Annotated in this window: 55 protein-coding genes and 4 pseudogenes (1 of these 59 cut by a window edge); 38 read left to right on the top strand and 21 right to left on the bottom strand. The window is 38.9% G+C overall.

The genetic code is table 11. The features are described 5' to 3' along the window. Positions 1-2 precede the first annotated feature (2 nt). Both I1A42_RS11220 and I1A42_RS11225 read left to right on the top strand, forming a co-directional pair. Positions 3-1,553, top strand: coding sequence for a pectate lyase family protein (locus I1A42_RS11220; RefSeq protein ID WP_196123508.1), 1,551 nt, complete (start codon positions 3-5; stop codon positions 1,551-1,553). 277 nt (positions 1,554-1,830) lie between these two features. Beyond that, on the top strand, positions 1,831-2,571 hold the full coding sequence (locus tag I1A42_RS11225) for an EAL domain-containing protein (RefSeq protein ID WP_161158614.1): 741 nt from the start codon (positions 1,831-1,833) through the stop codon (positions 2,569-2,571). Between the two features lie 75 nt (positions 2,572-2,646). Here the strand turns inward: I1A42_RS11225 and I1A42_RS11230 are convergent, their stop codons facing one another. Continuing rightward, the gene (locus I1A42_RS11230) at positions 2,647-3,513 is read right to left on the bottom strand and encodes a YicC/YloC family endoribonuclease (RefSeq protein ID WP_161158613.1); all 867 of its coding nucleotides are present in this window, start codon (positions 3,511-3,513) and stop codon (positions 2,647-2,649) included. A 216-nt stretch (positions 3,514-3,729) separates the two neighbouring features. Here I1A42_RS11230 and rph point away from each other — a divergent pair, with 216 nt between their 5' ends. Together rph and pyrE are read left to right on the top strand one after the other, a co-directional pair. Then, on the top strand, positions 3,730-4,446 hold the full coding sequence (gene rph / locus I1A42_RS11235) for a ribonuclease PH (RefSeq protein WP_161158612.1): 717 nt from the start codon (positions 3,730-3,732) through the stop codon (positions 4,444-4,446). Positions 4,447-4,580: 134 nt separating this feature from the next. Next, positions 4,581-5,222, top strand: coding sequence for an orotate phosphoribosyltransferase (gene pyrE, locus I1A42_RS11240; RefSeq protein ID WP_161158611.1), 642 nt, complete (start codon positions 4,581-4,583; stop codon positions 5,220-5,222). 123 nt (positions 5,223-5,345) lie between these two features. Here the strand turns inward: pyrE and lpxL are convergent, their stop codons facing one another. From lpxL to coaBC, 4 genes are all read right to left on the bottom strand, one after another. Next, entirely contained in the window at positions 5,346-6,299 is a 954-nt protein-coding gene (lpxL, locus tag I1A42_RS11245; protein ID WP_196123509.1) for an LpxL/LpxP family Kdo(2)-lipid IV(A) lauroyl/palmitoleoyl acyltransferase, read from the bottom strand. Positions 6,300-6,378: 79 nt separating this feature from the next. Continuing rightward, positions 6,379-7,626 carry a hypothetical protein gene (locus I1A42_RS11250; protein WP_196123510.1) on the bottom strand — a complete coding sequence of 416 codons (1,248 nt, stop codon included), beginning with the start codon at positions 7,624-7,626 and terminating at the stop codon, positions 6,379-6,381. Between the two features lie 21 nt (positions 7,627-7,647). Next, the gene (gene slmA, locus I1A42_RS11255; RefSeq protein ID WP_161158230.1) at positions 7,648-8,238 is read right to left on the bottom strand and encodes a nucleoid occlusion factor SlmA; all 591 of its coding nucleotides are present in this window, start codon (positions 8,236-8,238) and stop codon (positions 7,648-7,650) included. 81 nt (positions 8,239-8,319) lie between these two features. After that, positions 8,320-9,519 carry a bifunctional phosphopantothenoylcysteine decarboxylase/phosphopantothenate--cysteine ligase CoaBC gene (coaBC, locus tag I1A42_RS11260; RefSeq protein WP_196123511.1) on the bottom strand — a complete coding sequence of 400 codons (1,200 nt, stop codon included), beginning with the start codon at positions 9,517-9,519 and terminating at the stop codon, positions 8,320-8,322. 295 nt (positions 9,520-9,814) lie between these two features. Here coaBC and I1A42_RS11265 point away from each other — a divergent pair, with 295 nt between their 5' ends. The 9 genes from I1A42_RS11265 to I1A42_RS11305 all read left to right on the top strand — a co-directional run bounded on the left by I1A42_RS11265 (position 9,815) and on the right by I1A42_RS11305 (position 17,414). Continuing rightward, positions 9,815-11,497 carry a methyl-accepting chemotaxis protein gene (locus tag I1A42_RS11265; RefSeq protein ID WP_196123512.1) on the top strand — a complete coding sequence of 561 codons (1,683 nt, stop codon included), beginning with the start codon at positions 9,815-9,817 and terminating at the stop codon, positions 11,495-11,497. Between the two features lie 131 nt (positions 11,498-11,628). After that, on the top strand, positions 11,629-12,303 hold the full coding sequence (gene radC / locus I1A42_RS11270) for a RadC family protein (protein ID WP_196123513.1): 675 nt from the start codon (positions 11,629-11,631) through the stop codon (positions 12,301-12,303). A gap of 509 nt (positions 12,304-12,812) precedes the next feature. Then, entirely contained in the window at positions 12,813-13,049 is a 237-nt protein-coding gene (gene rpmB / locus I1A42_RS11275; protein WP_161158234.1) for a 50S ribosomal protein L28, read from the top strand. 13 nt (positions 13,050-13,062) lie between these two features. Then, complete coding sequence (gene rpmG, locus I1A42_RS11280) at positions 13,063-13,230, top strand: 50S ribosomal protein L33 (RefSeq protein ID WP_089124655.1); 168 nt, start codon at positions 13,063-13,065, stop codon at positions 13,228-13,230. 133 nt (positions 13,231-13,363) lie between these two features. Beyond that, complete coding sequence (locus tag I1A42_RS11285; RefSeq protein ID WP_161158235.1) at positions 13,364-13,870, top strand: hypothetical protein; 507 nt, start codon at positions 13,364-13,366, stop codon at positions 13,868-13,870. Positions 13,871-13,920: 50 nt separating this feature from the next. Continuing rightward, complete coding sequence (mutM, locus tag I1A42_RS11290) at positions 13,921-14,730, top strand: bifunctional DNA-formamidopyrimidine glycosylase/DNA-(apurinic or apyrimidinic site) lyase (RefSeq protein WP_161158236.1); 810 nt, start codon at positions 13,921-13,923, stop codon at positions 14,728-14,730. Between the two features lie 47 nt (positions 14,731-14,777). Continuing rightward, positions 14,778-15,779, top strand: coding sequence for an NAD-dependent epimerase (locus I1A42_RS11295; RefSeq protein ID WP_196123514.1), 1,002 nt, complete (start codon positions 14,778-14,780; stop codon positions 15,777-15,779). A gap of 109 nt (positions 15,780-15,888) precedes the next feature. After that, positions 15,889-16,581 (top strand): BUD32 family EKC/KEOPS complex subunit, encoded by a 693-nt coding sequence (locus I1A42_RS11300; protein ID WP_196123515.1) that lies wholly within the window; start codon positions 15,889-15,891, stop codon positions 16,579-16,581. A gap of 242 nt (positions 16,582-16,823) precedes the next feature. Continuing rightward, positions 16,824-17,414, top strand: coding sequence for a YrbL family protein (locus tag I1A42_RS11305; protein WP_196123516.1), 591 nt, complete (start codon positions 16,824-16,826; stop codon positions 17,412-17,414). Between the two features lie 26 nt (positions 17,415-17,440). Here the strand turns inward: I1A42_RS11305 and I1A42_RS11310 are convergent, their stop codons facing one another. The 5 genes from I1A42_RS11310 to I1A42_RS11330 form a co-directional block, all read right to left on the bottom strand. Beyond that, entirely contained in the window at positions 17,441-18,004 is a 564-nt protein-coding gene (locus I1A42_RS11310; protein WP_161158240.1) for a YrbL family protein, read from the bottom strand. Beyond that, positions 18,001-18,483, bottom strand: a complete 483-nt coding sequence (gene coaD, locus I1A42_RS11315; RefSeq protein ID WP_161158241.1) for a pantetheine-phosphate adenylyltransferase — start codon at positions 18,481-18,483, stop codon at positions 18,001-18,003. Before coaD ends, I1A42_RS11310 begins: the two co-directional genes overlap by 4 nt. 4 nt (positions 18,484-18,487) lie before the next feature. Continuing rightward, positions 18,488-19,516 carry a glycosyltransferase family 4 protein gene (locus I1A42_RS11320; protein ID WP_196123517.1) on the bottom strand — a complete coding sequence of 343 codons (1,029 nt, stop codon included), beginning with the start codon at positions 19,514-19,516 and terminating at the stop codon, positions 18,488-18,490. A gap of 5 nt (positions 19,517-19,521) precedes the next feature. After that, the gene (locus I1A42_RS11325; protein ID WP_161158242.1) at positions 19,522-20,304 is read right to left on the bottom strand and encodes a glycosyltransferase family 2 protein; all 783 of its coding nucleotides are present in this window, start codon (positions 20,302-20,304) and stop codon (positions 19,522-19,524) included. A gap of 163 nt (positions 20,305-20,467) precedes the next feature. After that, a complete protein-coding gene (locus I1A42_RS11330; RefSeq protein WP_196123518.1) occupies positions 20,468-21,520 on the bottom strand; it encodes a glycosyltransferase family 9 protein in 1,053 nt (350 codons plus the stop codon). A gap of 435 nt (positions 21,521-21,955) precedes the next feature. On the opposite strand from I1A42_RS11330, the gene I1A42_RS11335 reads away from it, so the two are divergent. The 4 genes from I1A42_RS11335 to I1A42_RS11350 all read left to right on the top strand — a co-directional run bounded on the left by I1A42_RS11335 (position 21,956) and on the right by I1A42_RS11350 (position 27,453). Next, positions 21,956-22,672: a 3-deoxy-D-manno-octulosonic acid kinase gene (locus tag I1A42_RS11335; RefSeq protein ID WP_196123519.1), complete on the top strand. Its 717-nt coding sequence runs from the start codon at positions 21,956-21,958 to the stop codon at positions 22,670-22,672. Between the two features lie 175 nt (positions 22,673-22,847). Next, positions 22,848-24,677: a DUF3413 domain-containing protein gene (locus tag I1A42_RS11340; RefSeq protein ID WP_196123520.1), complete on the top strand. Its 1,830-nt coding sequence runs from the start codon at positions 22,848-22,850 to the stop codon at positions 24,675-24,677. Positions 24,678-24,887: 210 nt separating this feature from the next. Beyond that, on the top strand, positions 24,888-26,168 hold the full coding sequence (waaA, locus tag I1A42_RS11345; protein WP_196123521.1) for a lipid IV(A) 3-deoxy-D-manno-octulosonic acid transferase: 1,281 nt from the start codon (positions 24,888-24,890) through the stop codon (positions 26,166-26,168). Continuing rightward, a complete protein-coding gene (locus I1A42_RS11350) occupies positions 26,155-27,453 on the top strand; it encodes a PIG-L family deacetylase (protein WP_196123522.1) in 1,299 nt (432 codons plus the stop codon). Before waaA ends, I1A42_RS11350 begins: the two co-directional genes overlap by 14 nt. A 194-nt stretch (positions 27,454-27,647) precedes the next feature. Here I1A42_RS11350 and I1A42_RS11355 read toward each other — a convergent pair whose 3' ends face one another. The 6 genes from I1A42_RS11355 to rfaD all read right to left on the bottom strand — a co-directional run bounded on the left by I1A42_RS11355 (position 27,648) and on the right by rfaD (position 34,553). Further along, complete coding sequence (locus I1A42_RS11355; RefSeq protein WP_196123523.1) at positions 27,648-28,823, bottom strand: glycosyltransferase; 1,176 nt, start codon at positions 28,821-28,823, stop codon at positions 27,648-27,650. Next, complete coding sequence (locus I1A42_RS11360; RefSeq protein ID WP_196123524.1) at positions 28,820-30,163, bottom strand: O-antigen ligase family protein; 1,344 nt, start codon at positions 30,161-30,163, stop codon at positions 28,820-28,822. The genes I1A42_RS11355 and I1A42_RS11360 overlap by 4 nt, the downstream gene beginning before the upstream one ends. After that, the gene (gene waaF / locus I1A42_RS11365) at positions 30,160-31,185 is read right to left on the bottom strand and encodes a lipopolysaccharide heptosyltransferase II (protein ID WP_196123525.1); all 1,026 of its coding nucleotides are present in this window, start codon (positions 31,183-31,185) and stop codon (positions 30,160-30,162) included. The genes I1A42_RS11360 and waaF overlap by 4 nt, the downstream gene beginning before the upstream one ends. Further along, positions 31,186-32,184: a lauroyl-Kdo(2)-lipid IV(A) myristoyltransferase gene (lpxM, locus tag I1A42_RS11370; protein WP_196123526.1), complete on the bottom strand. Its 999-nt coding sequence runs from the start codon at positions 32,182-32,184 to the stop codon at positions 31,186-31,188. It abuts the gene before it with no gap. Positions 32,185-32,399: 215 nt separating this feature from the next. After that, complete coding sequence (locus I1A42_RS11375) at positions 32,400-33,566, bottom strand: nucleotide sugar dehydrogenase (protein ID WP_196123527.1); 1,167 nt, start codon at positions 33,564-33,566, stop codon at positions 32,400-32,402. Between the two features lie 45 nt (positions 33,567-33,611). Beyond that, entirely contained in the window at positions 33,612-34,553 is a 942-nt protein-coding gene (gene rfaD / locus I1A42_RS11380; protein WP_196123528.1) for an ADP-glyceromanno-heptose 6-epimerase, read from the bottom strand. Between the two features lie 398 nt (positions 34,554-34,951). Between rfaD and I1A42_RS11385 the strand changes: the two are divergent. The 19 genes and pseudogenes from I1A42_RS11385 (at position 34,952) to I1A42_RS11475 (ending at position 52,588) form a co-directional block, all read left to right on the top strand. Then, a pseudogene (locus tag I1A42_RS11385) lies at positions 34,952-36,080 on the top strand (ISAs1 family transposase). Positions 36,081-36,230: 150 nt separating this feature from the next. Then, positions 36,231-37,316: a dTDP-glucose 4,6-dehydratase gene (gene rfbB / locus I1A42_RS11390; protein ID WP_196123529.1), complete on the top strand. Its 1,086-nt coding sequence runs from the start codon at positions 36,231-36,233 to the stop codon at positions 37,314-37,316. Between the two features lie 7 nt (positions 37,317-37,323). Further along, positions 37,324-38,193, top strand: a complete 870-nt coding sequence (gene rfbA, locus I1A42_RS11395; RefSeq protein WP_196123530.1) for a glucose-1-phosphate thymidylyltransferase RfbA — start codon at positions 37,324-37,326, stop codon at positions 38,191-38,193. Between the two features lie 8 nt (positions 38,194-38,201). After that, complete coding sequence (rfbD, locus tag I1A42_RS11400) at positions 38,202-39,083, top strand: dTDP-4-dehydrorhamnose reductase (RefSeq protein ID WP_196123531.1); 882 nt, start codon at positions 38,202-38,204, stop codon at positions 39,081-39,083. A gap of 31 nt (positions 39,084-39,114) precedes the next feature. Continuing rightward, the gene (gene rfbC, locus I1A42_RS11405; RefSeq protein ID WP_196123532.1) at positions 39,115-39,669 is read left to right on the top strand and encodes a dTDP-4-dehydrorhamnose 3,5-epimerase; all 555 of its coding nucleotides are present in this window, start codon (positions 39,115-39,117) and stop codon (positions 39,667-39,669) included. Between the two features lie 11 nt (positions 39,670-39,680). Further along, positions 39,681-40,457: an ABC transporter permease gene (locus I1A42_RS11410; protein WP_196123533.1), complete on the top strand. Its 777-nt coding sequence runs from the start codon at positions 39,681-39,683 to the stop codon at positions 40,455-40,457. Between the two features lie 2 nt (positions 40,458-40,459). Next, on the top strand, positions 40,460-41,206 hold the full coding sequence (locus I1A42_RS11415) for an ABC transporter ATP-binding protein (protein WP_196123534.1): 747 nt from the start codon (positions 40,460-40,462) through the stop codon (positions 41,204-41,206). A gap of 1 nt (position 41,207) precedes the next feature. Continuing rightward, positions 41,208-42,536, top strand: coding sequence for a glycosyltransferase family 61 protein (locus tag I1A42_RS11420; protein ID WP_196123535.1), 1,329 nt, complete (start codon positions 41,208-41,210; stop codon positions 42,534-42,536). Then, positions 42,526-42,924, top strand: a complete 399-nt coding sequence (locus tag I1A42_RS11425; protein WP_329604830.1) for a sugar 3,4-ketoisomerase — start codon at positions 42,526-42,528, stop codon at positions 42,922-42,924. Before I1A42_RS11420 ends, I1A42_RS11425 begins: the two co-directional genes overlap by 11 nt. Next, positions 42,914-44,062, top strand: a complete 1,149-nt coding sequence (locus tag I1A42_RS11430; protein WP_196123536.1) for an ATP-grasp domain-containing protein — start codon at positions 42,914-42,916, stop codon at positions 44,060-44,062. Before I1A42_RS11425 ends, I1A42_RS11430 begins: the two co-directional genes overlap by 11 nt. Before the next feature lie 4 nt (positions 44,063-44,066). Continuing rightward, entirely contained in the window at positions 44,067-44,996 is a 930-nt protein-coding gene (locus I1A42_RS11435; protein WP_196123537.1) for a Gfo/Idh/MocA family protein, read from the top strand. A gap of 4 nt (positions 44,997-45,000) precedes the next feature. Further along, the gene (locus I1A42_RS11440; protein ID WP_196123538.1) at positions 45,001-45,240 is read left to right on the top strand and encodes a hypothetical protein; all 240 of its coding nucleotides are present in this window, start codon (positions 45,001-45,003) and stop codon (positions 45,238-45,240) included. An 11-nt stretch (positions 45,241-45,251) separates the two neighbouring features. After that, positions 45,252-46,352 carry a DegT/DnrJ/EryC1/StrS family aminotransferase gene (locus tag I1A42_RS11445; protein ID WP_196123539.1) on the top strand — a complete coding sequence of 367 codons (1,101 nt, stop codon included), beginning with the start codon at positions 45,252-45,254 and terminating at the stop codon, positions 46,350-46,352. Beyond that, positions 46,339-47,166 (top strand): glycosyltransferase, encoded by an 828-nt coding sequence (locus I1A42_RS11450; RefSeq protein WP_196123540.1) that lies wholly within the window; start codon positions 46,339-46,341, stop codon positions 47,164-47,166. The genes I1A42_RS11445 and I1A42_RS11450 overlap by 14 nt, the downstream gene beginning before the upstream one ends. Before the next feature lie 42 nt (positions 47,167-47,208). Next, positions 47,209-48,243: a 3-deoxy-7-phosphoheptulonate synthase gene (locus I1A42_RS11455; protein ID WP_196123541.1), complete on the top strand. Its 1,035-nt coding sequence runs from the start codon at positions 47,209-47,211 to the stop codon at positions 48,241-48,243. 219 nt (positions 48,244-48,462) lie between these two features. Continuing rightward, positions 48,463-49,612 (top strand): annotated as a pseudogene (locus I1A42_RS11460) (ISAs1 family transposase). A 24-nt stretch (positions 49,613-49,636) separates the two neighbouring features. Next, positions 49,637-50,167 carry an ISAs1 family transposase gene (locus I1A42_RS11465; protein WP_196123542.1) on the top strand — a complete coding sequence of 177 codons (531 nt, stop codon included), beginning with the start codon at positions 49,637-49,639 and terminating at the stop codon, positions 50,165-50,167. 169 nt (positions 50,168-50,336) lie between these two features. Beyond that, on the top strand, positions 50,337-51,209 hold the full coding sequence (locus tag I1A42_RS11470; protein ID WP_196123543.1) for a glycosyltransferase family 2 protein: 873 nt from the start codon (positions 50,337-50,339) through the stop codon (positions 51,207-51,209). Positions 51,210-51,463: 254 nt separating this feature from the next. Beyond that, the gene (locus I1A42_RS11475; RefSeq protein ID WP_196123544.1) at positions 51,464-52,588 is read left to right on the top strand and encodes an ISAs1 family transposase; all 1,125 of its coding nucleotides are present in this window, start codon (positions 51,464-51,466) and stop codon (positions 52,586-52,588) included. 13 nt (positions 52,589-52,601) lie between these two features. Here the strand turns inward: I1A42_RS11475 and I1A42_RS11480 are convergent. From I1A42_RS11480 to I1A42_RS11500, 5 genes and pseudogenes are all read right to left on the bottom strand, one after another. Continuing rightward, positions 52,602-52,802: pseudogene (locus tag I1A42_RS11480) on the bottom strand (IS66 family transposase); the annotation flags it as partial. Positions 52,803-52,861: 59 nt separating this feature from the next. Beyond that, positions 52,862-53,215, bottom strand: a complete 354-nt coding sequence (gene tnpB, locus I1A42_RS11485; protein ID WP_196123545.1) for an IS66 family insertion sequence element accessory protein TnpB — start codon at positions 53,213-53,215, stop codon at positions 52,862-52,864. Next, positions 53,212-53,531: pseudogene (tnpA, locus tag I1A42_RS11490) on the bottom strand (IS66 family insertion sequence element accessory protein TnpA). Before tnpA ends, tnpB begins: the two are co-directional and overlap by 4 nt. Before the next feature lie 233 nt (positions 53,532-53,764). Continuing rightward, positions 53,765-54,511: a glycosyltransferase gene (locus I1A42_RS11495; protein WP_196123546.1), complete on the bottom strand. Its 747-nt coding sequence runs from the start codon at positions 54,509-54,511 to the stop codon at positions 53,765-53,767. Beyond that, positions 54,511-56,385 (bottom strand): polysaccharide biosynthesis protein, encoded by a 1,875-nt coding sequence (locus I1A42_RS11500; protein ID WP_196123547.1) that lies wholly within the window; start codon positions 56,383-56,385, stop codon positions 54,511-54,513. Before I1A42_RS11500 ends, I1A42_RS11495 begins: the two co-directional genes overlap by 1 nt. Positions 56,386-56,570: 185 nt before the next feature. On the opposite strand from I1A42_RS11500, the gene I1A42_RS11505 reads away from it, so the two are divergent. Beyond that, positions 56,571-57,524 (top strand): UDP-glucose 4-epimerase family protein, encoded by a 954-nt coding sequence (locus I1A42_RS11505; protein WP_408063519.1) that lies wholly within the window; start codon positions 56,571-56,573, stop codon positions 57,522-57,524. Beyond that, on the top strand, positions 57,521-57,671 hold the beginning of the coding sequence (locus I1A42_RS11510) for a sugar transferase (protein WP_196123548.1). The gene runs 398 nt beyond the window's last position; the window shows 151 of its 549 coding nt (coding positions 1-151); the start codon lies at positions 57,521-57,523; the stop codon falls past the right edge of the window. The genes I1A42_RS11505 and I1A42_RS11510 overlap by 4 nt, the downstream gene beginning before the upstream one ends.

The raw sequence follows: 57,671 nt of genomic DNA on the forward strand, positions 1-57,671 counted from the left end.
GAATGACAACATCGTCTATTTTTCGTTTTACAACCCTTTCTGTTTGTCTATTTAGTGCAATGAATGCCTGGGCGGGCGTTGATGGTTACGCCTCTCTTAATGGTGGTACGACTGGAGGAGAAGGTGGTGACGTCGTTTATGCAACGACGGGTACTGAAATTAACCAAGCTATGTGCAATCGCTCGAGTGATGACACTCCATTAACCATTTACGTGACAGGCACAATTAACCACGATAATACCGAACAAGCATCTGGTAGTTGTAATACACGTGGTGATGCTATTCAGTTTAAGGGAGTGAGTAATATTTCATTGATTGGCCAAGGTGAGGCTTTATTCGATGAAATTGGCATTCATATCCGTGATGCATCAAATATCATTATCCGTAATGTGCACGTACGTAATGTGAAAAAATCAGGATCACCGATTTCTAATGGTGGTGATGCGATTGGTTTAGAGAAAAATGTTCATAATATCTGGATTGATCATAATGAATTAGAAGCATCAGGTGGTGAGAAAGATGGTTATGATTCATTGATTGATATGAAAGCAACAACTCAATATGTCACTGTTTCGTATAACTATCTACACCACTCGGGACGTGGAGGCTTGATTGGTTCAAGTGATAATGATACTGAGAATACGTATATAACATTCCATCACAACCGTTATGAGAATATTGATTCTCGCTTACCTCTTTTACGTCACGGTACAGTACACGCGTTTAATAACTACTATGCCCATGTATCTAAATCAGGTATGAATCCTCGTATCGGTGGTCAAATCAAGGCTGAGAACAATGTCTTCAACGATGTGCAAAACCCAATTGGCACATTTTATACTGATGACATGGGCTATTGGGATCTCAGTGGCAATCAATTTAATGATGTCACTTGGTTAGATAATTCAACTAACCATCCTGCTGGTCCAGATCCTGTTTCTACTACGTCGATTACTATTCCATATCAATATACTTTAGATGAGACTGATTGTGTTCAATCGATTGTGCTTGCAACCGCTGGTACTCAAAATGATTACGCTGTTTCTGATGGTAAATGTGCGACAAGCACACGAACAGAAGAAAGTAATGAAACAGCTGATGACACATCATCGTCTAATAGTGATACCTCTGACTCATCATCAGACACATCAAGTAGCGATGATTCAGCTTCGATTGATGTAAGCGGAGAAACCAATCTATCAATCGGTGCAGGCTCAGACGGTGATGGCAAAGGGATGGGAAGTTACGGCTCGGTTAGAGATGGCGATAGTACAACACTTTGGGCACCTAAAGGCAGCACAGGTACGGTGTCGATCAAATGGAAAACAGCTCAAACTATCAACGCGGTTGTGATTCGTGAAGCAGATGACTATAGCGGCAATATCACTAGCTGGCAGTTAACGAATAATGATACTGATGAGGTGATTGCATCAGGTACATCTACTGGTGTCATTACGTTTGATGCGGTTAGCCTGAAAAAAGTGAATTTCACAATTTTATCGAGTAAAGGCACGCCAACTGTGGCTGAATTTGAAACCTACTTTATTCAATAAACGAATATTTATTTTTCTGGGGACGTGAAGTCCCCCTTTTTGATCATTTCATATATTTACAAACTACTCAGTTATTCAAATTATTTGAACTACATTCAGCAACTGAAAAAACTTTTCTGACAAACGTTTCCACAAAGTCTTTGCCCGTTTAGCATACGTAACATTAAACGTCTGTGATATGGACAAAATAGATAACATTTTTGGGCATGTTACGTAAAAGCGGTATAAATAACCGCAACTCAATTGTTTTAAACTAACGAACGTGAAGCAAAAGACTATGCAAAAACTTATCGAAACCCAGGACGATCAATGCTTAGTATTTAATTTGCAGGGAACATTACTTGCCGCTTTTGCTGCTAAATATCAACCAATTTATGCTGAAGATAGCCATTCACTGTTTGCGTTCGAGTTTCTTCCAGAAATGCACTTTAATGCGGGGGAAGGCTATGACTCGACCAACTTTTTTCGACAAGCTGACGATGCCTGCTTTCAAGCGATTATAGAGCAACAATGGCACCAAGCAGTTGAATTAGTCGATAGGCTAAATACGCGAGTCTCATTCAATATCGATATGGCTTTTATTGCTGATTCTAACTTTGTTGCCAAAATCGCATCTCATTGCCGAGATCGACTTGTTCTAGAAGTGAATGGTTATGACTTATTTGCAGAGCAAATGGAGCGTTTTATAAAAAATATCCGTTTGCTGAGAGCAAAAGGCGTTGAAGTTTGGCTCAATGATTATGATGCTCGTAAAGATCTGCACAACCGTTATCTCAAATTAAAAATTTGGGATGGGATTAAGTTAGATGCGGATTTCTCACATCACCTTGCTCGTAAAGTTGTAAAAATTAACTTTCTTAACAAGTTGAAAGGGTATGCGAAAAAGATCGTTCTTTGTGGTGTTAATCAACCTGAATTAAAGACATTTTCTGAGATTAACAGTGTTTATGCGCAAGGTAATTACTGTTCTTACCCACTGAGCACTCAGCAAGTGAATGATTTCTATCGCTGTGCTTAAATAGCAAGCCAACTTTGAGCGATAAAAAAGGGCAGCATGGACTCACAATGCTGCCCTAATTCTATGAATAAGTGGTTATTCGATGTTTTGGATCTGTTCGCGCATCTGTTCAATAAGCACTTTTAATTCAACACCTGATGCAGTGATATCGGTACTGATGGATTTTGAGGCAAGCGTGTTTGATTCACGGTTGAATTCTTGCATCATAAAATCTAGACGGCGACCACATGAGCCACCTTTTTTCAGTACGTTACGTGCTTCTTTAACGTGAGAGTCTAAGCGATCAAGCTCTTCTGCTACATCTGATTTTTGCGCTAGAAGAATCATTTCTTGTTCGATACGGGTGGGGTCGAGTTCTACTTGAGCTTCAGCAAATTTGGTTTGCAGACGTTCGCGTTGCCATTCAATAATTTCTGGCATACGAGTACGTACCTGTGCCACTTCTTCACTAATAGCCGTTAGGCGCTGTTCGATGAGGGCTTTCATGTTTTCCCCTTCACGACCACGGGCATCGATAAACTCGGTTACACCTTCGTCAAAAGCCTTTAATAGCTCTTTATTGATCGCATCGATATCTTGTTCAGGTGTTTCCATAACACCTTGCCATTGCATGACTTGGAATGGATTGATGCGGCTTAGTTCACCCGTCATATGCATGATTTGATTGGCTGCTTTAATCACTTGTTCTGCAAGTGGTTCATTAATGGTCAGCTCACTTTGTGCTGCTGGGTTTGCTTCAAAGCGTAGGCTACACTCAACTTTACCGCGTGCTAGGCGTTTACGAAAACGCTCGCGAAGCACAGGTTCCAGACCACGAAATTGCTCTGGTAGACGGAAGTAAGTTTCTAAGTAACGTTGGTTAACCGAACGGATTTCCCAAACGGCACTGCCCCAGTCACCTTTCACTTCTTTGCGTGAATACGCGGTCATGCTGTAAATCATCAGTGTGTCCTTAGTCCTAAACTGTTAAGGCGTATTTTTAATAACCATCATACTAACATAGATTTATTCGGATCAATGTACGAGCAATAAGAGATTAGGATGAATTACAAAGCAGATTTCATTCGGCGTGTGCGATAGCAGGGTAGGAAGCTGTGAATATTTCCGTTATAATCTGCGCCCAATCGATTACATCTCACCCAATAAAGGCAGAGAATTATGCGTCCAAATAACCGCGCAGCGGATCAAGTGCGTCCAATCAAAATTACTCGGAATTACACCGCTTATGCAGAAGGTTCTGTATTAGTTGAATTTGGTAATACGAAAGTATTGTGTAACGCAACCGTTGAAGAAAGTGTGCCTCGTTGGTTAAAAGGCCAAGGTAAAGGTTGGGTGACTGCGGAATACGGTATGCTTCCTCGTGCCACTCATACTCGTACTCGCCGCGAAGCTGCAAATGGTAAGCAGGGCGGACGTACGATGGAAATTCAACGTCTTATAGCACGCAGTTTACGTGCTGTGGTTGATTTGAAAGCGATGGGCGAGCTAATGATTACCGTCGATTGTGATGTGATTCAAGCCGACGGGGGCACTCGTACTGCTTCTATTACTGGTGCAAGTGTTGCTATGGCCGATGCTTTTGCGCATTTAATTAAAGCTGGCAAGTTGAAGAAAAACCCGATGAAAGGCCATGTTGCTGCTGTTTCTGTTGGTATTCTTGGCGAAGACGTACTTTGTGATTTGGAATATGTTGAAGATTCCAATGCTGATACCGATATGAATGTGGTCATGACCGAAGAAGGTAAGATGATTGAAATTCAGGGTACCGCAGAAGGTGAACCGTTCAGTCATGAAGAGTTGATGTCGTTACTGGAAAGTGCCAAGAAGGGCATTGCCGATATTGTTCAAGTGCAGAAAGAAGCACTTACTAACTAGTTTTTAAAAATAGCTCCTTATTTAAGGGGCTATTTTTTTGTGTTTTTCTCACCACCCGGGGGAAATGGTCTGGACACCACCCGGTGGTGAGAGTGTCAAAATAACCCGTTATAGGGAAACATAGAGAGAGAGTTATGAAAGCGTACCAGCGTGAGTTTATTGAGTTTGCCCTTGAGAGAGAAGTGCTGAAATTTGGTGAGTTTACTCTGAAATCCGGACGTAAAAGCCCATATTTCTTTAACGCTGGTTTGTTTAATACCGGATCTGACTTGGCCCGTTTAGGTCGCTTCTATGCAGCGGCGTTGGCGGATTCAGGCATCGATTTTGATGTGTTGTTTGGCCCTGCTTATAAAGGGATTCCAATCGCAACCACAACAGCAGTTGCTCTAGCAGATCATCATAATATCGATACGCCATACTGTTTTAACCGTAAAGAAGCGAAAGATCACGGCGAAGGCGGTAACTTGGTTGGTAGTGCGTTGGAAGGTCGAATCATGCTTGTTGATGATGTGATTACGGCAGGCACTGCGATTCGCGAATCGATGGAAATCATCCAAAATAACGGTGCTGATTTAGCGGGTGTTTTGGTTGCGATTGACCGCCAAGAAAAAGGCAAAGGCGAGCTTTCTGCTATTCAAGAAGTGGAGCGCGACTTCGCATGTAAAGTGATTTCGATTGTGAGCTTAAGTGATCTGATTTCTTACCTAGAACAACAAGATGGTAATGCTGAGCATCTTGAAGCAGTTAAAGCATACCAAGCTCAATATGGTATCTAAATTTTATAAAGTGCAGTAATAACCAAGCGCCGTAAAGGCGCTTTTTTTGTTTTTGAGTGATAGCTGAAGTGTCCGTGAGCGTTGAACAAACTCCCTCCCTTTGGGGAGAAACCAGATCGAGCATTATTGATAGCGACGACCGACTTTCTTCTCTGGATCTGGTTCATGTTTGAAGCGGCGATGTAACCACATCCACTGTTCTGGTGCACGTAAGATTAACTCTTCAACAAATTGATTCATATAGGCTGCCGCGGCAACGGCATCACGTTTCGGAAAGTCGTGACCAACAATTTTATCTGCAATGATGTCGTATTTGCCCTCTTGATTTCTAAAGCCAGAGCCAATAACAATACCGCACTTACTCAGTTTAGCGAGCACACTGGTACCGGTTGTGGTACAGGCATCTTCCACTGCGAAAAGAGGCACATAAGCTGCATTTTTTCTACCGTAGTCGTGATCAGGTAAATAGAATAAGCGGTAGCCTTCACGCATAACACGAACCATTTTCTTTAAATCTTTACGATCTACCATCAAATTGCCATTATGCGAGCGCCCCCAATACTGGATTAAGTTATAAGCCGGGTTATTGTGCGGGCGAAATACCCCATATCCAGGTAACCCTATGATGGCGAAAGCTCGAGCAGTCACCTCCAAATTGAGGGCATGAACACAGCATAGCAGCACACCTTTGCCTTCATTTTCATAGTCACGCAAAGGTTGGACGTTGTGTTCTACGATGCGGCGTTTAAAGCGCCAAGTCGGCCAAAACCAGGTAATACCTGTTTCAATCAGACCAGCCCCAGTGTTTTTAAAGTTTTCTATGACAAAAGCACGAATCTCTTCTTGAGTTTTTTCTGGGAAAGCGAGTTCAAGGTTACGATGAGCAGTATGAACGCGACCTTTACTAAATCGCATCGCTAATTTACCAAAACCACGGCCAATTTTAAGCAAGACTGAGTAGGGTAAAATATTGACAACAAGAGCTAAGAAGCCAAAGCCTAACCATACTCCCCAATACTTGGGAGCGAGTAGAGCATAGGAAAAAGTTGGTTTATCAAAACTGGCTTGGTGTGTCATAACGTTTTCTTTTTAGGCATGGAACAGAGTAAATACAAAACAATCATGAAAACTCCTTGGCTGGAGGCTTCACTCTCAATTAAAGCTTTAAGTCTAGTTTATCAATAAATTCAAAGGTTTTTTCTAACGAATGATAGGTATTGATATAGACATAAGTTGGCGTATTTGAAGCGATACTCAATTCAAAATACATCTCACGAAATTGCTGAATATGTTGCACTGATAGCTCTTCTTTACGACCTAAAATAGTCGCCTCTGGAGCATCTAACTGCACAATGCAGCTTGGCGTTGGTGCTTTTTTTATAAGTTCGCGAGCGGTTGGGTACATGGTCAATGGCGTTTCCATTGAGCGAGAGCCCGTGATCAACAAATCGATGTAAAAGCGATCAAAAATCGTGGTTTTACCAAAACGGCATAAGAACGCTTTGCAGTAACCAGACACTAAGCTAATCCAAAATAGCTTAATATGTTGAATATCGTCGTACTGATTTTTATCTAATGGACCATATTGAAGGTCAATTTTGTTCCAAGTGAGTTTGCGCAAAAATAAATAGAGAAAACTACGACGAAATGTCTTTTTATACATGTAGTATTTGGCGCGATAGCGTTTCGTCAACTGCTTAATCACGGTGGTTTTGCCTACTCCATCTGGGCCAACAACGGCAATAACTCGACTGGATTTGGCCAGTTTCTTCTTCAAGCGGTAGAACACTTGAGCTAAACGATGCTGTGATTGTTGCGCGAATAATCCTCTATCTTGTAACTGTTTATTCGCGAGGCGCATTTTTTCTTTAGATACATCATCAAACAGAGATTTCACCTCAGAATCCAAATTCGGCAGTTGGCGATAATAGTTGAGCCGATGTTGAACTTCTTCGCTCTCTAACTTTTTATTTTTAGAGTACATATGGGATAAATAAAACAGTGCTGCAATATTATCACTCAGTGTAAAGTGCCCTTCTTTTTCGATGAGCTGTTGCTGCTCAGCCAGTTTATACCACGGGATATGGGTTCCTTTAGGCAATGAACGGTCTTTAATGTCTAGCTCTGTCCAGATATCGAATTCAACGCAGTGTTCCAGTGAATGAGTAAATAAAGTGACCGTTGTTTTTTCATATTTCACACGTTCGATACGAAAGTTAATCGCATTAGCACTACAAATTCGATGGAATAAGCGCAATAGATCGTTGAGGGCTTCTGGATTGACTAAAAGATCAAAGTCACCTTGATAAATATCAGGTTCTCGAATTGGTTTAGGACGAATAAAAACAAAAGGCAGAGCTTGTTGCTGTGCAGCAGAGAAAAATTCAGTGATCACTTTTAGCATTGCTGGTGGTCTCGTATTGTTTTACTTAATTTGAGCACTTAAGAGTGTCCAGTATTGCTCAAAGTTTTCCGTTGGAAGGTATTTAAAATTGGAACGCACAAAACGGTTAAGACTACCTTCTACTTGGCCGAGCAATTGAGCGGCTAAAATACTTTCTTCTACGGGGAAAGATTTTCCTTCACGTAATTTACGTTCACGCAAGATTTGACGTAATGAAGTTTCAATACGTTCAAAAAGTTGGTTGATACGATCGCGTAAACGTTCATTTTCAAACATTAGAGCATGCCCGGATAAGATTCGTGTCAAACCTGGGTTACGTTCTGAGAACGCGAGAACCAATTGCAAAACCAAGCGAATCCGATTCAGTGTGTCTTTTTCTTCGTCTAAAATCAGGTTAATACGAGACATAAGTGATTCTTCGATAAACTCGATTAACCCCTCAAACATTCTCGCTTTACTTGGAAAGTGGCGATATAAAGCGGCTTCAGAAACCCCTACTTGTTTGGCCAATTTGGCGGTCGTAATACGAGAAGCTCCTTCATGAGATTCCAGCATTTCCGCTAATGCTTGCAGAATTTCTTCACGACGATTCGATTTCTTAGTACCGGCCATAACCCGATTTTCCTTATGATTACCACTACTTGAATGAAAATAGACGCTTAGTGACAGTAAGCGTCATTTGTTATTGGTTTCTTATAACTGACGATTAATTAATAGCATTAAAGATTGAGCAAGTTGGGATTTACTCGTTAAAGGCAGAGTTTGCTCACCCTCATTCCAGAATACAGTGAGTGCATTCTCATCACTATTAAACCCCTGACCGGCAACCGAGACATCGTTAGCACAAATCATATCGAGATTTTTTCTTTGTAGTTTGCTGCGAGCATATTGTTCCACATCTTGTGTTTCTGCAGCAAAGCCCACTGTAAAGGGGCGTTGTTCTGTCATCGCGGCGACTGATGCTACGATATCAGGATTTTTTACCATAGTAATGATGAGGTTATCATTATCATCGGTTTTTTTGATTTTTTGCTCCGCTACCACGTCAGGTCGGTAATCTGCAACCGCAGCACAAGCAATAAAAACGTCATGAGAAGCGGCTTGTGACATCACTGCGTTATACATATCAAGAGAGCTGATCACATCAATACGATTCACGTTTGCGGGAGTTGATAGGTTTACAGGCCCAGCCACTAAAGTGACGGTTGCACCTAATTTAGCCGCAGCAGCTGCAATCGCAAATCCCATTTTACCAGAGCTGTAATTTGTTAAATAACGGACGGGATCAAGCGCTTCTCTGGTTGGTCCTGCTGTTATTAGTATCTGTTTTCCATTAAGGGCCTTTGGGCCAAAAAATGCCTCGCAGCGATGGACCAGTTCCATTGGATCGAGCATACGACCGGGGCCAACATCACCACAGGCCTGCTCTCCAGCATCGGGCCCCCAAATGGTATAACCACGACGTTCGAGAGTGGCAATATTCTCTTGAGTGGCAATATTGCGGTACATTTGTTGATTCATCGCAGGAGATACAACAACCGGCGCATCAGTTGCGAGTACTAAAGTCGTCAGAAGATCATTACCCATACCTGCGGCGATACGACCAATTAAATCAGCAGTTGCTGGCGCTAACAATACCATGTCTGCCCATTTTGCTAATTCAATATGTCCCATAGATGCTTCAGCAGCAGGATCAAACAAGCTATCTGACACGGGTTTACCTGATACTGCTTGCATCGTAAGTGGGGTGATAAAGGCTTCTGCTGCTTTGGTCATTACAACGCGGACTTCTGCGCCACGTTCAATCAGACGACGGGTTAACTCTGCGCATTTATACGCTGCGATACCGCCACTGATGCCCAGCAGAATTTTTTTTCCTGCTAATGTCTGCATTCTGGATTCCTCAAAAATTCTGGTCGCTATGCTAGCACAACTACCCTCATATGTCAGAGTACGGCTAACGCCCGTTTAGAAAATTGAAATCTATGCAATTAATGTGGATTAACACAATAAAATACCGACCGCGTCACCCTTCCAGTTGTACGGATATGAGACAGTAAAAAATATTCAATCTATTGCTTAAGAAGTGATTGGGTTGAATCGTTTTTCAGAGAAAAAATGGCCAACACAACAAAGATTTCTGCCTGCCTGTTTGTTGTGTCAATAAATAAAAATAAAAGGTGTACTTATGTCTATATCACTACGTAGTAAGCCCAAATTGCTGCTATTAACTGTACTCCCACTTGTTATCGTGACATCTATTGTGACTGCGGTGTTTTACCGTAATGGTGTGAGCAGCCTTGACCAAGAGATGACTCGTTATCGCGCAGACCTCATATCAACACGTAAAGCGGAGTTAAAAGCCTATATAAAACTGGCGATGACTTCAGTTAAGCCTTTATATGATCAAGATAAAAATGGAGAAAACAAAGCCCAGGCAAAGCAGATTTTGGAAGCGATGCGCTTTGCAACAGATGGTTACTTTTTTGGTTATAACTCAAAAGGTGTGGCAGTGCTTCATGGAAGCAATCAAAGCCTAGTTGGAAAGAACCTGTACAACATGAAAGATGAAAATGGTTTGCCGGTTATTCAGGAAATCATTCGTTCGGCAAAAGAAGGGGATGGCTATCTAGAATTTTCTTGGAATAAACCCTCTTTGCACCATGCTGCACCCAAGCTTGGTTATCAGCAATACCTACCTAAATGGGATTGGATAATTGGTACGGGTGTATACGTTGATGATATTGATAACCAAATAGCGAACTATCAGCACCAGAAAAAAGCGCAACTCGCTTCTCAAATGTGGTCTGCTATTGCTTTATCGCTTGGTGGATTATTGATTACTGTGATTGTTGTGAGCGTGTTAGTCTCTCGAGGTGTATTACCTATCAAACATCTTGCGGAATCATTACAAGGAATGGCGTCAGGGGATGGTGATTTGACGGCTCGTCTAGCGGTTGAAAGCCAAGATGAAATTGGTGATGCAGCCCGCGCATTTAACTCCTTTGTCGCTAAAATACAAAAAATGATGCAGAACGTCAGTCGCGCAGAGGCCGGTATTGAAATCGCTGTGACGAAATTAAATCAGCAAACACAATCTGCAGATAGGCAAATGAGCGAACACAGTTTGGAAACAGATAAAGTCGTTACTGCAGTGACGGAAATGAGTGCTACTGCGCGCGAAGTTGCGCAAAATACCAATTCCACCGCGCATTCAATAGAAGCGGCAAATCAGAGAATATCAGAAGCACAAGTTGAAGTGGATGAAGCAGTACAAGGCATTAGTGCTTTAATCCACGAAGTAGAGGTAACCTCCTCTGCGATAGGTGAGCTGCAACAGCATGCGACCAGTATTACTAAGGTGTTGGGTGTGATTGGTGAGATTGCTGAACAAACTAATCTACTGGCGCTCAATGCTGCAATAGAGGCTGCTCGAGCTGGTGAACAAGGAAGAGGCTTTGCTGTGGTTGCCGATGAAGTTCGCTCTTTAGCAAGTCGTACTCAAGACAGTACGCAAGAGATCAATAATATGCTCAAAGAGCTTAATCAAGGTGTAGAAAAAGCGGTAAAAAGTATGCAGCTAAGCCAGCATCGAGGTGAAAAGACTTCCCAGGATTCTGAGAGAATCCGTCAAAGTTTATTGGGTATGGCGGAATCCATCAGTGTGATTCAAGAGATGGGGATCCAAACCGCTTCTGCTGCCGAAGAGCAAAGTTTAGTCTCTGAGGAAATTAACCAAAACCTCGTCCATATTCAGCAGATTGTGAATGAATTGGGGGATGGCGTGAAAGAGTCCGTCACTATTGGTCAGCAGTTATCGCTTTCTGGTGACGAAATGAGAGAGTTGGTCAGTAACTTTAAGGTCGCGTAATCGTTAATTTGGAAATAGATAATTGTATGGGGATGATTTATTAGTGAAGTCGCTCGAAGGTTAAAAATTGGAATCTTGAGTCTGCTATGAGTGTTTGTCTTTATTAGGGCTGGTTGCTCTGGAGTCATAAGATGAAGTTAAAACACTTGCCGGCAGACTCTCTGCCTAGAGAAAAGCTCTTGCAGAGAGGCGCTGATTCGCTCAGTGATGCTGAACTCTTAGCGATATTTCTGCGAACTGGGACAACAGGGATGAATGTCTTAGTGCTTGCTGACCAATTGTTAAAAGATTTTGGATCACTACGTGCACTGTTTTCTTCATCCCAAGAAGAGTTCTGCCAACGTAAAGGGTTGGGCGTTGCTAAGTATGTGCAACTCCAAGCCGTAATCGAGATGACCCAGCGTTATTTGTCAGAGACGCTTCAACGCGGTGAAGCTTTGACAAGCCCACAGCAGACTAAACTTTATTTATCAAGCCGTTTACGCGATCGCCAAAGAGAAGCCTTCTACCTGCTATTCCTCGATAATCAGCATCGAGTGATAAAAGATGAAATCTTATTTGAGGGTACCATTGATTCTGCGTCTGTTTATCCGAGAGAAGTATTAAAAAGAGCGTTGTTTCATAATGCGGCGGCTGTCATCTTGGCGCATAACCACCCATCTGGTGTGGCTGAACCTAGCCAGTCTGATCGGCGAATTACTCAACGTCTTGTTGAAGCACTCATGCTGGTAGATATTCGAGTATTAGACCATTTTGTGGTCGGAGACGGTGAAGTTATCTCATTTGCTGAAAGAGGTTGGATTTAAAATAAGCCGATTAGTGATGGAAAATGCATGAGTTAGGGTAAAAAAAGAGCAATGAGTGGTGACGCCTGAATGGATTTTTTTGAATAAAATAAAAAAAAATTTTCGGCGAAATGATCGCTTTGAGAAAAATTAACATGAAAAAACAAAGCGCTTTGTCATGATTACACAGCTTAGGTCAAAAAATCCCAACTTTATAAAGAGCATCATGGGATTAGGATTAGGCAACCGATGACTTTTTCCCTTGTTAGTTAGCTAAAATCTGATACTATTCGCAAACATTTTTAAACACTAATCAGCTCGCCAGAGAAAAAAAGATCAGGGAATCCTTCAAAAAGGATCTGTTCGGGTCTTGAGCAATGCATGGCAAGTTAGTATAATGCGCGACCTTTGATAGCCTTGTATGGATTTTCCATATTGGTTTTTAACCTCAACTTCTTAAATTTTAGAGATAGAGGTTCGGCCAGCAAGCAAGGTTGATATCGAGCTGAAACGATTTGGAGAAGACATTCATGTCCCGAGTATGCCAAGTAACTGGTAAGCGTCCAGTAACGGGTAACAACCGTTCACACGCACGAAATGCTACTAAGCGTCGTTTTCTGCCGAACCTACAAACTCATCGTTTCTGGGTAGAGAGCGAAAAACGTTTTGTTAAACTACGTCTATCTGCTAAAGGCATGCGTATCATCGATAAGAAAGGTATTGATACCGTTCTTACTGATATCCGTGCACGTGGCGAAAACGTTTAAGAGGAATTGAACCATGGCTAAAGGCATTCGTGAGAAAATTCGTCTAGTATCTTCTGCAGGTACTGGTCACTTTTACACTACTGACAAAAACAAACGTAACATGCCAGGCAAATTCGAGATCAAAAAATTTGATCCAGTAGTTCGCCAACACGTTATTTACAAAGAAGCGAAAATCAAGTAATTGATTGCTTTTTTGCAGAGTGTAATAAAACCCAACCAATAGGTTGGGTTTTTTATTGCCTATCATCTAGCTTTGGTTATAGTTATTTCTTAGTTTCATAGAGTTAACTGACTGACCACCTAGAGAGGATAATATGCGAGTACCACCAGCCCGTCGTCGCCGTTGGAATAATATACTCATCATATTGGTTATCGTATTTATCGGTTTACTCAACCTACCGACAATAATCAAAACCTACCTTATTGAGCCTCAAAGTCACCAACAACCCCAATATCCCCATGTCTTGAATCCGGCAAAATCACTAAAAGAGATGAACTTCACTCACTATACATTAGTGAAAAAGTCACAACACTGGCATTCAGACAAGATCCTACCTATAACTGCAGATCAATTAGTGGAGCATTGGCTGGAACTTAGCGGCACTGTGATTGATGAAAAGACCTTTCATTCGATAGAAGATACCCTAGGTAACCCCGGTACCGTTGAAGTGTGGTACGACGATCAGGAAGAGCCTCAAAGGATCACATACTACCAAGGCCAAAAGTTTTGGGTATTCAAAACATGGCAAAACCGGTGGGTGGCTATTTCGGTCGATAAAAACTACATCATTCCTACTCTGACCAAATCGGTATCGTTCTGAGTAGTGAAGCGGTAGACTAATCGAAAAAATAAGTACAAAAGGGAAGTATTATGCCTGAATTACCTGAGGTAGAGGTTAGTCGACTTGGTATTTCACCCCATCTAGTGGGCGAAAAAGTGAAACGAATCGAAGTTCGGGCGCCGAAATTGCGTTGGGAAATCCCTTATGATCTGAAAAAATTAGAAGGGCAAGTGATTCGTGATATTCGCCGCAGAGCAAAGTATTTATTGCTGGAAACGGACGTTGGCACTGCAATAGTGCATTTGGGGATGTCTGGCTCGTTGAGAGTACTTGATGCACCGATTGAAGCCGGTAAGCATGATCATGTCGATCTGTTTATGTGTAATGGTAAAGTTTTACGTTATAACGATCCTCGTCGATTTGGTGCTTGGCTCTGGTGTGAAAAAGGGGCCAGTCATCAAGTGTTAGCTAACTTAGGTCCTGAGCCGCTTAGCGAAGGTTTCACTGCTAAATATATGCATGAGCGAGCGCAAGGAAAACGCGTCGCGATTAAACAATTTATTATGGATAACAAACATGTCGTTGGCGTAGGCAATATCTATGCAAACGAATCTTTGTTTACATCGGGCATCTTACCGACTCGAATGGCGGGGTCTATCACTGCTAAAGAGTGGCAAATGTTGGTGAGCGAAATAAAGTCCGTTTTGGCCTATTCGATTCAACAAGGCGGTACGACGTTAAAAGATTTTGCTCAAGCAGACGGTAAACCAGGCTATTTTGCTCAAGAATTGCGAGTCTACGGTAAAGGTGGAGAGCCTTGTCCTGTGTGTGGAGCGTTGATACAAGAGCAAAAAATTGGGCAGAGAAATACGTTTTTTTGTAGAATTTGCCAACACTAAATATTGTTATAACAGATGAATAAATAAACTTAGATTGAGTAAAGAGAATGAAATATCTTGTTACGGGAGCCGCTGGCTTTATCGGTTCCTCAGTTGTTGAGCGTCTTTGTGCCTTGGGCCATCAAGTTATCGGTATTGATAATTTAAATGATTATTACCCCGTATCGCTTAAACTGGATCGTTTAAAACGTATTGAGCATCGATTGTTTCGTTTTATTGAATTAGATTTAGCTGATCGAGAGGGAATGGCAAATCTATTTAGTGAACAAAAATTTAATCGAGTCATCCATCTTGCAGCCCAAGCAGGCGTTCGTTACTCAATTGAAAACCCGATGGCGTATGCGGATAGTAATTTAATCGGTCATCTAGCGGTATTAGAGGGATGTCGACATAATAAGGTTGAACATCTCATCTATGCTTCATCAAGTTCTGTGTATGGGCTAAACCGCAAGATGCCATTTGATACCTCAGATTCAGTCGATCACCCGGTCTCTCTTTATGCGGCAACTAAAAAATCGAACGAGATGATGGCTCATAGTTATTCTCATCTTTATAATGTTCCAACGACTGGATTACGCTTTTTTACCGTGTATGGTCCTTGGGGCCGACCAGATATGGCATTATTTAAATTTACCAATGCCATTATGAAAGGTGACAGCATCGATGTGTATAACAATGGTGATATGCAGCGAGATTTCACCTATATAGATGATATCGTCGAAGGTATTTTGCGTATTCAAGACGTTGTGCCGACTCGAGATGCACATTGGACCGTAGAAGATGGCACCTCAGCAACCAGCTCAGCCCCTTACCGTATTTATAATATTGGTCATGGTAGCCCTGTAAAACTGATGGACTATATTGAGGCTTTAGAAGAAGCACTTGGCGTTGAAGCAAAGAAAAACTTTATGCCAATGCAACCAGGGGATGTGTATGCGACGTATGCGGATACAAAAGAACTCTTCGCAGTAACTGGTTATAAGCCTAAAGTTGGTGTTAAAGAAGGTGTTAAAGAATTTGTTGCTTGGTATAAGCAATATTATCAATAACATAGACTTCATAATTTGAATGATTTTATTTGTTCTTCGATATTGTATTAGATTGTCAAATTATATTAAAATTCCTGACATAAAAATGTAAATTTATGTCAGGTGGTTTGTGTTAGTTAATAATGAAAAAAGTATAAGAAAAATACTTAATCAGTCAGAAAATATTATTGTATACAGTGATCGAACGTATACAAACTCATGGAGAAAAACTTCAATTATCGATAATAAATATGTATTAAAAGAATTTGATTATAAAAATAAGAGAAAGAATAAAGTGTGGGATGTTGAGTACAATATTATTCAGCATTTGAAGAAAACATCAATCTTATGTCCTGATAATATCGCTATTGTCACTAATGAATCCAACAAAAGGATCAAGGCTAAGTACCTGAAAAGCATATTACAAGGTTCTGTGAGCTCAACTTACACAATAAATATTATAAAACCTATCTCACAAGCTATTCATGAGCTTCATCAACATGATGTATTAGTAATAGATGCTAAATGTGATAATTTTGTCAAAGTAAAAAACAATTATTATGCATTCGATTTCGGTATGGCGAAGATTGCTCGATATAATTCACTTTATTTTAAGATAATGAGAGGATGGGAATTTTTTAGAATACGTAAAGAGATGGGTAATCAAGAACTTTTCTCTCAGTTTCTTCATTCTTATATGAAAGTCTCTAATAGCTCTTTTTATAGTATTATTCCTTTTATTAAAATTTACGATATTAAGGAAAGGTTCAAGCAGACAAGACGTCAATATAAGCAATCCATAAGGGGATTAGTTAGACGTTAGTAGTCGGTGAGGATAAGTATTTTTGTAGTTTTGACGTGAATTGTCACTAATATCACTATTTTAACATTCTCTAATATTTCCCAATTGGCAGGTGTCATTTTTCTGTAGTATTCTTGAAATATATCATGACACCTTAGTCGTGTTAGCAGTAAGAATCTTTGTATGTAGTTCTTACCCACGATGATTGAGTTGAATATATGTCTGGCCGTTTGGATAGACGAGTGTTTGAAAGTGAGTAGACTATGCGGGAAATCTGTCACAAAAAGGTCAACCTCGATACCAGCTTACTGCTTGGGGCTGGTAACGAACGACTATGTTTTATTCATCCTGATAATGAGCTCTTGTGTATTAAGGTAACGAAACCTGGTGTTTTTCATCGCTCGCAGAATGTGATTGAGCAACAGTATTTCAATTACCTGAAAGAGCAAAATGTTCCTTTCACATACTTACCGGAATATCATGGTGTGGTTGAAACCAACTACGGCACGGGGTTAGTTTTTGACCGTGTTGTTGATTGTGATATCCGACCTGCGCAAAGGCTTGATAAGATGCTCGCTGAAAAACAAATTAGCAGTGCTCAAGCTAGCCATGTCATTGCTGAGTTACAACACTATTTGCTGAAATACGGCATTATGGTGGGAGATATCAATCCGGACCAAATTTTAGTCAAAACAGAAAACAAGAGTCTAAAACCCTACATAATCGATGGAGTGGGGCCTCGGCGCTTGGGGATGAAATCTTTTATTTATACTAGGGTTGGCTTTATGGCTCGGTATAAATTAAGAAAAAACTGGCCAAATTTGATTCATCGATTAGGGCTTAAGCACGCTTAAACTATCTGCCTTAAGCCCGGGGCTATTTAAGCATTCTGCGCAAACAGAATATGTTTAAATGCACGATCGATTCTTTCTGCCGTTTGCCGGTAGGTGTAAGAAGGGAAAAGTTTGCCTACTTTGATAAAATTGGCAAACCCAATCCCATCAATCAAAATCAACTCATATCCACCAGATCTATTCTCTCGAATACAGATATTTTGCAAGCGCATATCGGTTACGGAAACGGGGATAGATAAAAGTTTGTCCCGAAATGCCCAAGCCGCTTCTTTGAGTTTATTTAGATCAACACTGTTTTCTTTATTGAGTGTCGCGAGTAAGGTGTCAGCAATTTCACCATTTTTATCAAGAACCAATTCGCATTCTAATCCGGGGCCTTTAGATGTCTCTACCCAAGAAAGAGGAAGTGCTACGGGTAATTCTTTTCCTATCAAATACTTTTTAGCGTAACGGTATTCCCTGATGCTTTCATCTACACGACGTTTTTTGTTATAGCGAATCTTTATGCAGCGATCGGGTTTTTCTGGGTGCTGAAAACATTGCCTCTCAGATCCCTGACCGATTAACTTCGCCTTGGATAAATCAATCACGACTTCACCTTTTGAGCGATAGCCTTAGCGACCGCTGGTGGAACAAACTCTGAGATTTCCCCACCATGAATCGCGACTTCACGCACGATAGAAGAAGAAAGGAACATATACTCTTCTGTTGGGGTGAGAAAAATACTTTCTAACTTAGGGGCGAAGCGGCGATACATATTGGTAAGGCCAAATTCGTATTCAAAATCAATAGTCGTTCTTAACCCTCGAATTAAGATATCGACTTTTTCTTGTTTGACGAAGTCAATTAATAAGCCAGAAAACCCCTGAACGCTAACGTTACTTAGGTGTTGTGTGGCTTGGCCTGCTAATGCAACACGTTCGTCCAAGGTAAACATCGTATTTTTCGACGGACTGGCAGCGATACCCACTACAACGTGGTCAAACATAGCCGCAGAGCGCTGAATTATATCAAGATGCCCATTTGTTAATGGATCGAACGTCCCTGGATAAATTACTTTTTTAATCATGACGTTATTTAATATTTTTATATATGTTGTAATAAAGTTGAGCGGTATGCTCAATTTTAAATTCTTGTAATTTATGTCGAGCGCCAGCGATTAATGAGGTGCGTAATTTAGGATCCTCTTTTATCGCTACAATGGCTTTTGCTAGCTCGTTACTGTTTCCGGGTTCAATGAGTAGTCCTGAAACATGATCTTCTATGATGTCAGGAATACCGCCAGCACGTGTTGCTGCCACTGCCAGTCCGCTATTTAACCCTTCTAAAATAACTGAGCCAAGCCCTTCAGAGTATGATGGATGCACTTGCATATCTGCGGCTGCAAACCACGTCCCCATGTTACTCTGTTTTCCCATAAATGATAAGTTGCTAATGGACGCTGCTTGCTCTTCTAAAACCGAGCGTTCCTTGCCATCGCCAAGTAGAGCAAAATGAATGTCTGGATGAGAATTCTCGAGTTGTTTTGCTGCATTAATCGTAACGTCGAATCCTTTATGCTTAAGCATATTAGCCGCTTGTATGACTAAAAACTTATGCTCGAAACGTTTACGGATAGCTTTAACATCTTGTTCGATAACAGGATAGGTGACAGGGGAGCTCGGTATTTTATAAATTGAAGCGTTAGGATAAGCCGCCTTGATGCGGCTTACGATTTCGTCACTTAGTCCAACTAGGGCAGATGCGCCTGAATAGGCTTGAGTAGCAAGCCATTTTTTCTTTAAAGGGTTATCGATGCGGCGAGTGACAATATAGGGAATACCAAATAGTTTAGATTGAATCCAAGCCCAGTAGATTGCTCTTCCTTCGTGGACATGGATTAGTTGGCATCCTTCAGTGGCCGATTTTGCATGGCCTAGTAAATAATGAGTAACCAAAACCAGTTTGCAATTAAGCTTTTTAATCGCGTCAGAAAATGGGCTTTTTGGGTTGGCAACCACAGTGAGCTCATAACCTAGCTCAATTTGCTGTTTAATTAACTGCAGGGTTTGGTTTTCCCCACCATGATACCCAGAAGCAAGATTGATGTGGCAAATCTTCATGGTCATTACCAAACTTTATTAAAGTCTTCTTGCTCGAGGACTTTAGGATCACGTTGATACTCTAATAACTTGGCATATTTTAAGTAGCTATTAATAGAAGCACTGAGTGCGACTGTCATTCCGTCTACGCCACCAAGAAAGCCTTTTTGCATAATATATTTACGAACGAATGCACTTAGGCCATGCGTAAAAGGAGATAGTGAATTAGCGCGTTTCCCCTTTTGATACATAATCTTAGCTGCACGGCCACTGAAATTACGTCCAGGCTTAGCAAACAGCTGACCAATATTTTCAAAAGAGTAGTGAATAAGGTCGCAATTCAAATGTTGAGGAGCATTTGCTTGAACGGAAGCGTGCTGTTTAACTTCAGAGAACTTGGTTTTTTGACGGTTATATAAACGAATACAGTAGTCTGGGTACCAGCCACATTGTTTAATCCAGCGACTGCCTATGTAATTGCGACGACGGAATGCAAACGCATCATGATGGGTATCGGTTAAGTTCAACTGTTTAATTTGCTCTATGGCTTCATCAGTCAAACGCTCATCGGCATCAATGCTGAGAATCCAATCATTACTGGCATGAGGCAAGCCTACATTTTTTTGGAAACCATCCCCTAAATACGCTTGTTCAACGACAATCGCTCCCATTTCTTTGGCGATAGTTTGAGTATCATCGGTACTGAGTGAATCGACTATGATAACCTCGGAGCACACAGTCTGCAGTGATTGAATGCATTCTCGAATATTTTTGGATTCGTTTAATGTAATGACAATACCTGTAATCATTCTTTTTCTCTCTCAAGGCCTAAGTGTGATTTTAGGCTGATGGATGTTCAATATTTTCGTCGTCGCAGTGATAACAAATGGCAAACTACAGCGTAGCGTTGAAGACGACATAATGACTAATATTTGTCTCATAATGCGATGAAAGTGAGCAATATTAGCGATTTTAGCGCCATAAGTCTCCAATAACCTTATTAAACATGGTGATCACTTGTTGCGGCTTAATACGTTGCATTGCTGTTTCGTCTTTAACTCGGGTACGCCAATCAAGTTGCTCTAATGGCTTATGATGTTCTTCTGCTATTGCCTCTTCATAAGCAGAAACAACGTAATCGCGGTAATTATACGGACCAGTACGTTCAGGGTTGTGATGGGCATACAAACCGATCACGGCCGTTCCCATCGCGTTAGCCATATGGGCTGGCCCTGTATCGGGTGCGATAACTAAATCAGCATTATCCAATAAGGCGAGCATTTGCTTAATAGAGCTTTGGCCGACAACATTAGTGACTGGAGATGAAAGCTTGGCTATCACTTCGGCACAAAGTTGTGTTTCTACTGGGGAGGGGCTTCCGGCTAAAATGACATGAAAACCTTTACGCTGAGCATGCTCTATCACCCGAGCATAACCCTGTGCTGTCCAGTTTTTGTAGGCTTTACTGGCTCCAGGAACAATGACCACATTTTTTTTCTGCTGATCAATGACTTGGTTAGCCCAGTTGGCATCTTCTCTTTGATAAGGGATTGACCATTTAGGTGTCATGTCCTTCACCCCTAAGCACGTACCAAAAGCCAATAAGCCGTCGAGGACATGAGGAGTGACAGGGGAGGGAACCTTCACATTGGTAAACCAAGTTTGAAAATCCTGACTACGAGTGGCATCAAATCCCAATTTATATTTAGCTTTGATCCCTAATGTGGCAATACTGGCACGCAGTGCATATTGCATATGAAGTAAGGCATCAAATTCTCGACCTTTAAGTGATGCCCATAAGGTTTTGTATCCTTTCCATCCCTGTTTTTTATCAAAAACGATGACTTCAATACCAGGTAAATCACTAATTAAATGCGCTTCAAGTTTACCTGTGATCCAAGTGATTTTCGTTTTCGGCCATGTACGTTGAATGGCTTGAATAGCGGCAACGGTATTACAAACATCACCGATGGCAGAAAGCCGCAACACACACAGCGATTGCGGAGCAGAGGTAAACAAAGTCATTAGGTACTCACTTCGAACTTTTGTCGTTGGAATTATCCTCAAGGGAGCGGATTATTTTACCGCGTATTCCATATGAATTCAGAGTTAGGATAACCGGAAGGATTATACCTGTCATTGTTTCCTCAAATTGTCACCATAGTGTTGCGTTTTGTGATATTCAAGGAATAGAAGTTGAATTCTATTGTGACTGAGTCTGAGCGTCTACTCTCAAAAGGAGAAATGTATCGAATAACGTACGAACGATGCCATTAACCCAGGTGTTGCCTTGAGGTTTTTTCATTTTATATTAATGATTTTATTGTTGATTTTGTGAAACCTCACTTGGGCCACCCTTATAAGTTTACTTCAGCAATACATTTTATAAACTGTGTTAGAATACGTCGGTTATCAGACACCTATGCTTATGATAAATCAGCAAAGTAGTGAGGAAATCGCGTGAATCAAGTACTGCAACAAGGGAATCAAACCATTTGGTATGACGATCAATTATTATCGGATGGACCTGCGCGTTGTTTTGATCCTGAATACTGGCAGCAACAAGGTAAGGTTACCGGTTCTGCTCAAGGTCGCGGTACAACTTGGTTTGTTCAATTGCCTGATCTTGAAGCTGCATTGAGACATTATCGTCGCGGGGGCTTATTTGGTAAGTTTGTAAAAGACCAGTATTGGTTCTCTAGCTGGGAAAAAACTCGTAGCTATCAAGAGTTTGAACTTCTTCAATGTTTACAAAATGCAAATGTTAATGTTCCTCGTCCTATCGCTGCAAGAGCCGTAAAATGTGGTTTTTTATATCGTGCTGATTTATTGAGCGAAAAAGTGCCCAATGCTCAAGATTTAGTGGACATTTTACAGAATAGGGTTCTTAATAAAGAAATCTATCAAGAGATAGGTAAAATGATTCGGCGTATGCATAATGCAGGCGTGAATCATACTGATCTTAATATTCACAATATCTTAATCGACCAATATCAGAAGGTTTGGATTATTGATTTTGATAAATGTGGGTTTGCTCCTCAATCCGATCAATGGCAACAAAAAAACCTCGAACGTCTACAACGCTCCTTTCTCAAAGAGCAGCCGCATTTTTTTGAACCATGGTCTCTTGAGTGCTGGTCATGGCTGATGGATGGCTATGACTCATCTTTTCAATAGGACTGTCAGTTTTAATTGATAAGCCACTATAAATCATGGTTTTTCATATCCTTACTTTATTACAGTAAAGAGTGAAACTATGGTTAATGGATTATAGGTTTATCATTCAGTTGCGACCACTTACCGTTTCTTTAATACATTTCAAGTGGGAGTACTGCAAAAAAGGTTTCCTGCTATGAAAGATTTCAAAGGCAAGCTAAAAACGCTTGGGCTTTTTGCATTGATTAATGCACTGATTGCGATAGTGATTGCAACCAGATATTTTCAATATTTACCTATCATTCCCACAGATTCTCTTGGTTTCACCTTCTTGGTGACATCCGTATTAAGCCAAATGTCTTTGCTTGCAGGAATCCTTGCCCTTATCGGTATACCATTTCTGATATTACCTTCTCGATGGGTTCGCTGGGTGTTAGCACTGATTGCTACTCTTGCTTTGTCACTCTTGATTATTGATACCTTCGTATTTGCTCAATATCGTTTCCACATTAACTCTGTCGTGTTGCAGTTAATTATGTCGGGACAAGTGGTGTCTTTTGCGGTTGTCACTTGGGCAAAAGTTGTTGGCTGTGCCGTCGCTATTTTAGTCATCGAACGATGGCTGGTCAGTTTTGCTGAAAATAGAATGCAGCAACTGCGCTTTCGTTATGGAAAAGCATTTTGCTGGTTTATTTTTGTCTGCTTACTCACTTCAAATGCTATTCATACTTGGGGATCGGCAAATGGCCGTCAATCAGTACTGATGACCGATCGCTATCTGCCACTTTTTTATCCTTTAACCGCCAATTCACTCATGAAGAAAATGGGCTGGATTAATCCTGAAGTCGTCGCTGAAGCTAAATCTTTAAAAGAGAAAAAGCGCAGTGATCTTAATTATCCACTATCTCCATTAGAGACTGAACGGGTTAATAAACCACTCAATGTTCTATTTTTGGTCATTGATTCATGGCGTTATGACAGTTTTACCCAAGATGTGGCCCCTAATCTATGGAAGTATGCGCAGCAGGGAAGGATTTATGACAACCATATCTCTACAGGTAATGCGACGAGAGCGGGTATTTTCGGTCTGTTTTATGGCATTCCATCGACTTATTGGCAGGCTTTTTTAGCCAGTCAGCGTTCACCTGTTTTAATCGATAGACTGCAGCAGTTAGGGTATGACGTGGAAGCATTTACGTCTGCAAAATTGGATGGTATTCCGTTTGATAGAACGATATTCCGCCATGTTCCACATTTACGTTTAAATTCGGATGGTAATTCTCCTTCTGAGCGTGATCAGGATGTGAATCATGACTGGATGCAATGGTTTGAGCATCGCGATAAATCCAAACCTAGTTTTTCGTTTATTTTTTACGATTCGCCACATGGGTATGACTTCCCAGACAATTACCCCCATAAATTTCAGCCATACCTAAAAGATGTTGATTATTTAAAGCTGAACAATGATTTTGACGTTACGCCATTTATGAATCGCTATAAGACCGCCGTGCATTTTACGGACAGTTTAGCTGGTAAGGTGTTGGATAAATTGAAGGCGAGTGGTGAGTTAGATAACACCGTGGTCTTCATTACTGGCGATCATGGGCAAGAGCTAAATGATAATAAACTGAATTATTGGGGACATAATAGTAACTTTACTCCGTATCAGACTCATGTGCCGTTTGTCGTATTAGCGCCTGGGCTAAAACATAGTCTGGAGACTAAAGTGACGAGCCATGAGGATGTGGCTCCTACGTTATTGCATCACTATTTAGGCGTTACTAACCCTATTGCAGATTACTCGACGGGGATTGATATGCTGGATCCTATCCAAGCTCGTCCATGGGTTATTTCGGCAAAATATACTGGGTATGCCGTGATTACGGATAAAACGATTCTGGAAGTGAACTCCGCAACAGGAATGTATGAGTTATTAGATAAAACCAATCGCCCTATTGAAGATAAACAACCCAACTTCCAGTACTTAAAAGGGGCGTTGGAGCAAATCAGTCGATTTATTAAATAAAATCAGGCACGAGATCGCTGGGATAACCCCTGTACAAACCGGGGACATACTTTACAAAATGATCTGGAGACTTCGTTTACATAAGTCAAAACTCAAGTTATTCATCAAATATTCGTGATTTCTCCTCTAATTTCGACCAAAATAACCCCAATCGTTATTTCCGTGAGTTTAGGCAATGCTTAACTCCCAACCAGGTTGATACCCACTGATATGTTTCGAGCGCTGTACACTTTACTCATCACGTTAGTCTCGCCATTTTTCCTTTATTCATTACTCAAAAAGCATGCGGATAAACCTCATATTGGGAAACGCTGGAAAGAGTACTTTGGTTTTTGTGCACCAGTAACGCATAAACAAGCCGATGAAATTATTTGGCTGCATACCGTGTCTGTCGGTGAAGTGTTAGGTGCGAGTGATTTTGTCCGAACATTAAAAAAACGTTATCCAAATAAAACGGTAGTCTTGACGACAACCACCACGACCGGTGCTCAACAAGCTGAAAAGCTAGGAGATTTGGTCGAACACCGCTTTATGCCATTAGACTTTCCTTGGGCGATAAAGCGCTTTATTCGCACTATTACCCCTAGCCAATTGCTCATTATGGAAACAGAATTGTGGCCAAATACGTTGGCAGTTACCCATCAGCAAGGGATTCCTATTTCCATTATTAACGCCCGGCTTTCGGAGCGAAGTGCTCAGAGGTATCAAAAATTAGCGTCACTTGGCCGCTTTTTAGCGCGTCATATTCATCATATTTACTGTTTGCATCAAGATGATGCACAACGTTTTGCTCAACTGGGTTTTTCCCATGATCAATTATCGGTAACGGGGTCGTTAAAGTTTGATATATCGATATCTCCAGAGGACAAGGCCGCGGGGTCGTCTTTGCGAAATACAATCGGGCAACAGCGCCAAGTATGGATAGCTGCGAGTACCCACCAAGGAGAAGATGAAATCGTATTGAATGCTCATCAATATCTTCTTGAGAAATATCCTGATGCACTGTTAGTGTTGGTTCCTCGCCACCCGGAGCGTTTTCAATCGGTATTTGAGTTAGTTAAGCAAATGAAGCTTCGTGCCGTAAGAAGAACGCAAGCAACAGAAATTGGTCATGATATACAGGTCTACTTAGCAGACACCATGGGTGAAATGAAGCAATTACTTGCGGCTTGTGATATCTGTTTTATGGGGGGAAGCCTAATTGGAGATAAAGTAGGTGGGCACAATTTACTTGAACCCGCAGCGCTAGGGTTACCAACCATAACAGGACCTAGTTATTTTAATTTTACCGATATTACGAATCAGTTATTAGCAGCCCAAGCAACTGTTGTATGCGATTCATCAGACGCGATTAGCCAACAGTTGATAACACTGTTTAATGAACCAGAAAAAATCGCTGAGCAAGGTGCCCAAGCGCAGCAGGTGGTAAACCGTAACCGAGGCTCAATTAACAATACTTTAGCCGGATTATTTCCCCATGAAGAATCTTGATTACCAACATCCTTTAACACCAGACTGGCGACTGCCGACCCAGATTAATAAAAATGGGATGTTATCGTTTGATACGAGTGAACTATCGAAACTAACGAATGTTACCGTGCTACTTGAGTTTCATTACACTGCGAGTAGTAAAAAGAAAATGGGACATATCGAAATGTCTCACCCTGATATGAGCCCGGAAGGTCGCGAATATCAGCAATACTACGAAGCAGGGCAGAAGGGACGTCGTTATTTAAATTTATCGCAGTTTTCCGATCTGGCATCAGTCGAGCTAAAGGCTATAGATTGCCAAGTGGATAGTGATGCCCATTTGTTGTTTTTTACCAATCCGCCACTTGAACAAGGGCCAACACTGATTATCGCCCCTCATGCGGATGATGCAGAATTAGCCGCTTATGGCCTTTATGCTAAGTGGCATCGTAATATCTGGATAGTGACGCTCTATGCTGGTGAAACTCTCCAGAAGCTGGATAAGCAATATATCCCAGGGTTGGATGACAACATGGAAACTGGTATTCAGCGTAAAGCTGCAATCCGTAACTGGAATAGTATGACAACTCCACTTCTGGCTGGAGTACCTGAGAATCAACTCGTTTACCTGGGTTATACTGGGGTGACCGTTGAGAATTTATTAAATGAGCCAGAAAAAGCGGTTACGTATGGTGTGGGACAGAATGTTAACCCAACTGCATTTCGCCGTTTGAACCGTATTAGTTTATCTAACGACTTAGTCGGTGAGAATTCTCCACGGGCTATGGTATCTGAATTAGCGGAACTATTGACCAGAATTCAGCCAGCAACGGTATTAGTCACAGATCCTGAAGTTGACCCTCATTTTGAGCATCGTGCTGCGGCACTCGCATTAGCGATGGCAATGGAGCAAAGCCAGTATCATCCACGTCATGTCTTGATGTATGTAAACCATTTACGAGGCATTCGAGATTTTCCTTATGGTCCCGAACATACTAATACAGCGTTAGCGCCTTTCTTTAGTGAATATCAAAAGATCAAACAAGTGAAAGTGTTTAGTCATCCACTCACGTTAGAAGAGCAAAAAGCTAAAGTGGTTTCGTTTGATACCATGCACGATCTTAAAGCTAATTTAAAATTTGATAAGAAGTTGAAGCGCTGGTGGAAGGAAAAACGGTTTGGTTATGGGTATCGCTATTACGGAAACCATACGTATTTTCAAACACATATCAAAGCGGCCGAAGTCTTTACTGTCGTCGAAGGGCTGCAATTCCAGCAGCAATTACTGCAAACTACGCAGAAATAATCACTTTATTATCAGCGAACGCTGAACCAGATCGAGCTTGGAATTTATTGACCACTATAGATGTGTTTGGCCTGTTGGTTCATTGAACGTTGAAATATTCGCGATCGTTGGACCAGCTCCCTCCCCTTGGGGAGGGTTGGGGAGGGGGATATCAGCGAGTCCGTGGGTGAGGGAATTGATAAACGTTCTGAGTATTATTTTGCTGCGTACGTTTTGACAAAGGTATCAACAATATTCTTCCCATCAAATTGAGCAAGCGATAGCTCAACATCACGTTGATAGCTTTCCGTTTTTGGCGTATTCATCGCTGATAGGATTTTATCTGCTAGTGCTTCAGGCGTCATGTCAGATAAATAATGGCTTAATTCACCACACATAATATGAGGAACACCGCCTGGGCAATTGGTCGCCGCGATAGGGGCACCACAAGCAAGAGCTTCTATTAGCACCATCCCTAAACCTTCCGACTTAGAACTTAACACAAACACATCAGCATGCCTAAACCAAGGATAAGAGGGCGTTTGTAGCCCTTTAAAACTGACTCGTTCGGTTAAGCCAAGCTCTTGCACAAGCGCTTCTAGCGAAGAGCGTTCTTTCCCTTCCCCAACAATCACAAGATCCTGCTCGATTTGCTGTGTTTTAACTAAGTGGTGATAGGCGCGAATAAGTAAAGGAAAGTTTTTAACTGGATTGAGTCTGCCCAACCCAAGAATATAAGGTTTTGAATGCAATACATCGCGGCCAGCATCAGGATATTGGGCGATATAGTCAAACTCAACAGGGTTGCTAATCAGAGTGGCATCTTTAGGTCGAATATCGTAACGCTGCACCATCTCTTGGAAGTTATCCATGACGCCGTTAGAGATACACACCATATGGCGATTACCATATAACTGATTAAATGCCCAACGAGAGAGCTTTCCGTAATGTTCTTGCGGTTGAACACTTTCACAGGCAAACACAAAGCGAGGATCCGCCAAAGGCCAAATATGCTCAAAAGTACCATGACCACGAAAAACAATCAGATCAAACGGCTGACCTGATTCTTGCTCTAGGGCAGTTAATCTTTTTTTGAAGGCCTGCGCTTCAGCATAAGCAAAGAACAGTGGGAAGGTTTTACGTAATAGCACGTTAGATAAACGGCAAGCACCAAACCAAAGTGCTCCCACACCTGTTTTGAATACGTCTTTCTTCAGATCAAACAGATGTACGGGAATCTCTGGATCATTGGGTTTTAATTCAACTTTACGATTTTTTAAATAGATTAAATCGGTCTGATGCCCTTGCGATTGAAAAGCATCTGCCAAATTAACCGCAACTCGCTCCATTCCGCCGACTTTCAAGGTATTAACAACAACTGCGACTTTCATGATGACAATTCACCTGTTTCTTTAGGTGGAAATAGTCTGCGTGAAAAGGCAAATGAGTATAGACCCGCCATAAAGACGTTATGTGTTAACACACCGTAAGTACGGAAGTTGAATGATTCAAACCCATTAATTGTCAGCCAGTAAACCACAATACATAATGCTAAAAGAATAATGAAGCTTGAATCTGACAAGACATTTTTTAATTTCAATAAAGAACGAACAACAAAAAAATACATACTCAAAAGTATGAATAAGCCAATAACACCGTAGCTAACTAAGGTATCCATATAAAAGCTATGTAAATGCCTTAGACCTAATATTGTTGCGTAGTCTTCATCTATTCTGCTTTGGAAAAGATAGGAGTTAATGATGACTTCGCCTGGACCATGTATTCCAACACCAATTAATGGATGCAATACGATCCATTTACTTGCTTCAACCCAAGAATTGATTCGTATACCAGCACTAGACATCGGTATATTGGTAAAGTCCAAATGAAGCACTTTGTAAATAGTATGGGTTTCTCCATAGCTAAATCTTTGATCTAAATAAGGATAAAGAAGGAATCCAAGTAGTACTAACAGTAGAGAAGCAATGACATAAAACAAAATTGTCTTTTTGATACTTGTACTTCCATAGGCTATTTTATGTAGCAGAGGGAATGTAATAATAATCATTATAAACCCTAAAAAGACCATTCTGGATTGAGAAACCATCGTTATGATGAAGAAGAACGCAAGAATAATAAAAGAGCCTATTAAATATAGTGATTTTGATTTTATATCTTTTGATAGGTTGATTAGCTTGTAGATTAAGAAAAAGCTTAATATAAAGAAAAAGCCCGAAAACATAGACGTATATTGAGCATTCTTAATGTTAAAATCAGGTCTATATCCATCCTCTAAACCACGTAATAAGTCAGAGATGAAGTTAGATTTTACAAACATACCAAGAATGAAATCGATGGCAAATAGCGCAAATAATAGAAAAATGGCCCTAGGTTTTCCTCTCAGCCAGTAAGCCATAGGAAGAAAAATAAATAGTCTCGCCAATCTATCAAATTCGGGAAAATCCTTAGCACTGTGAGGTATAACGAATTGGCTGTTGATCCAGCTGATGAGTGTAATGCCAATAGAGAGCCCTAACACAATGATCATAGGATCCTTAAATAATGTCTTTCTATGGAAAAAGAACATGCCTAAAGAACCAATTAGTAACAATGCGCGACAAAAGTTACCTATAGCAGGAAATGGAATGGAAAACAGTGCATAGCCAAACACGGCTAAAAGCATAACTAGGTGGTAGCGGTCATGCTCGAAAATATGTTTTATATTGGTCATAATAATTGCGTTACTTTAATAGCTTCTAAGTCCTTCAGACACTTCAAATGCCCAAGTGGACATTCACGTTTAAAACAAGGACGACATTCAATATCCGTATGTACAATATGAACTTTGTCTGAAAGCGGTGGCGTGTAATCAGGAGATGTTGAACCGTAGATACCAATCACTTCACAACCCACAGCTGCTGCAACGTGCATCAGTCCAGAATCATTACTGACCACGGTTTGACAAGCCCCCAATAAATCCACAGCTTCAATCAGTGATGTTTCACCGGCTATAACATGTAATTCCTTTTTTTGCTCATCGCGGATTTGAGATTTGATAATTTCGCAAATCGGTTTATCTTTTCCTGAACCGAATAACCAGACCTGATATCCATTATCGGCAGCGTATTGAGCAACTTGAGCGTATTTCTCCGCTGGCCACTGTTTCGCCGGGCCAAACTCAGCACCGGGACAAAGTCCCAAAATAGGTTTGTCAGATGACAGGTCAAACTTTTCTAATGTGGCTTGCTGCAGTACTTTATCAACAACCAATTTAGGCACTGGTAATGTATCTAATCCGCCCAATGAGGCAGAATTCACCATTTCTTTTTTAGGGTGAGCAAGAGCGACTAAACGTTCAACCATATACTGGAAGTCATTGCGGTTAGGGCGAATATCATTGAGAAGACCATAACGCATTTCTCCTTTCCACCCTACCCGTTTAGGAATTTTGGCAAAGAAAGGAACAAGTGCAGATTTCGCAGAACGAGGTAGAACATAAGCGCGGTCGTATTGCTCCGAAATTAAAGATCGACCGAGACGGAAGCGAGTTTTTAAATCAAAACTACCATGACTAAGAGGCATCTCGATGGCGCGGCGAACCTGAGGCATGCGCTCAAGAATGGGTTTACACCAGCCGGGAGCTAATACATCAATCTGAATGTCAGGCTCCTGTTCCTTTAGTCGTTGGTATAACGACTGCGACATTACCATATCACCGACCCAAGAAGGGCCGATTACTAACACTTTACTCATTCACTTACCGCTTTGTTGTTTTTCTGCAAGTTGTCGTTTGGCTTGCTTATAAACGTTATCGTCATTTGGCTGTGTTTTTAACAGACGTAACGTCCACATATATTGCTCTGGATTAGTTGAGACTGCACGCTCGATAAATTGGTTCATTTCTCGTGCATCCTCCTCCTCTGTTTCATGAGGGAAATTCTCAAAAGCTGGATAAATATCGACAGTATATCGTCCTGTTTTGGCATCTATCATAGCGAAAACAGGCACAATTGCCGCGCGTGATACTTTGGTCAGTTTGCCCAGTCCTTTTAATGTCGCTTTAGTCGTGGCAAAAAAATCGACGAAAACACTCGCCTCGGCGCCATGATCTTGATCGGGAAGGTAATAGCCTAAATATCCATCGCGCACAGATTTGATAAACGGCTTCACACCATCGCTACGTTCATGCACTTTACCGCCATACTGAACACGTTGTCGGTGCATCAACCAATCTAACACTTCGTTCTTCTGTTTTTTGGCCATTGCCGCGACAGGTAAGTTCATTGAGGCCAATAAAATAGCAGGGATATCGATAGTCCAGGAGTGGGGAACGAGTAGAATAATATTTCTACCCTGCTCTTGAAGCTGAGTGACATGTTCGATCCCACGTATATCACATTGATGTTGTAGCCAGTGTCGATTTCGTAAGGTAAGTAGACCAAATCCGGTCAGGAAAACACCGGAGGTTACCAAGGTATGATGCAAAATAGTTTCACGCTCTTGCTCAGATTTTTCTGGAAAGCACGCTTTAAGGTTTGCTCGAGCATTGAGCATGGTCCCTTTTTGCTTTTTGATCATTCTGTTAGCGATTTTAACCGATAACCAGTAGCGAAATCGGTGTGGTAATAAAGAAAAGGGAATCCACACGAGTAAAAGTAGCCAAGTTCCCCAATATTTTGGAGTAAAAAAATGCCAAGAGAGGCGCGGATTATAGGCTTTTGGATCGTAATCGTTGCGAGATGGAGACGACATGTAATTCTCGAATCTTGGGAAATAAAACAGCTAATTTAGATGCGTAGTATAGCAGCGAACTGTTTCGAGGGAAGAGAAGCAACTTAAAGATGAGGCAATTTTTAATAAAATTGAATGGATATTCTTCTGTATATCAGTTCATTATCATTTAATAAATGATAATGATAGTCAGCTTCAATTAAAATTCGCTCCCTAGCTAAGGGAGCGAATATAGATTAGTCATTACCAAACAAATCGCGGGTGTACACTTTATCTTTTACATCGGCAAGTTCTTCAGCCATACGGTTAGATACAATCACATCAGCTTCTTGTTTAAATGCGTTCAGATCAGTGACATTACGTGAGTTAAAGAAGTGTGATTCTTTAAGTACAGGTTCGTAAATAATCACTTCAAGCCCTTTCGCTTTTAGACGTTTCATAATGCCTTGAATTGAAGATGCTCGGAAATTGTCAGAACCAGATTTCATGATCAAACGATAAATACCGACGACCTTCGGATTGCGCTTCAAGATACAGTCAGCAATAAAGTCCTTACGAGTACGGTTAGCATCAACAATCGCATTAATGATGTTATTCGGTACATCATGGTAGTTGGCTAATAGCTGCTTAGTATCTTTTGGCAGACAATAACCGCCGTAACCAAATGAAGGGTTATTGTAGTGAGTACCGATACGAGGGTCTAAGCCAACCCCTTCAATAATTTGACGAGCATTTAAGCCGTGTACTTCTGCATAAGAATCCAGTTCATTAAAGTAAGACACGCGCATTGCAAGGTAAGTATTGGAAAAGAGTTTAACTGCTTCTGCTTCTGTTGAATTAGTAAAGATAACGGCGATATCTTCTTTCTCAGCGCCTTCAACGAGTAAATCAGCAAAGCGTTTAGCACGGTCACTCTGTTCACCTAAAATGATACGAGATGGGTACAAGTTATCGTACAGTGCTTTACCTTCACGTAAAAACTCAGGAGAGAACATGATGTTTTCACAATTGAACTCTTCTTTAATTTTTGCAGTGTAACCAACAGGTACTGTTGATTTGATAATCATAGTGGCTGATGGATTAATCGCCATTACATCTTTGATCACTGCTTCAACTGATGAAGTATTAAAGTAATGAGTCTCAGGATCGTAATCAGTTGGAGTGGCTATCACGACAAAATCGGCACCTTCATAAGCCAAATGTTTATCCATAGTAGCGGTGAAATTAAGCTCTTTTGTTGCTAAAAAACGCTCGATTTCAGTATCAACAATGGGGGATTGCTTTTGATTAAGCATCGCCACTTTTTCTTCAATGATATCTAAAGCTACCACTTCATGGTGCTGTGAGAGAAGCATCGCGTTAGACAGGCCAACATAACCCGTACCAGCTACTGCAATTTTCATAGTTTTAAGCCTTATAAAAAATGAATAAATCTTAAAACGTACTAACTAGCCGTTAATAATCTGCATATATTGTGCAACGCCTTCTGCTACAGTTTTAAATTGTACATCACAACCGGCATTGCGCAGCTTAGTTAGATCCGCTTGGGTAAATTCTTGGTATGCCCCTTTTAAATGCTCTGGGAACGGAATCGTTTCAATTGTTCCGCGACCATGGTGCTTAATCACAGCGTTTGCAACTTCTTCGAAAGACTCTGCATTACCTGTACCACAGTTATAAATACCTGATACACCATGCTCCATAAACCACAAGTTCACCGCAGCTACATCCCCTACGTAAACAAAATCACGTCTAAAATGTTCACTGCCTTCAAATAATTTTGGATTTTCACCAGCATTCATCTGGTTGTTTAGATGAAATGCAACGGATGCCATTGAACCTTTATGTTGTTCACGAGGGCCATAAACATTGAAATAACGAAATCCGGTAATTTGGGATAACGTTTCGCCATGTTCCTCAGCATCTTTCCATAGTAAACGGACATAATTGTCAAATTGTTGTTTGGAATAACCGTAGACGTTGAGTGCACCTTCGTAATCGGGTTCTTCGATAAAGGTTTGTGTTTCACCATAAGTGGCAGCTGAGGATGCATAGAGAAATGGAATATCGCGATCTAAACAGTAGTGTAAGAGCTCTTTTGAGTACTCATAGTTATTGAGCATCATGTATTTTCCATCCCATTCAGTGGTCGCAGAGCACGCACCTTCATGGAATACGGCCTCGATCGGACCGAAATCGTCACCTGCCATAATTTGTGTAAGAAAATCATCACGATCCATATAGTCGGCAATTTTTAAATCGACGAGATTTTTAAATTTACGACCATTTTTGAGGTGATCAACAACTAAGATATCTTCGATGCCGCAATCATTCAGAGCCTTTATGATGTTGCTGCCAATCATACCAGCGCCGCCTGTTACAATAATCATAAGTGAACCTATCAACGTAATTGGAATTAAAATAATTATATAGAAATGAAAAAAGCATGTAATCACAAAATAATAAGAAAGAAGGGGTTTGGGTCGAACTGGTAATAAAATTATTATAAGATTACGCGCATTTTGAATGAATGTTGATTTTTGAGCAGAATATCGCTTTTGGGAGCTTGACCCAAGGGCGGTAGCGTGTTTAATGCAGAGGAAAGCATCAGGGCAGGGAAACCGCATGAACATCCTTGATTTTAAAGGGCTGAACTAAGGACAGAATTCTTTATATCGACACGATTTTTATTGACCTTTCTCGCATGTTTTTACATTAACAAAGGATCGATTTGTAGATCATTCTCATTGTTTTCTAATGGTTTCGTATTAAAAAACGGAGCCTTTTCATGACCAATTTAGCGAACCCATTTATGCATTTTTCAGCCTTAACCGATTATCGACAAACGGGTAAAGTCCCCCACAAATTGTCAGACATCATTTTACTGACGGTTTGTGGCGTTTTATCAGGGCAAGATACATGGGAAGGCATTGTTGATTTTGGTGAAATGAGACGAGATTTTCTCAATCATTATGGCGATTTTTCAGCGGGTATTCCGTCTGCCGATACCGTGGCAAGAGTGGTGGGGTTACTCAATCCGAAAGAGTTCCAATCGGCCTTTATTGATTGGATGAAAGACTGCCATGAACTCACGAAAGGCGAGGTTGTTGCGGTTGATGGAAAGACGGTGAGAGGGTCTTACAATAAAGCCAAAGGTAATCAAGCGATCCATATGGTTAACGTGTTTGCGACAGCGAATGGTGTTTGCTTGGCGCAATCCAAAGTGAACGAGAAAACCAACGAGATCACAGAGATACCCAAGCTACTGGAAATGTTAGATATTGCAGGTTGTTTAATCACGATTGATGCGATGGGTTGCCAACGAAAAATAGCCCAGAAAATCGTGGATAAAAGTGCAGATTACTTGCTGGCAGTGAAGGGAAATCAAGGCAATTTAGAGCAGGCATTTAACGACTACTACAAGCCTTCGATGTTGATGAAGTTTGATGGCGATAGCTATTCAAGTCAGGACAAAAGTCATGGTCGATTAGAGACTCGATGTGCACTGGTGAATGAAGACTTGAGTGTGCTAGGTGACCTTGAGTACGAATGGCCGGAATTGAAGAGCATGGGGCATCATGGTCAATGTAAGACAAGAAAGCGAGCACGCTTCAGAGAAAGAGGTGTCAGTTCGCTACTACATCAGCTCAAAAAAATTGAGTGCAGAAGAACTGCATAATGCGAGCAAAAGTCATTGGTTAGTGGAGTCAATGCACTGGCAATTAGACGTGGGTTTTAGAGAAGATAAATGTCGCATCAGAGTAGATGATCGAGCCGAGGAATTATCGAGGAACCGTCAAGCTTGTTTTAACTTATTGAAGCAAGAAACGAGTGCGAAAGGTGGTATCCAGCGTAAGAGAATGCGTTGCGCGATGGATGAAAACTATCTAAGTAAGGTTCTCGGAAGCCTTGAATGACGGGAATGTTCATGCGGTTTCCGTGCCCTGACTTAATACAGAATTTAGAGAATATGTTTTATTTGGAAATTAACAAAACGTTAAACTCATGCGTAAGCCTTGGCGTACCTAGTTATCTTACGCAATTACTTAAATGGAAATCACAGTTAGATGAAAATTTTGATTACTGGTGGTGCTGGCTTCATTGGTTCAGCCGTTGTGAGACATGTTATTAACCACACTCCTGATGAAGTGGTTAATGTGGATAAATTAACATATGCAGGAAATTTGGAATCACTAACTGAAATTGAATCGAGTTCAAGGTACACATTTGAGCATGCTGATATTTGTGATAAAGAAGATATGGAGAGTATTTTCGCGAAACACAAGCCTGATGCAGTAATGCACCTTGCCGCAGAATCTCATGTTGATCGTTCGATTGACGGCCCAGCCGCGTTTATTGAGACCAATATTGTTGGCACTTATACCTTACTTGAAGTTGCACGTAATTATTGGAATTCTCTTAAGAGCGATAAAAAATCGGTATTTCGCTTCCATCATATTTCAACCGATGAAGTATATGGTGACTTAGACGGGACTGACGATCTATTCACTGAAGAAACCTCATATGAGCCTTCTTCTCCGTATTCTGCATCCAAAGCGTCAAGTGACCATTTAGTTCGCGCATGGCTACGCACTTATGGTTTACCAACGATTGTAACTAACTGTTCAAACAATTATGGTCCTTTCCATTTCCCTGAAAAACTTATCCCTCTAACGATTCTAAACGCATTAGATGGTAAGGCTTTGCCTGTTTATGGTGACGGTATGCAAATCCGCGACTGGTTATTTGTAGAAGATCACGCCCGTGCGCTTTATAAAGTAGTAACTAAAGGGAAAGTCGGCGAGACCTACAACATCGGGGGCCATAACGAAAAAGCGAACATTGAAGTAGTGAAAACTATTTGTTCACTCTTGGAAGAATTGGTTCCTGCTAAGCCAAAAGGTATTACCCAATATCAGGATTTAATTACTTATGTAACAGACCGTCCTGGTCACGATGTTCGTTATGCTATTGACCCAAGTAAAATTGGTCGCGAACTAGGCTGGATTCCCGAAGAAACATTTGAATCTGGTATTCGTAAAACCGTTGAATGGTATTTAAATAATCGAGAATGGTGGAGCCGAGTATTAGATGGTTCTTATGCTATGGAACGTTTAGGTTCTACTTCTTCAAACTCACATCGATTGGTGTAATTAAAATATGAAAGGTATTATTCTTGCTGGTGGATCAGGCACTCGTCTTTATCCTATTACTCGTGGTATTTCTAAGCAACTGTTGCCAGTTTACGATAAACCTATGATTTACTATCCGCTATCGACCCTTATGCTGGCGGGGATTCGTGACATTCTTATTATCACTACTCCTGAAGATAATGAAAGCTTTCAACGTTTGTTGGGTAATGGTTCTGATTTCGGGATCAACCTCAACTATGCCGTTCAACCCAGCCCCGATGGTTTAGCTCAAGCCTTTTTGATTGGTGAAAATTTCATTGGTAATGACAGCGTGTGTTTAGTTTTGGGGGATAATCTCTTTTATGGTCAGTCATTTACTCAAACTTTGCTTCGTGCATCTTCGCGAGAAGAAGGTGCCACAGTATTTGGTTATCAAGTAAAAGACCCTGAACGTTTTGGTGTGGTGGAATTTGATAGCGAAATGCGAGCTATATCGATTGAAGAAAAACCAGAAAGACCTAAATCAAACTATGCGGTAACGGGATTGTATTTCTATGATAACCGAGTTGTGCAGATGGCAAAGCAAGTGAAACCATCTATGCGCGGAGAGTTGGAAATTACAACGTTAAATGAAATGTATCTTAATGACGGCACGTTGAATGTTGAATTACTCGGTCGTGGGTTTGCATGGCTTGATACAGGCACACATGACAGCTTGCATGAATCCTCGTCTTTTGTAGAAACTGTCCAAAAAGTACAAGGATTGAAAGTGGCGTGTCTTGAGGAAATTGCATGGCGTAATGGGTGGTTATCTTCAGGGGATATTGAGAAATTGGCAACTCCAATGATGAAGAATGATTACGGCAAATACCTAATCCGTTTAATTAGCGAACTTTGAGCGAAATAATGAAAATTATGATCACAGGAAGTAACGGTCAAGTTGGATGTAATCTTGTCCGTCTGCTATCTAATACTGAACATGATGTGTTTGCTTCAGACCGATACACGCTAGATATTACTGATGCTCGGCAAGTAATGGCGGCAGTTCGTGACTATCGTCCAGACGTTATTATTAATGCAGCAGCCTATACGGCGGTTGATAAAGCGGAAAATGACATTGAACTTGCGTTTGCTATTAATCGTGAAGGCCCGAAATTTTTGGCTCAAGCTGCTCAAGATGTGAATGCAGTTATTTTACATATCTCAACTGATTATGTGTTTGCAGGAAACAAAGAGGGTACTTATTTTGAATCAGATGAGACCGATCCTCACACCGTTTATGGTAAAAGTAAGCTAGCGGGGGAATTAGAAGTTGCTGCGAAATGCGATAAGCATATTATTTTACGCACTGCTTGGGTATTTGGAGAGTATGGAAGCAATAATTTTGTCAAAACTATGCTTCGATTAGCACCAACGAAAAGCTCTTTACGAGTCGTAGATGATCAGTTTGGTGGGCCAACTTATGCTGCAGATATTGCTACTGCCTTAATAGAAATTGCGACTCAAATAATTGAGCAAGGTAATAGAGATTTTGGTATTTATCACTTTTCGGGCTTACCGCATGTGACTTGGGCACAATTTGCTGACGTAATATTTGATAAAGCTCAAGAGCAATTTCTCTTGCTCAGTAAGCCTGATGTAAATGCTATTACTACAGATGAATATCCAACCCACGCCAAGCGTCCGGCAAATTCTCGTCTAGATACGCAGAAGATTACTCAGGTATTTGGTATTCAAGCTAGTGATTGGCAAGCCGCGTTATGCCATTTAAATGACTATTTAGTATAAACACTATTATAAATGGACGATAAGGATTGACATGAAAGTATTAGATACAAAGATTCCTGATGTAAAAATTATTGAACCAGAAATTTTTAGCGATGAACGAGGCTTTTTTATGGAAACATGGAAGCAAGATAAATTTGACAAATTAGTCGCTGGAAAAACAATAAAATTTCTCCAAGATAACCATTCAAAATCGATAAAAGGAACGTTACGAGGACTTCATTATCAGACAGAAAATACACAAGGAAAACTTGTTAGAGTAATCATTGGAGAGGTTTACGATGTAGCTGTTGATGTAAGGATAGGCTCACCGACATTTGGACAATGGGTCGGTCATAATCTTTCATGTGATAATCGCAAGCAAATGTGGATACCGGAAGGTTTTGCTCATGGATTTTATGTCTTAAGTGATGAGGCCCAGTTTGAATATAAATGTACCGATTACTATAATCCACAACACGAACAATGTATAAAATGGGATGACCCAGCTATTGGTATTAAATGGCCGATTGTAAACTCTGAACCAATTATTTCAGAAAAGGACAATAATGGCTATTTTATTCAAGATGAGAACTTGTTATTTTTGTAATTGAGGTAAGTGTGAAAATTTTATCTAGGCAATCTTTAGAATTAATAATTTTATTGACAGTAAATCATTTAAAAGTAAAATATAAAAGAACTATGCTTGGGTTTGCTTGGTCGCTTTTAAATCCAATAATGCAAGTATTAGTGATAGCTATTGTGTTTTCTACATTATTGCATCAAAATTTTGAACTATTTCTTATAAAACTCTTTCCTGCTCTTCTAGCTTGGATTTTCTTTGCAAATTGTATAAATTCTGGGGCAAATTCCATAATTTCAAATGAAAACCTTATTAGAAAAAGTCCTATCAATATTGCTATTTTCCCGATAGTTAGTGTTGCAGTTAACTTTATTGAATTTATATTATCTTTAACATTTTTGATAATAACTTATTTTTTTGTAACTGATGATATATCTGTTTATATATTGATCTTACCCATTTTGATTATATTTTATTTATTAACAGTAGTGGGATTAGTTCTCATTACTAGTGTATTAACTACTAAATATAGAGATTTTGGTTATTTAGTCGGGATAATATTACAACTAATGTTCTATATGACACCTGTAATATATACGAAAGACTATATTTATGGTAGGTTGACTCTATTAGACTTTATTCTGGATTATAATCCTATTGTGTATTTCATTGAATGGTTTAGAAATATAGTATCTTTAGGGAATATAATGGATTTTCGAAGTTTAATTGTTGGTTTAATTATATCTTTTGTAACAATATGTTTGGGTTACGTGTACTTTATTAAGAATGAAAAAGAATTAGTTCATAGGCTATAATTATGAAAAGTTGGATAAAATTTAAAGATGTTAGTTTTGAATATATAAAGTTCACCAACGCATCTAGTGGAATAAAAGAAAATTTTATATCCTTTATTAAGGAGTTAGGAAGAAAAAAAATCACTGAAGAACCATATAAAGTTTTAAATAATATTAACTTTGAACTTAATGAAGGTGATAGACTTTGTATTATAGGGAAAAACGGAGCAGGGAAAAGTACATTATTAAGGTTACTCACTGGCATATATTTCCCTTCCAAAGGAGAGATTGATATAAATGGAAAAATTTCTTCTCTAATAGAAATAGGAGCAGGAATGGACCATGAGTTAACTGGAAGAGAGAATATTTATATTATGGGGATGATATCTGGATTTTCTAAAAAAGAAATTCGACTCAAAGAAAATGAGATTATTGAATTTGCTGATATAGGTGATTTTATTGACGTACCAGTAAAATACTATTCTACAGGTATGATTGGACGTCTATCTTTTAGTACTGCCACAACAATTAATCCAGAAATATTAATTGTTGACGAATTATTTGCAGGAGGAGATATTAATTTTATTAACAAGGCAACAGATAGGATTGAAAAAATAAAAAATGAAGCAAAAATATTTATTTCCGTATCTCATGACATGGAATATACAAAGAAATTCTTTAATAAGATAGCTTATGTGAAAGATAACAAAATTGCATATTTTGGAGATGATATTAACTTAGCTGTAAACTCGTATATTAATGATAACTGAAATGAATTTAAATAAAATAAAAAAAATAATTTATCTTCTTATAACTGCTTTTTTTCTTCTGTTTCCTAAATTTATAAGAGATCAATATTGGCAAACTAAAGAATTATATATCTTTTGGGCTGGTAAGGTATATAGACATATTAAAAGTTGTTTTTTAACTAAATATAAATTGGTTGATAACATAGAGAAGTTAGATTGTATAGATAAATGTTTATTTTTTAATAAATCTAAAAATTTTTTTAATAAAATATCACCATCTAGTTACTATATAAACAAGAAGCAACTAAATTCACAAAGTGTGGTAATACATACAGCAGAATCATTTGGTTATCTTTTGAAAAATGTCACAATTATATGTGATAGTGACGCATTTATTTATAAAAACTATATTTATTCGCATGAAATAAATAGGCATTATTCATTTCACGAAATGAAGGCTGATAATATACAAAAGTATGATGAAAATAATAACTACGTTATTAAAAATAAAATAAAAAGTAACACAGATAACCAAAAATTATATGTTAGTCTCTTGACAGAAGTTTCTTACAATTATTGGCATTGGAGCTTTGAAATATTAACAAAACTGATTAAATTAAACGAAAGTATTAATAATATACCTTATAAAAAGAATGATATAGTTTTAGTTGTCGATAGCAAAATACCCAATCAATTTAAAAGGTCTTTGGATATTCTCAACAAAAATAATTTTGAAGTGCTATTATTAGACAATAGTCAAGCATTAAGTTGTAATAATGTTTTGTATATTTCTAATTTAAATATGATTATAAATAATAGACAATATACATCAAGACCAGAATTGGACTTTTATAGTGACAGAAGTTCTCTTATATCATTAAGAGAAGAGGTGCTTGAGTCGGAAAGAAATATTACTTTTGTTAACAAACCTAAGAGGGTATTTATTTATCGAGCTATTGGTTTAGGGGCACACAATCGTTCAATTGCTAATTATGAAGAGCTAATATACACATTGTATAAATATGAATTCACAATGATAAATGTATTCACTCTTACATATGATGAGCAAATAGAACTATTTGCCAATGCAGAAATTATAGTAGGCATGGCTGGTGCAGAATTTGTTAACCTTATTTATATGCATTCTGGCGCTAATGTTATTATGATAAACCCAGCAACTGCTGCAGCTTCTTTTTATTCATTTCAATATTTGGCAGATATTTCTAATGTTAACTTAAAATATTTCATGAGTAATAGTTCCAATTTAAATAATATTCATTCTGAATCAAGTGTTAACGTAAAATATTTTGAGAATTTATTAAAAGAAACATGTGAGAATTATTTTGAATAAAATAAAGTTTAAAACTTTAGGCGATGAAAGAGGATCTTTAGTCGCAATAGAACAAGGTTATAATATTCCTTTTGATATAAAAAGAGTATATTATATTTTTGATACAAAAAAAGGAGTTGAAAGAGGTTTTCACGCACACCACAATTTACAACAACTAGTAATAGCTATTAATGGTTCATGTGATTTTATAGTAGATGATGGACGAGAAAGAAAAATTGTACATTTAGACAATCCAAATGAAGGCTTATTAGTCAATGGTATAGTCTGGCGAGAAATGAAATCCTTTTCCGATGATTGTGTTCTCCTTGTTCTAGCTGATGATTATTATAACGAATCTGATTATATTAGAGATTATAATGAATTTAAGGAATTAATAAATGGAAAGTAAAAGGGTGTTATTGGTGGGCGCTAGTTTTAGTGCTATGCCAATTTTTGAAGTATTAAAGCAAGAAAAGTTTAATATTTCTGTATGCGGAGTAGATCCTGATGACCCATGCCATTTATATGCTGATGAGTCATTTTATGTCGATTATTCAGATAGAGAAAAATTGCTGGATTTATGTAAAAATAATTTTTTTGATTATATAGTGCCTAGTTGTAATGATTATTCTTACAATTCGTGCAGTTATGTTGCTAACGCTCTAGGGAGGTTTGTTGGTTTTGACGAGTTTCGTTCAACTAACATTCTACATACTAAATCTGGGTTTAGGGGGTTAACCGAAAAACTAAATTTATCTATCCCTAAAGTTTTTCATGACAAAAATGATATTAAACAAGAAGAGTTACCTGTAATAATTAAACCGAATGATAGTTTTAGTGGTAAAGGAATTACTAAACTAGATTCTTTAGATAACTTTCAGCGTGATTTTAAAGTTGCAAAAGAAAATTCTAGAACGAATACAGCAATAGTAGAAGAATTTGTAGAGGGACAACTTTTAAGTCACTCTGCATTTATAAAAAATGGTGAAATAAAGACAGATTTCTTTGTTAATGAGTTCTGTAATACTTATGATTATCAAGTGGATTTTTCTTATATTAATTATAATCTAAATGAAGATATTAAAAGGAAAATAAGAGCAGAGATTAAAACTATTATAAAAGAACTGCGTTTAGTAGATGGTTTAATACATACACAAATTATCGTTAATGAAAATAAATTTTGGCTGATAGAAACCATGAGGCGCTGCCCGGGTGATTTGTACGGGGTTCTTATAGAGAAATCTACAGGGTTTAATTATGTTAAATATTATACATATAGTTTTATCAATAAATCTTATGAACATATAGAACCTCTAAGAACAGAAAATATTGTAAGGAAAACTATATCTTCAGTATCTAGTTGTAATTTTAAAAGTTTACAAATTCCTACGTATAAAAATATTGAATTTTATCCTTTAAAAAATAGTGGTTTAAAGTTAAGTAAAGCCCCTTTTGATAAAGTCGGTATCATATTTGGTGAGTTAGTTAATAACGAATTTGGCGATAATGAAAATATTCTCATTGATAAGTATAATTTAGATTGGTAATAAAATGAAAAAGAAATTAAAAATCGCCTTTTTAGGTGGTGGCGTAAACTCGGCTATTGGGAGAACGCATAAAATAGCGATTAGTATGGATGAAAAATTCGATTTAGTTGCAGGATGTTTTAGTAAAAATGAACAAATAAATAGAGAATCCGCTGCTATATATGGTGTTGATGATAGTCGAGTTTATGCCACTTTAGATGAGTTAATCAAATTTGAAAAAAACAATATCGATTTAGTTTCTATTTTAACTCCAACACCAAACCATAAAGATGATGTTATAAAATGTATCGAATCTGGTATTAAAGTAGTTTGTGAAAAAGCTTTATGCCAATCAGTTCAGGACGCATTAGAAATAAAAAATAAACTAGAAGAATATAATGGCTTTCTTGCTGTTACCTATAACTATACAGGATACCCTATAGTTAGGGAGTTACGAGATATGATTCTTGGTGGAGATTTGGGAAAAATTGAGCAGATCCATATCGAGATGCCACAAGAATCGTATTCGAAAGTTGATGAGTCTGGTTCAGCATTAATACCACAAGACTGGAGGCTTCACGATATTGATCTTCCAAAAATATCTCTTGATTTAGGTACACATATTCACGATTTGACTCGTTTTTTGACGCAAGAACAACCAATCGAATTGGTAGCATTACAAAATAGTTTTGGTTCATTTCCGCAAGTAGTTGATAATGTTCTTTGCATAGCTAAATATTCTAATAATATAGTTTCAAATATATGGTTCAGCAAATGTGCAATAGGGTATAGAAATGGATTAAAGGTTAGAGTTTTTGGTAGTAAAGGTTCCGCATCCTGGACACAAATGAATCCGGAAATATTAAATGTTAGCTATAATAATGGACAAAAAAATATTATTGATAGAGCTTTGAATAATAACATTTTACTTTCTGAAGAAAGGTATAATCGATAGAGCTTTGAATAATAACATTTTACTTTCTGAAGAAAGGTATAATCGATTTAAAGCTGGTCATCCAGCTGGTTTCATTGAAGCATTTGCCAATCATTATTATGATATAGCTGATTTGATTTTATCAGATGAAAGATTAAATTCTCCGTTTGTTTTTGATATAGATGATGCTATTGAAGGGCTGAATATGCTTGATGCAATGAGAAACTCATCTGAATCTAATACTTGGGTAGAAGTCAATAAATAAGGTGTTATAACATGGTCTCTTTTTTGAATTTACATGATATTAATCAACAGTATCAGAGTGAGTTAAAAATAGCTTGTAATAAAGTTATCGACAGCGGTTGGTATATAAATGGTAATGAATGTTCCAACTTTGAGGATAACTTCGCTAAATATTGTGGCGTAAGTCATTGTGTTGGTGTCGCAAATGGATTAGATGCTTTAGCCATGATCCTTGAAGGATATAAAATTTTAGGTCACTTGAAGTTAGGGGATGAAGTTATCGTTCCAGCTAATACTTATATAGCATCTATTTTAGCTATAACTAAAGCAGGATTAACCCCTATACTCTGCGAACCAAGCTTAGATGATTATTTAATAGATTATAATCATATTGAAAGCCATATTTCAGAGAAAACCAAGGCAATTATGGCTGTTCATTTATATGGTCAAACATGTGATATGGATTCTATTAATATTTTGGCAAGAAAATATAATTTGCTTATAATAGAAGATTCTGCACAAGCTCATGGAGCAAAGTTTGACACGAAAAAATCGGGAAATTTGGGAGATGCGAGTGGATTTAGCTTTTACCCAGGGAAAAATTTAGGTGCATTGGGCGATGCTGGTGCAATAACAACAAATAATGGAGAACTTGCTGATGTAATTAGAAGTCTTGGTAATTATGGCAGTACCATGAAATATCAGCATATATATAAAGGCACTAATAGTAGACTCGACGAAATTCAAGCTGCTATGCTAAATGTTAAGCTGAAATATTTAGATTATGAAATTGAAAATAGAAGGAAAATTGCGAAATTATATATTAATAATATTAATAATATTAATATTATTTTACCTAAATGTCGAAATATGAATAACCATGTTTGGCACCTTTTTGTTATCAGAGTCGCTGATAGAAAGAAATTTGTAACATATATGGACAGTAATGATATCGAAACGTTAATCCATTACCCTACTCCACCTCATAAGCAGGCTGCTTATCAAGAACTTAATGAACTTTCATTCCCTGTTAGTGAGTTGCTTCATAATGAAGTGGTTAGTATTCCCATTTCTGGTGTGCAAACTATTAAAGATACAAATTATATTATTGAGGTTTTAAATGACTTCAGCTAGTCCGCTGGTTTCTATAATTATATCATCTTATAATCATGAAAAATATATAATAGATACATTAGATAGTATCTATTACGACTCATATCCAAATAAAGAGTTATTAATTATTGACGATGGGTCTACTGATGGTACTACTAAGAAAATTAAAGAATGGATATTTTCAAAGAAAGAGGAGATAACTATTTTTTTCAAAGAGGGTACCAATAGAGGGATAACAAAGAATTTAAACGAATTGATTTCGCTTGCTAATGGAGAATATATTTGTGGTTTAGCTAGCGATGATATTTTATTTGATAATGGCATACAGGAACGCATTAATTACCTTATTTCAAATAAGGATAAATTAGCTGTTATTGGTGATAGTACCGTTATTGATGATACCGGAAAGGAAATACATAAAAGTTGTCTTAGGGATTATTTTAAAGTTGATATAGAACAGTATTCTACAAATCAGGGTATAAGGAATCAAGTTATTCTTCATTGGGCTATTGCGGGCCCTACTTTTTTAGCAAAAAGGTCTTTATATTCAGAAGAAAATATGATTTATAATGAAAGTTTAATTGGAGAAGATTGGGATTTTGCTTTAAAACTAGTCTCTAAGAATTTGTTAGGTTATATAGATGTCAAAGTTGGTGCTTATCGATTACATTCAACAAATACTTCTAGAGTTAAAGAATTTGAAATATTAAAAGATAGAATTAAAACTATTTGTATTAATTTAAAGTTTTTTAATTTTTTTGACAAGTTTAAACTGGTTTTTATTTTATTAAAATTGGCTAGATTTTACATTAAAAAAAAATTAATTAATAAATAAAGGTCAAGTTTGACCTGCTTTATTGTGTTGTTGAGGTTATTTATGAAAAGTGTTATTTGGGATGGTAGTGATTCGTCGAAAGGATTGGTTACTCCTAATGAATTAAAAGTATTGCATCCACTTAGCCAAAATTCATCTTTATTTATCAAAAAATCAAAATTGACTGTAGCTAATATTATTTCCGGTAAAGATAATAGAATTTTAATTGTTTGCGGTCCCTGTTCGATACACGACCCTGAAGCTGGTTATGAGTACGCTAAACGTCTAAGCTTACTTTCGAAGAAATACGGTGACAAGCTTTTTTTTGTAATGAGAGCATATTTTGAAAAGCCTAGAACGACAGTAGGTTGGAAAGGTTTGATTAATGATCCTGATATGGACGGATCTTTAAAAATTGAAAAAGGACTAAAGTTAGCCCGTGAATTTTTAGTTAAAGTTGCAGAATTGGAAATACCACTTGCTACTGAGGCTCTTGATCCCATGACTCCAACTTATTTTTCAGATATTTTTACATGGGCCGCAATTGGTGCAAGAACTACTGAATCTCAGATTCACCGAGAATTGGCTAGCTCTTTAAATATGCCGGTTGGTTTCAAAAACTCTACTAATGGCTCTATCGAATCTGCAATTAATGGAATTATATCTTCACGTCAACAGCATCATTTTATAGGAATTAACAATTTTGGTTTAGTTGATATTATTAAATCAACCGGTAATCCGGACACTCATGTTATTTTACGTGGAGGTTCTAGACCAAACTTTGACTCAGCTAGTGTAAATATATGCGAGTCACAGATATCTAATATGGGCTTAAATCCATCTATAATGGTTGATTGTAGTCATGGTAATTCAAATAAAAATCATTTAAATCAGAAATTAGTAGCTTTAGATGTTATTCAACAAATTAATAATGGATGTAAGAGTATATTTGGGCTAATGTTAGAAAGTTTCTTGCTGGAAGGCCGGCAAGATATTAATGATCAAAGCATGAATTTTGGACAGTCAATCACTGATGCATGTTTAAGTTGGGGACAGACAGAGGATTTGATTCAGAATATATATTCCATGTTACGTTAATTAATATACTAACTAAAAGTATCGATGTCTATTATCGATACTTTTAGAGAAAGCCCCATGAACATCCTTGATTTTAAAGGGATGAACTAAGGACAGAATTCTTTATATTGCCACGATTTTTATTGACCTTTCTCACATGTTTTTACATTAACAAAGGATCGATTTTTAGATCATTCTCATTGTTTTCTAATGGTTTCGTACTAAAAAACGGAGCCTTTCATGACCAATTTAGCGAACCCATTTATGCATTTTTTCAGCCTTAACCGATTACCGGCAAACAGGCAAAGTTACGCACAAATTATCAGACGTTATTTTGCTGACGGTTTGTGGTGTTTTATCGGGACAAGATACATGGGAAGGCATTGTTGATTTTGGTGGAATGAGACGATATTTTCTCAATCATTATGGCGATTTTTCAGCGGGTATTCCGTCTGCCGATACCGTGGCAAGAGTGGTGGGTTTACTCAATCCGAAAGAGTTCCAATCGGCCTTTATTGATTGGATGAAAGACTGTCATGATCTCACGAAAGGCGAGGTTGTCGCGGTTGATGGAAAGACGGTGAGAGGGTCTTACAATAAAGCCAAAGGTAATCAAGCGATCCATATGGTTAACGTGTTTGCGACAGCGAATGGTGTTTGCTTGGCGCAATCCAAAGTGAACGAGAAAACCAACGAGATCACAGAGATACCTAAGCTACTGGAAATGTTAGATATTGCTGGTCGTTTAATCACGAACGATGCGATGGGTTACCAACGAAAAATAGCCCAGAAAATCGTGGATAAAAGCGCCGATTACTTGCTGGCAGTGAAGGGAAATCAAGGCAATTTAGAGCAGGCATTTAACGACTACTACAAGCCTTCGATGTTGATGAAGTTTGATGGCGATAGCTACTGGATATCTACTGATAGCTACTCAAGTCAGGACAAAAGTCATGGTCGATTAGAGACTCGATGTGCCCTGGTGAATGAAGACTTGAGTGTGCTAGGTGACCTTGAGTACGAATGGCCGGAATTGAAGAGCATGGGCATCATGGTCAATGTAAGACAAGAAAGCGAGCGCGCTTCAGAGAAAGAGGTATCAGTCCGCTACTATATCAGCTCAAAAAAATTGAGTGCAGAAGAACTGCATAATGCGAGCAAAAGTCATTGGTTAGTGGAGTCAATACACTGGCAATTAGACGTGGGTTTTAGAGAAGATAAATGCCGCATCAGAGTAGATGATTGAGCCGAGGAATTATCGAGGATCCGTCAAGCTTGTTTTAACTTATTGAAGCAAGAAACGAGTGCGAAAGGTGGTATCCAGCGTAAGAGAATGCGTTGCGCGATGGATGAAAACTATCTAAGTAAGGTTCTCGGAAGCCTTGAATGACGGGAATGTTCATGCGGTTTCCGTGTGAACCACCCCCGATTACATGAGCTATTTCAATCAAACTTTTCATTTGAAAAACTCTCAGACTATTCGTCTCATGCAGTAGAAGAAGAGGAAGTAAGGCTGAGGGGAAGAAAAATGATAAGAACCTACATTACAGTGCCTTTTAATGAGACGTTTGGTGACTTTGCAGTAGATTGGAAAGAGATAAAAACCTTATGTATAGCAATGACATACCAGAAAATGAATGGCGAGGCCGGAGGGCATTTAGGGATACGTTATTTTATCTGTTCGAAAGCGCTGTCGAGTGAGGATTTTGGAGCATTGTGCCGAGGGCATTGGGGTGTGGAAAGTATGCACTGGTGGTTAGATTCAGTGATGCGAGAGGACGGTAGCAAGATAATCTATGCATATGCAGCAGAAAATTTATCACGGATAAGGCAGATGTGTATGAACTTTATCAAGTTGGTAGAGATGAAAGGAACATTAAAACGTCGACAGCTCAAATGTGCACTGAATACAGAATTTAGAGAGTATGTTTTATTTGGAAATTAACAAAACATTAACTTATGCGTGAGCCCTGGCGAAAGGTGGTATCCAGCGCAAGAAAATGCGTTGCGCGATGGATGAAAATTACTTAAGTAAGGTACTCGGAAGCCTTGAATGACAGGAGCGTTCATGCGGTTTCTATGTATCAACTGACGAAAACTAAGATACAATAAAGATGAGAAAATTAAGTTATAGTGTATTATTATGTGCATATAATGGTGAGTCATATATTAGGCAACAGATAGAGAGTATATTAGAGCAGTGTGAGAAACCACAAACTATTATTATATCTGATGATAGTGAAAGAAACGATACTTATAAAGTATGTATGGAAATTTTTAATGAAAGAAAATTTACTAATTTTAAATATATTAAAGGTCCTCAAAAAGGAGTTATATTAAATTTCCTTAAAAATATTAAGTATAATAATTCTGATTACTTATTTTTATCTGATCAAGATGATATATGGCATAAAGATAAAATAAAAATATTTACGGAAAACATATTAAATAATGACTGTGGTAAACCATCCCTATGGTATTCTGACGCAGAGCTAATTGATGAGTTTGGGCAAGTTATATACGATAGTTTTTTTAAATATCAAAAATTATCAACTAATGTTTTTAAAGATGAATCGATCTTTTATAAAAATGCCGTACAAGGTGCTACATGCTGTCTCAATAGAAGTTTATGTGAGAAAGTTATTGAAATTAATGATATTTCAGATAGTAATAAAATAATCATGCACGATTGGTGGATCGCCTTAATAGCAAAATATTTTGGGTATGTATATTTTATTAATAAACCAATGATAATGTATAGACAACATGGAAAAAATCAGGTCGGAGCAAGGAGAAGCTTTAGACAATTATTATATTATATTTTACACCCTAGGAAAGCATTCTCTATTATAATAAAAATAGAGGAACAAAAAAAAGAGTACATTCGAGTAGCAAAAATTCTTGGGGTTGAAATAGACGAAATGAAATATTCTTTTTGTATAAAAACGAGCATAAAAAGAATAATATATAAATTATTCCATCAATAGGGAAACCTCATGAACATCCTTGATTTTAAAGGGATGAACTAAGGACAGAATTCTTTATATCGCCACTAGGGCAAACGCATGAAACCCCTTGATTTTAAAGGCCTGTAGAAAAGGTTATTTTTGAAGAGCCGCTCGGTTTACCATCATCAAATAAACTTTAACTCACAATAAGTTAATTGATCATGATGATCAACAAGTTCCTTATTATGACTTTGTGATCTGATAGTCTCACTATCAATCACTAAGTTTAACTCATGGATAAAAAATCATTGTTTGAGCACCTTTCTATCGTAAGAGATTTTCGTCAAGACTGGAAAGTCGACCATAAATTGACAGATATTTTGTTCCTCACTGTTTGTGCTGTGATTGGCGGAGCGGATGGTTGGGATGAGATAGAAGATTTTGGTCAAATTCACGAGTCTTGGTTTAGAGCCAGAGGAGAATTTGAGCAAGGCATACCGAGTCGCGATACCATTCGGCGGGTGATGAGTAAGATTAATCCGGCAAAGTTGCAACAAGCCTTCATTGCTTGGATGAAAACGTGTCATGAGCTAACGGGCGGTGACATTGTTGCCGTCGATGGTAAGACATTGAGGCGCTCTTTCTCAAAAGACCACAGTGCCATTCATATGGTCAGTGCGTTCTCGGTGAAAAATTCGATTGTGTTAGGGCAGGTAAAAACAGAAGAGAAATCGAATGAGATCACCGCCATTCCGGAGTTATTGGAGCTACTTGATATTAGCGGGTGTTTGGTGACGTTAGATGCAATGGGTTGTCAAACTAAAATCGCTAATAAGATTATAGAGTCGGGAGCGGACTATCTTCTGGCGGTCAAAGGGAATCAAGGTCGACTGGAAGAGGCGTTCATTAAGCACTTTCCGATGCCAGCAATCTTGACATGGTCCGGAGACAGTTACGTGACCACGAACAAAATCGAGCACGGACGGCAAGAGCAGAGGCTTTATATCACCAGTGAGTTGTTTGATGACTTTGTAGACTTAGGCTTTGAATGGCGCGGCATGAAGACATTGGGGATTTCGATGTACATGCGCAGTAAGCCTGGAGAAAAACCGAATGCAGATGAGATATTTATTCGCTATTACATCAGCTCTAGGACATTGAGTGCAGAGCAATTTGCTGAGTCTATCCGTAGTCACTGGCATGTCGAAAATAAGCTGCATTACAAGTTGGATGTGGGTTTCAACGAAGACCAAAGTCGGATACGAACAGATGATGGATCAGAAAATTTTGCTAGGATCCGCCACATGTGTGTATCACTGATATCGAATGAAAAAACGTTCAAAGGTGGAGTAAAACGCAAAAGGAAGATGGCGGGAATGAGTGAAGCGTATTTAGAGAAGGTTCTCGCAGCCCTTTAATGATGGGCACCTGGTCGCCCTGAGCTTCGTTATAAGGTTTTAACGCTTCAGAGCGTTTGGCGAACTGACGGTCAAGTGCCAGTTTGAACTGCTCAATCAAGGATTGGCGCTCTTGCTACCACTCTTTTTTTTCAGACATCAACGCCTTCACCATCGCTTGAAGTCCCGCGATGTTTTGGCTGTCTGGATTGATGTCGGGGGTCGTCTTTTTCATGGTAGTTATTGTACTTAATACCGATAAAAAAGGCTTGGTTTATCTGACTGTTATTGCCATTAACCCATTGTAAAACTGTCGATTTTCACCGGTTTATGGCCGATTATTGTGAAGCCAGAAAGCAGTCTATCGAGGTCAAATTGCGTTAAGGTAAACACCGTATTTTTCTCTTGCGTGGGCCACTTAAACTTGGCTTTTTCGAGGCGTTTATACCAGAGCGCATAACCCGTTTGGTCCCAATACAACGCTTTGATTTTATCGCGTTGTTTATTGGTGAAGAGGAACAATGCCCCCGAACCCAGTTCGAGGTCGGTTTCGGATTCAATCAACAGCGCCAGACCATTGATAGACTTTCTGAAATCGACAAACTCGCGGTATAAATACACCACTGGCGCGGTCATCATGCGTTTCATGATAAGGATCCAATCAACTCAGCAAGATAGTGTGGTGGCGTGCCTTGAGGAATACTCAATTCGACGTTACTTACCATCAAAGTCATGTTGGCTATCGACGTCTGGGTCAACTTGCGACACGTAGTCTTTTCAATAATTTCGGCCTTAACGAAACCACTCTGATTCGCGGAATGCTTAACACTCAGCTTTTGCCGCTTGGCGTAGAATGTCGATACGCTAATGCGGTGTTTTGGCAAAAAGCGTGTTGTGTAAGCAAGCTGGCTTGGCATTGTTCAATCAGAGAAAGCCATTCTTGGTCGGTGCGTCGTTTATACATATCACATCTCCTTTGGATTGGAGATGTGATCATAGAGTGCGCAAAAGCTGATTAGAATGTGGTGTTTATGGTGCGCTTACCAATAAGTTAATTGATCATCATGAGCAATTAACTTATTGTGAGTTAGGGTTTATTCGATATATGGTAAAACGAGTAGCTCTTCAAAAATAACCTTTTCTACAGGCTTTTAAAACCAAGGGGGGTCATGCGTTTGCCCTGATCTAGTCGGTGGATTAAGGATTACAATAAAACTTTATTAAGCTTATAGTATACCAAAAAAAATTTTTAGAGAAAATTTTTCTATTATCATGTTGAGCTAAGTGAATGGCTTCTATCTGAGGGAAATACATAACGTTTTTCCCCTTTTGTATTGCTCTCTTACAAATGTCGGCATCTTCAAAATACATGAAATATCGTTCATCAAATCCACCAAGTTCTTCATATGTTTCTGCTCTAAACAGTAGAAATGAGCCAGCTGCCCAGTCTATGCGTACAGGCTCTTTTATTGTGGATTTGTCATAAATATCTTTTCTTAGTACACCGAGTAATCCTCGTAGGGGATTGAGTAAAGAATGTTGACGTCGAATGGAATTATCAAATTCTGTTTTTTCTTTATTTCTATATAAGTTGATAGCTGAGATATCAGATTGGTGTGTATCAGCAAGTTTCACCAACTGGTTGAGCGATTGATTATCGATGATGACATCAGGGTTGAGAGCCAGAAAATAATCCTCTGTTTTCATGTCCAATTTTTTTTTCGTAAACTCAAATATTTCATTATTATTTGCACCAAATCCTTTTGGCTGATTGGATGTGAGTAGGTGAATTCCTGCATCATTACAGTACGCGGTCAACTCCAAGGTTGGTTGGGTATTAGATTTTAAAACAACACTGTATTGCTTGGATAATTCTTTTAAAGTGTTGTCGCTAACAATCATCTCATCATGATTATGATTTACCACCGATATAAAAACTGCCATTATTGAATACTCTTTTTCGCTGTATACCCTGTCGGGGCATCTGATAATATGCGAAGCGTGCAATTAACATCGAAGTTGTGACAGCATTCATCGAGCTCTAGAAGTAGAGCGTTCATTTCATCCCAAGTTAGTTTGTCTTCAGAGGCTGTCATGATTTTTTTATGGCTGGTTCCTTCCACATTGTCTCCAATTAGCAACTCTTCATAGAGTTTTTCTCCAGGTCTGAGACCGGTAAATTTAATCTCAATATCACCATCGTCACTCCTCCCATCATAATATTCTTTCATCCCCATGAGATGAATCATTCTTGTCGCTAGATCGAGAATTTTAACGGGTTCACCCATGTCTAATACGAAAACCTGCCCATTCATCCCCATCGCTCCAGCTTGAATCACTAACTGAGCGGCTTCTGGAATAAGCATAAAATAACGAATAATATCAGGGTGTGTGACAGTGACAGGGCCCCCTTGTCGAATTTGCTTTTTAAACAATGGCACTACCGAGCCTGAAGAACCGAGTACGTTACCAAACCTTACCATGGTAAATGTAGTTGCTGTTTGTTTATCTGCTAATGCTTGCAGAACCAGTTCTGCCATACGCTTGGTTGTGCCCATAACATTGGTTGGGCGCACAGCTTTGTCAGTAGAGATTAATGTGAAATTTGTTACACCGGCATTGATTGCGGCTTTGGCGCAGTTTAAGGTTCCGAATACGTTGTTACGTAATCCTTCAATTATGTTATCTTCAACAATTGGGACGTGCTTGTATGCGGCTGCATGATATATAGTTTCTACATTATACATCGTCACCAGATTGAGAACACGGTTCTCATTTTGCACAGATCCTAAAGCAGTCACAATCTTTGTGTCTGACTTTAAGTTTTTCTTTAGCTCTTGGATTTCTTGGTCTATGGCATAAAGGTTATATTCATTGAGTTCGAAAAGAACCAATGTAGATGGATGCTGAGCAAAGATTTGTCGGCATAGCTCTGATCCTATTGAACCACCCGCACCTGTCACCATAACGGATTTTCCAACGATATTTTTTTGTAATAAGTCTTGATTCGGCTCTACTGGAGCTCGACCTAGTAAGTCGGCTACGTCAAGATCTTGTACATCTGTTGCTTGGGCTCTTCCTGCTGCGATATCTTCAACGCTGGGTACAGATTGTAATTCAATCGGCCATGACGACAATTTGTCTAGTAGGCGTAGGCGAGCTCCTTTATTGATGTTGTTGATCGCTAAGAGCAGCTTAACCGGTTCATAAAGCGATTGAAGGTTTTTGAATTCACTGCTGTGATGCACACGAATGCCAAAAATAATTTGACCTGCTTTTTTAGGATCGTCATCCAACATGATGACTGGATGGTACTCGTCACCTTGAATCAAGGCATAGGCCAAGTCTCTTCCTGTTGCTCCTGCGCCATATATGAAGACGTTTGGTTTACGCTTTTTATAGTAATGATAATAAATCGTTCGTATAAAAATACGCGGGCCGCCTAAAAAGAGTGTAGCTAACCCGACATAGATAAATGGAACACTGCGGGGGATAAAAGCGTGTAAGAAAAAGCCACTAAGGGAAAATGTGAGTGAAGAAATGATGACCGAGAGAAAAATATACCCTATGGCTGGTAGCATCATATAACGAAGTACTGCGCGGTACATGCCTAAACGAACAAAGCAAAACAGAGTGACACATAAGGTAAGCAGTATTGCCCCTAACTCAGATGGACCTAACTCAAAATCTAAGCTATTTAAGCGCAGTGCAATAGAAATATAAAGAGCGAAGGTGATTGCGCAACAATCGTAGATAATAGTAAAAGCGCGCTTATTCGAACGTTTAGTGCTAAGAAAAAATTGAATAGATTGCCACATTATTACTTGCTTATTATGCAGATTCAGCACTATCGCTGAATAATAGTTCATTATTTTATAAAGATCAGATTGTAGTGGTCTTGTCCTGATTTTGCTAGTATTTACGTCAAATTAGTGGGGTATCTGTTGATATCTTATCTGCCATATCAATCTAGTTTGTTATTGTGATGTGTTTAGGAGTCTCTTTGAATATTTTTATCACTGGTATGACCGGTTTTGTTGGTAGGGCAATAGCCGAGGAAGCTCAATTTCGAGGTTTATTTGTTACAGGGCAGGCCGTTCACCAAATGCATGAACATTTTCCAACAACATTGATGTCTGTAAATAGCGATAGCAATTGGTCTGAGTGTCTCGAACATGTTGATTGTGTTATTCATTGTGCGGCGCATGTGCATCAGATGAATGATTTGGATGGCTCTAATTTTTATCGTGAAGTTAATACGTTTGGGACATTAAATCTTGCAAAACAAGCTGCAATAGTGGGGGTTAAACGGTTCGTTTTTGTTAGTTCTATAAAAGTGAATGGTGAATACACATTGCCAAATCAGCCATATGTAGAAGATGTTGATTCAAAACCAACTGATCCATATGGCATCAGTAAATATGAGGCTGAGCAAGGCTTGATGGCGTTAGCGAAAGAGACATCTATGGAAGTGGTGATTATTCGCCCACCTTTAATTTATGGACCGGGAGTGAAAGCCAACTTTTTATCTATGATGAATTGGATCTATAAAGAAAAGCCTCTTCCTCTAGGAGCTATAAAAAATCAACGTAGCTTAATATTTGTTAATAATCTGGTCGATTTCATATTTAAAGCAATTAGTGATCCCAAGGCTGCAAATCAAACGTTTTTAGTTTCTGATGATCATGATGTGTCGGTAACTCAGCTACTCAAGGAAATTGCCATCACTATGAACAAGTGTCCGATGTTAATACCTATTCCTCAATTATGGATTTCTGCTCTATTAAGACTATTAGGTAAGAGTCATATAGATAAGAAACTTACGGGATCTCTTCAATTAGATGTTACTAAAGCTAAGTGTCTTTTAGACTGGAAGCCTAAATATGCGTTTCATGAAGGAATAAGATTGACTGTTGAGCATTATCTAGTTCAGAAAGAGGAAAATAAACAAAAATGATTAGGTTTATTGATTTGGGGTTAGCATTATTGGGTTTTATTTTACTTTTACCCATATTTTTATTTCTATATGTTTTGGGGTTATTTGACACAGGATCTCCTTTATTTTTTCAAGAGCGGGTAGGTAAAAATCAAAAGCCATTCATAC

It is taken from the genome of Vibrio nitrifigilis (genome assembly GCF_015686695.1).
Taxonomy (GTDB): domain Bacteria; phylum Pseudomonadota; class Gammaproteobacteria; order Enterobacterales; family Vibrionaceae; genus Vibrio; species Vibrio nitrifigilis.

What these genes read in the sequence shown, in the direction of transcription:
- I1A42_RS11220 (WP_196123508.1), top strand. Translation starts at nt 3, where the DNA reads ATGACAACATCGTCTATTTTTCGTTTTACAACCCTTTCTGTTTGTCTA.
- I1A42_RS11225 (WP_161158614.1), top strand. Translation starts at nt 1,831, where the DNA reads ATGCAAAAACTTATCGAAACCCAGGACGATCAATGCTTAGTATTTAAT.
- I1A42_RS11230 (WP_161158613.1), bottom strand. Translation starts at nt 3,513, where the DNA reads ATGATTTACAGCATGACCGCGTATTCACGCAAAGAAGTGAAAGGTGAC.
- rph (WP_161158612.1), top strand. Translation starts at nt 3,730, where the DNA reads ATGCGTCCAAATAACCGCGCAGCGGATCAAGTGCGTCCAATCAAAATT.
- pyrE (WP_161158611.1), top strand. Translation starts at nt 4,581, where the DNA reads ATGAAAGCGTACCAGCGTGAGTTTATTGAGTTTGCCCTTGAGAGAGAA.
- lpxL (WP_196123509.1), bottom strand. Translation starts at nt 6,299, where the DNA reads ATGACACACCAAGCCAGTTTTGATAAACCAACTTTTTCCTATGCTCTA.
- I1A42_RS11250 (WP_196123510.1), bottom strand. Translation starts at nt 7,626, where the DNA reads ATGCTAAAAGTGATCACTGAATTTTTCTCTGCTGCACAGCAACAAGCT.
- slmA (WP_161158230.1), bottom strand. Translation starts at nt 8,238, where the DNA reads ATGGCCGGTACTAAGAAATCGAATCGTCGTGAAGAAATTCTGCAAGCA.
- coaBC (WP_196123511.1), bottom strand. Translation starts at nt 9,519, where the DNA reads ATGCAGACATTAGCAGGAAAAAAAATTCTGCTGGGCATCAGTGGCGGT.
- I1A42_RS11265 (WP_196123512.1), top strand. Translation starts at nt 9,815, where the DNA reads ATGTCTATATCACTACGTAGTAAGCCCAAATTGCTGCTATTAACTGTA.
- radC (WP_196123513.1), top strand. Translation starts at nt 11,629, where the DNA reads ATGAAGTTAAAACACTTGCCGGCAGACTCTCTGCCTAGAGAAAAGCTC.
- rpmB (WP_161158234.1), top strand. Translation starts at nt 12,813, where the DNA reads ATGTCCCGAGTATGCCAAGTAACTGGTAAGCGTCCAGTAACGGGTAAC.
- rpmG (WP_089124655.1), top strand. Translation starts at nt 13,063, where the DNA reads ATGGCTAAAGGCATTCGTGAGAAAATTCGTCTAGTATCTTCTGCAGGT.
- I1A42_RS11285 (WP_161158235.1), top strand. Translation starts at nt 13,364, where the DNA reads ATGCGAGTACCACCAGCCCGTCGTCGCCGTTGGAATAATATACTCATC.
- mutM (WP_161158236.1), top strand. Translation starts at nt 13,921, where the DNA reads ATGCCTGAATTACCTGAGGTAGAGGTTAGTCGACTTGGTATTTCACCC.
- I1A42_RS11295 (WP_196123514.1), top strand. Translation starts at nt 14,778, where the DNA reads ATGAAATATCTTGTTACGGGAGCCGCTGGCTTTATCGGTTCCTCAGTT.
- I1A42_RS11305 (WP_196123516.1), top strand. Translation starts at nt 16,824, where the DNA reads ATGCGGGAAATCTGTCACAAAAAGGTCAACCTCGATACCAGCTTACTG.
- coaD (WP_161158241.1), bottom strand. Translation starts at nt 18,483, where the DNA reads ATGATTAAAAAAGTAATTTATCCAGGGACGTTCGATCCATTAACAAAT.
- I1A42_RS11320 (WP_196123517.1), bottom strand. Translation starts at nt 19,516, where the DNA reads ATGAAGATTTGCCACATCAATCTTGCTTCTGGGTATCATGGTGGGGAA.
- I1A42_RS11325 (WP_161158242.1), bottom strand. Translation starts at nt 20,304, where the DNA reads ATGATTACAGGTATTGTCATTACATTAAACGAATCCAAAAATATTCGA.
- I1A42_RS11330 (WP_196123518.1), bottom strand. Translation starts at nt 21,520, where the DNA reads ATGACTTTGTTTACCTCTGCTCCGCAATCGCTGTGTGTGTTGCGGCTT.
- I1A42_RS11340 (WP_196123520.1), top strand. Translation starts at nt 22,848, where the DNA reads ATGAAAGATTTCAAAGGCAAGCTAAAAACGCTTGGGCTTTTTGCATTG.
- waaA (WP_196123521.1), top strand. Translation starts at nt 24,888, where the DNA reads ATGTTTCGAGCGCTGTACACTTTACTCATCACGTTAGTCTCGCCATTT.
- I1A42_RS11350 (WP_196123522.1), top strand. Translation starts at nt 26,155, where the DNA reads ATGAAGAATCTTGATTACCAACATCCTTTAACACCAGACTGGCGACTG.
- I1A42_RS11355 (WP_196123523.1), bottom strand. Translation starts at nt 28,823, where the DNA reads ATGAAAGTCGCAGTTGTTGTTAATACCTTGAAAGTCGGCGGAATGGAG.
- I1A42_RS11360 (WP_196123524.1), bottom strand. Translation starts at nt 30,163, where the DNA reads ATGACCAATATAAAACATATTTTCGAGCATGACCGCTACCACCTAGTT.
- waaF (WP_196123525.1), bottom strand. Translation starts at nt 31,185, where the DNA reads ATGAGTAAAGTGTTAGTAATCGGCCCTTCTTGGGTCGGTGATATGGTA.
- lpxM (WP_196123526.1), bottom strand. Translation starts at nt 32,184, where the DNA reads ATGTCGTCTCCATCTCGCAACGATTACGATCCAAAAGCCTATAATCCG.
- I1A42_RS11375 (WP_196123527.1), bottom strand. Translation starts at nt 33,566, where the DNA reads ATGAAAATTGCAGTAGCTGGTACGGGTTATGTTGGCCTGTCTAACGCG.
- rfaD (WP_196123528.1), bottom strand. Translation starts at nt 34,553, where the DNA reads ATGATTATTGTAACAGGCGGCGCTGGTATGATTGGCAGCAACATCATA.
- rfbB (WP_196123529.1), top strand. Translation starts at nt 36,231, where the DNA reads ATGAAAATTTTGATTACTGGTGGTGCTGGCTTCATTGGTTCAGCCGTT.
- rfbA (WP_196123530.1), top strand. Translation starts at nt 37,324, where the DNA reads ATGAAAGGTATTATTCTTGCTGGTGGATCAGGCACTCGTCTTTATCCT.
- rfbD (WP_196123531.1), top strand. Translation starts at nt 38,202, where the DNA reads ATGAAAATTATGATCACAGGAAGTAACGGTCAAGTTGGATGTAATCTT.
- rfbC (WP_196123532.1), top strand. Translation starts at nt 39,115, where the DNA reads ATGAAAGTATTAGATACAAAGATTCCTGATGTAAAAATTATTGAACCA.
- I1A42_RS11415 (WP_196123534.1), top strand. Translation starts at nt 40,460, where the DNA reads ATGAAAAGTTGGATAAAATTTAAAGATGTTAGTTTTGAATATATAAAG.
- I1A42_RS11420 (WP_196123535.1), top strand. Translation starts at nt 41,208, where the DNA reads ATGAATTTAAATAAAATAAAAAAAATAATTTATCTTCTTATAACTGCT.
- I1A42_RS11430 (WP_196123536.1), top strand. Translation starts at nt 42,914, where the DNA reads ATGGAAAGTAAAAGGGTGTTATTGGTGGGCGCTAGTTTTAGTGCTATG.
- I1A42_RS11435 (WP_196123537.1), top strand. Translation starts at nt 44,067, where the DNA reads ATGAAAAAGAAATTAAAAATCGCCTTTTTAGGTGGTGGCGTAAACTCG.
- I1A42_RS11445 (WP_196123539.1), top strand. Translation starts at nt 45,252, where the DNA reads ATGGTCTCTTTTTTGAATTTACATGATATTAATCAACAGTATCAGAGT.
- I1A42_RS11450 (WP_196123540.1), top strand. Translation starts at nt 46,339, where the DNA reads ATGACTTCAGCTAGTCCGCTGGTTTCTATAATTATATCATCTTATAAT.
- I1A42_RS11455 (WP_196123541.1), top strand. Translation starts at nt 47,209, where the DNA reads ATGAAAAGTGTTATTTGGGATGGTAGTGATTCGTCGAAAGGATTGGTT.
- I1A42_RS11470 (WP_196123543.1), top strand. Translation starts at nt 50,337, where the DNA reads ATGAGAAAATTAAGTTATAGTGTATTATTATGTGCATATAATGGTGAG.
- I1A42_RS11475 (WP_196123544.1), top strand. Translation starts at nt 51,464, where the DNA reads ATGGATAAAAAATCATTGTTTGAGCACCTTTCTATCGTAAGAGATTTT.
- tnpB (WP_196123545.1), bottom strand. Translation starts at nt 53,215, where the DNA reads ATGAAACGCATGATGACCGCGCCAGTGGTGTATTTATACCGCGAGTTT.
- I1A42_RS11495 (WP_196123546.1), bottom strand. Translation starts at nt 54,511, where the DNA reads ATGGCAGTTTTTATATCGGTGGTAAATCATAATCATGATGAGATGATT.
- I1A42_RS11500 (WP_196123547.1), bottom strand. Translation starts at nt 56,385, where the DNA reads ATGTGGCAATCTATTCAATTTTTTCTTAGCACTAAACGTTCGAATAAG.